40 protein-coding genes, 1 tRNA gene and 1 pseudogene (1 of these 42 cut by a window edge) are annotated in these 48974 nt (G+C 57.9%); 19 read left to right on the top strand and 23 right to left on the bottom strand.

Annotated features, from left to right (window positions below):
* Nucleotides 1-48 precede the first annotated feature (48 nt).
* Nucleotides 49-384, top strand: coding sequence for a hypothetical protein (locus BN77_RS04905; protein ID WP_040676746.1), 336 nt, complete (start codon nucleotides 49-51; stop codon nucleotides 382-384).
* Between the two features lie 359 nt (nucleotides 385-743).
* Here BN77_RS04905 and BN77_RS04900 read toward each other — a convergent pair whose 3' ends face one another.
* The 4 genes from BN77_RS04900 to BN77_RS04885 form a co-directional block, all read right to left on the bottom strand.
* Nucleotides 744-3935 (bottom strand): type I restriction endonuclease subunit R, encoded by a 3192-nt coding sequence (locus BN77_RS04900; RefSeq protein WP_007529079.1) that lies wholly within the window; start codon nucleotides 3933-3935, stop codon nucleotides 744-746.
* The gene (locus BN77_RS31345) at nucleotides 3932-5233 is read right to left on the bottom strand and encodes a restriction endonuclease subunit S (protein ID WP_051177093.1); all 1302 of its coding nucleotides are present in this window, start codon (nucleotides 5231-5233) and stop codon (nucleotides 3932-3934) included. Before BN77_RS31345 ends, BN77_RS04900 begins: the two co-directional genes overlap by 4 nt.
* A 1-nt stretch (nucleotide 5234) precedes the next feature.
* Entirely contained in the window at nucleotides 5235-6797 is a 1563-nt protein-coding gene (locus tag BN77_RS04890; RefSeq protein WP_007529075.1) for a type I restriction-modification system subunit M, read from the bottom strand.
* A 431-nt stretch (nucleotides 6798-7228) separates the two neighbouring features.
* A complete protein-coding gene (locus BN77_RS04885) occupies nucleotides 7229-8107 on the bottom strand; it encodes a DUF3800 domain-containing protein (protein WP_040677576.1) in 879 nt (292 codons plus the stop codon).
* A 237-nt stretch (nucleotides 8108-8344) separates the two neighbouring features.
* Between BN77_RS04885 and BN77_RS04880 the strand changes: the two genes are divergently transcribed.
* Complete coding sequence (locus tag BN77_RS04880; protein WP_157224429.1) at nucleotides 8345-9547, top strand: DUF4365 domain-containing protein; 1203 nt, start codon at nucleotides 8345-8347, stop codon at nucleotides 9545-9547.
* Between the two features lie 107 nt (nucleotides 9548-9654).
* Here the strand turns inward: BN77_RS04880 and BN77_RS31340 are convergent, their stop codons facing one another.
* Nucleotides 9655-10482, bottom strand: a complete 828-nt coding sequence (locus tag BN77_RS31340) for an HNH endonuclease (protein WP_167540361.1) — start codon at nucleotides 10480-10482, stop codon at nucleotides 9655-9657.
* Between the two features lie 1090 nt (nucleotides 10483-11572).
* Complete coding sequence (locus tag BN77_RS04870) at nucleotides 11573-11860, bottom strand: helix-turn-helix domain-containing protein (RefSeq protein ID WP_007529067.1); 288 nt, start codon at nucleotides 11858-11860, stop codon at nucleotides 11573-11575.
* A 341-nt stretch (nucleotides 11861-12201) separates the two neighbouring features.
* Here BN77_RS04870 and BN77_RS04865 point away from each other — a divergent pair, with 341 nt between their 5' ends.
* The 3 genes from BN77_RS04865 (at nucleotide 12202) to BN77_RS34370 (ending at nucleotide 14542) form a co-directional block, all read left to right on the top strand.
* On the top strand, nucleotides 12202-12879 hold the full coding sequence (locus BN77_RS04865; protein ID WP_007529065.1) for a recombinase family protein: 678 nt from the start codon (nucleotides 12202-12204) through the stop codon (nucleotides 12877-12879).
* A gap of 255 nt (nucleotides 12880-13134) precedes the next feature.
* Nucleotides 13135-13536 (top strand): hypothetical protein, encoded by a 402-nt coding sequence (locus BN77_RS04860; protein ID WP_007529063.1) that lies wholly within the window; start codon nucleotides 13135-13137, stop codon nucleotides 13534-13536.
* 337 nt (nucleotides 13537-13873) lie between these two features.
* Nucleotides 13874-14542 (top strand): hypothetical protein, encoded by a 669-nt coding sequence (locus tag BN77_RS34370; RefSeq protein WP_208856425.1) that lies wholly within the window; start codon nucleotides 13874-13876, stop codon nucleotides 14540-14542.
* Between the two features lie 91 nt (nucleotides 14543-14633).
* Here BN77_RS34370 and BN77_RS31335 read toward each other — a convergent pair whose 3' ends face one another.
* From BN77_RS31335 to BN77_RS04825, 6 genes and pseudogenes are all read right to left on the bottom strand, one after another.
* A complete protein-coding gene (locus BN77_RS31335; RefSeq protein WP_007529058.1) occupies nucleotides 14634-15053 on the bottom strand; it encodes a hypothetical protein in 420 nt (139 codons plus the stop codon).
* Nucleotides 15054-15487: 434 nt separating this feature from the next.
* Nucleotides 15488-17755: pseudogene (locus BN77_RS31325) on the bottom strand (VapE domain-containing protein).
* A gap of 455 nt (nucleotides 17756-18210) precedes the next feature.
* The gene (locus BN77_RS04840; RefSeq protein ID WP_007529051.1) at nucleotides 18211-18846 is read right to left on the bottom strand and encodes a hypothetical protein; all 636 of its coding nucleotides are present in this window, start codon (nucleotides 18844-18846) and stop codon (nucleotides 18211-18213) included.
* Nucleotides 18846-19046: a helix-turn-helix domain-containing protein gene (locus BN77_RS04835; protein WP_007529048.1), complete on the bottom strand. Its 201-nt coding sequence runs from the start codon at nucleotides 19044-19046 to the stop codon at nucleotides 18846-18848. Before BN77_RS04835 ends, BN77_RS04840 begins: the two co-directional genes overlap by 1 nt.
* 101 nt (nucleotides 19047-19147) lie before the next feature.
* Nucleotides 19148-20344: a tyrosine-type recombinase/integrase gene (locus BN77_RS04830; protein ID WP_007529045.1), complete on the bottom strand. Its 1197-nt coding sequence runs from the start codon at nucleotides 20342-20344 to the stop codon at nucleotides 19148-19150.
* 185 nt (nucleotides 20345-20529) lie between these two features.
* A tRNA-Leu gene (locus BN77_RS04825) sits at nucleotides 20530-20614 on the bottom strand.
* Between the two features lie 178 nt (nucleotides 20615-20792).
* On the opposite strand from BN77_RS04825, the gene BN77_RS04820 reads away from it, so the two are divergent.
* Nucleotides 20793-21221, top strand: a complete 429-nt coding sequence (locus tag BN77_RS04820; protein ID WP_007529043.1) for a BA14K family protein — start codon at nucleotides 20793-20795, stop codon at nucleotides 21219-21221.
* Nucleotides 21222-21223: 2 nt separating this feature from the next.
* Here the strand turns inward: BN77_RS04820 and BN77_RS04815 are convergent, their stop codons facing one another.
* A complete protein-coding gene (locus BN77_RS04815) occupies nucleotides 21224-21520 on the bottom strand; it encodes an Rdx family protein (protein ID WP_007529041.1) in 297 nt (98 codons plus the stop codon).
* A gap of 118 nt (nucleotides 21521-21638) precedes the next feature.
* Here BN77_RS04815 and BN77_RS04810 point away from each other — a divergent pair, with 118 nt between their 5' ends.
* Entirely contained in the window at nucleotides 21639-22382 is a 744-nt protein-coding gene (locus BN77_RS04810) for a type 1 glutamine amidotransferase (RefSeq protein WP_040677570.1), read from the top strand.
* A gap of 35 nt (nucleotides 22383-22417) precedes the next feature.
* Here BN77_RS04810 and BN77_RS04805 read toward each other — a convergent pair whose 3' ends face one another.
* The 6 genes from BN77_RS04805 to BN77_RS04780 all read right to left on the bottom strand — a co-directional run bounded on the left by BN77_RS04805 (nucleotide 22418) and on the right by BN77_RS04780 (nucleotide 29984).
* Nucleotides 22418-24331 (bottom strand): glycoside hydrolase family 127 protein, encoded by a 1914-nt coding sequence (locus BN77_RS04805; RefSeq protein ID WP_007529037.1) that lies wholly within the window; start codon nucleotides 24329-24331, stop codon nucleotides 22418-22420.
* 25 nt (nucleotides 24332-24356) lie between these two features.
* Nucleotides 24357-25220: a carbohydrate ABC transporter permease gene (locus BN77_RS04800; RefSeq protein WP_007529035.1), complete on the bottom strand. Its 864-nt coding sequence runs from the start codon at nucleotides 25218-25220 to the stop codon at nucleotides 24357-24359.
* Nucleotides 25220-26134, bottom strand: a complete 915-nt coding sequence (locus tag BN77_RS04795; RefSeq protein WP_007529033.1) for a carbohydrate ABC transporter permease — start codon at nucleotides 26132-26134, stop codon at nucleotides 25220-25222. The genes BN77_RS04800 and BN77_RS04795 overlap by 1 nt, the downstream gene beginning before the upstream one ends.
* A gap of 74 nt (nucleotides 26135-26208) precedes the next feature.
* The gene (locus BN77_RS04790; RefSeq protein WP_007529031.1) at nucleotides 26209-27447 is read right to left on the bottom strand and encodes an ABC transporter substrate-binding protein; all 1239 of its coding nucleotides are present in this window, start codon (nucleotides 27445-27447) and stop codon (nucleotides 26209-26211) included.
* Nucleotides 27448-27489: 42 nt separating this feature from the next.
* Entirely contained in the window at nucleotides 27490-28512 is a 1023-nt protein-coding gene (locus BN77_RS04785) for a LacI family DNA-binding transcriptional regulator (RefSeq protein WP_007529029.1), read from the bottom strand.
* Nucleotides 28513-28694: 182 nt separating this feature from the next.
* Entirely contained in the window at nucleotides 28695-29984 is a 1290-nt protein-coding gene (locus tag BN77_RS04780) for an ABC transporter substrate-binding protein (RefSeq protein ID WP_007529028.1), read from the bottom strand.
* Nucleotides 29985-30124: 140 nt separating this feature from the next.
* Here BN77_RS04780 and BN77_RS04775 point away from each other — a divergent pair, with 140 nt between their 5' ends.
* From BN77_RS04775 to BN77_RS04765, 3 genes are read left to right on the top strand one after another with little or no spacing between them, the layout of a single operon-like run.
* Nucleotides 30125-31144 carry a LacI family DNA-binding transcriptional regulator gene (locus tag BN77_RS04775; RefSeq protein ID WP_007529026.1) on the top strand — a complete coding sequence of 340 codons (1020 nt, stop codon included), beginning with the start codon at nucleotides 30125-30127 and terminating at the stop codon, nucleotides 31142-31144.
* A gap of 14 nt (nucleotides 31145-31158) precedes the next feature.
* Nucleotides 31159-33015, top strand: a complete 1857-nt coding sequence (locus tag BN77_RS04770) for a DUF2264 domain-containing protein (RefSeq protein WP_040677567.1) — start codon at nucleotides 31159-31161, stop codon at nucleotides 33013-33015.
* Nucleotides 33012-34022 carry a hydroxyacid dehydrogenase gene (locus BN77_RS04765; RefSeq protein ID WP_007529022.1) on the top strand — a complete coding sequence of 337 codons (1011 nt, stop codon included), beginning with the start codon at nucleotides 33012-33014 and terminating at the stop codon, nucleotides 34020-34022. The genes BN77_RS04770 and BN77_RS04765 overlap by 4 nt, the downstream gene beginning before the upstream one ends.
* Here the strand turns inward: BN77_RS04765 and BN77_RS04760 are convergent.
* Nucleotides 34019-35293, bottom strand: a complete 1275-nt coding sequence (locus tag BN77_RS04760) for a Gfo/Idh/MocA family protein (RefSeq protein ID WP_007529020.1) — start codon at nucleotides 35291-35293, stop codon at nucleotides 34019-34021. The two genes, BN77_RS04765 and BN77_RS04760, sit on opposite strands and share 4 nt — an antisense overlap.
* Before the next feature lie 155 nt (nucleotides 35294-35448).
* Nucleotides 35449-36126 carry a TetR/AcrR family transcriptional regulator gene (locus BN77_RS04755; protein WP_007529018.1) on the bottom strand — a complete coding sequence of 226 codons (678 nt, stop codon included), beginning with the start codon at nucleotides 36124-36126 and terminating at the stop codon, nucleotides 35449-35451.
* Between the two features lie 200 nt (nucleotides 36127-36326).
* On the opposite strand from BN77_RS04755, the gene BN77_RS04750 reads away from it, so the two are divergent.
* The 7 genes from BN77_RS04750 to BN77_RS04720 all read left to right on the top strand — a co-directional run bounded on the left by BN77_RS04750 (nucleotide 36327) and on the right by BN77_RS04720 (nucleotide 45045).
* A complete protein-coding gene (locus tag BN77_RS04750; protein ID WP_007529016.1) occupies nucleotides 36327-37613 on the top strand; it encodes an ABC transporter substrate-binding protein in 1287 nt (428 codons plus the stop codon).
* A 5-nt stretch (nucleotides 37614-37618) separates the two neighbouring features.
* Nucleotides 37619-38575 carry a carbohydrate ABC transporter permease gene (locus tag BN77_RS04745; protein WP_007529014.1) on the top strand — a complete coding sequence of 319 codons (957 nt, stop codon included), beginning with the start codon at nucleotides 37619-37621 and terminating at the stop codon, nucleotides 38573-38575.
* On the top strand, nucleotides 38568-39452 hold the full coding sequence (locus tag BN77_RS04740; protein ID WP_007529012.1) for a carbohydrate ABC transporter permease: 885 nt from the start codon (nucleotides 38568-38570) through the stop codon (nucleotides 39450-39452). Before BN77_RS04745 ends, BN77_RS04740 begins: the two co-directional genes overlap by 8 nt.
* 21 nt (nucleotides 39453-39473) lie before the next feature.
* On the top strand, nucleotides 39474-40547 hold the full coding sequence (locus tag BN77_RS04735) for a Gfo/Idh/MocA family protein (protein ID WP_007529010.1): 1074 nt from the start codon (nucleotides 39474-39476) through the stop codon (nucleotides 40545-40547).
* Between the two features lie 25 nt (nucleotides 40548-40572).
* The gene (locus tag BN77_RS04730; RefSeq protein WP_007529008.1) at nucleotides 40573-41652 is read left to right on the top strand and encodes an ABC transporter ATP-binding protein; all 1080 of its coding nucleotides are present in this window, start codon (nucleotides 40573-40575) and stop codon (nucleotides 41650-41652) included.
* A 65-nt stretch (nucleotides 41653-41717) separates the two neighbouring features.
* A complete protein-coding gene (locus BN77_RS04725) occupies nucleotides 41718-42593 on the top strand; it encodes a phosphotransferase (protein WP_007529005.1) in 876 nt (291 codons plus the stop codon).
* Between the two features lies 1 nt (nucleotide 42594).
* Nucleotides 42595-45045 (top strand): GcvT family protein, encoded by a 2451-nt coding sequence (locus BN77_RS04720; RefSeq protein ID WP_007529003.1) that lies wholly within the window; start codon nucleotides 42595-42597, stop codon nucleotides 45043-45045.
* A 247-nt stretch (nucleotides 45046-45292) separates the two neighbouring features.
* Here BN77_RS04720 and BN77_RS04715 read toward each other — a convergent pair whose 3' ends face one another.
* The gene (locus tag BN77_RS04715; protein ID WP_040676739.1) at nucleotides 45293-46747 is read right to left on the bottom strand and encodes a mannitol dehydrogenase family protein; all 1455 of its coding nucleotides are present in this window, start codon (nucleotides 46745-46747) and stop codon (nucleotides 45293-45295) included.
* Nucleotides 46744-48159: a glucuronate isomerase gene (gene uxaC, locus BN77_RS04710; protein WP_007528998.1), complete on the bottom strand. Its 1416-nt coding sequence runs from the start codon at nucleotides 48157-48159 to the stop codon at nucleotides 46744-46746. The genes BN77_RS04715 and uxaC overlap by 4 nt, the downstream gene beginning before the upstream one ends.
* Before the next feature lie 180 nt (nucleotides 48160-48339).
* Between uxaC and BN77_RS04705 the strand changes: the two genes are divergently transcribed.
* Nucleotides 48340-48549, top strand: coding sequence for a SlyX family protein (locus BN77_RS04705; RefSeq protein ID WP_007528996.1), 210 nt, complete (start codon nucleotides 48340-48342; stop codon nucleotides 48547-48549).
* A gap of 117 nt (nucleotides 48550-48666) precedes the next feature.
* Nucleotides 48667-48974, top strand: the 5' portion of a protein-coding gene (locus tag BN77_RS04700) for a PACE efflux transporter (protein ID WP_007528993.1). It continues 115 nt past the right edge of the window; only the first 308 of its 423 coding nucleotides appear in the window; the start codon lies at nucleotides 48667-48669; its stop codon lies off the right edge, out of view.

Here is a 48974-nt window from a genome sequence, read left to right as displayed (position 1 = left end):
GCCGTGACGCCTACATCAAAAAAGAAGGTGAAATCCGGATCCAGCGGTATGTGGTTCGCAAGAGTGTTGTTGATGGCCTTGGCAGCAGCCGGCGTAAGCCTTTCGGCGGCAGCGAGCTTTGCCACCGAGTGGCACCGTGCCGGCGAACCGCGGTCCGAGGCCATTTACCCGTACGCCAACCTGCCGGGCGTCAAAGCGCAGCCGGACCCGAAGGACGAAGAACAGTATAGCTGCCGAACTGAGACGCGGCCCCTTCGCCGCGGATACAACAAGATCTTCCGTACTGGCGGGCTGCCGACCCTCGTCTACGTCTGTGACCGTGACGGAGTTGAAAGCGTCGGGACGCAGGCACCGCTGCGCGGACACTATCAGCCCGTCCGCTGAGCCCCACCTGATTTAAGCCGGGCATTGTCCGGACGGCGCCCCTGCTGCGACAACGCGCAAACGTCCTGATCGCAACCACATTCGGCTAGACCAATTGGACAATTGGACGCCATTGCCTGCACTGGTAATGTCTGGGGAAGAAACGGGAAGACCTTCCTATCAGCCTTCACTCTGCAAAGGAAATGGTGCCCAGAAGAGGACTGTCGTAGTTCACGCATGTTATTGAATTTCGTAATTAAATTTCCTTCGTTTTTTCTGGAAACCAACAAGAAAACCAACAAACCGCAATCTGACCTCAGGTTTTTGAGCTGCCCAAAATTGGAGAAAGCGCGAAAAACTTTCCACAGGCATTTTGTGGTTTACGCATAGCAGGGCGTGAAGCCGCTGCCATTGTAGGTGGCATATATGTGCTGATAGACGATATCGGTCTTTTCTTCCAATTCGTCGTCGGCGTAAACATCCTGCGGCAGATATTGCAGATTTTCTAGAATAGCCAGACGCACCTGCGCGGTCACCTGCGTGCTTTCGCGCCACTTAGATATGCGCAGCTTTTCGGCCTTCAGCGTTTCCAGGGTCTTGATCGCGACGGACTTCACCGAGGCTTCGTCCTTCTTGCTCAGGTTCGGCTTTTTCAGCAGATCGAAGATTGCCAGCGTTTCCTGATCAAGCCCTTCCCGAACCGCACGTTGGTCCTCTTCGCTAAGGCTTGCGACGAAATCAGTCAGGTCATCAAAAGCCTTCTGAACCGCCTGTTGATCCTTGCCGCTATTATAGGTCGCTATGATTCCACGATAACGATCGTAAAATTCCAGCCGGATTGGGTTTTCGCGAACCATCTGTTCAAGGCGTTGCTCGATCGCCTCTTGCAGGTCAAACACGACCGTATTCTGATTTTCTGACCGGCGGAATGCGTCACGGAGACGGGCAAAGTCGAGTTTGCTGAGGTCAACCTGCGCACTGTCATCCTTGCCGGTGGCGATAATCTCGATACTGTCATCAACTTCACGCTGAAGCTTCATGATGATCGAAGTGATATCTGCGGCCTTTTGCTTTTGATTGAGCTGGCTGTAGATCGCTTCGATGGCGTTATGGACCTTGATATGCGGTTTTATCTGCGTTTCGGGATAGAGCGCCCTATATTTCCGGAATACGTCGCGCGCGGAAAACTCAAAGGTCGTGCGGGTCGTCTCGTTCAGGCATACACAGTTCATTGCCTTCTTGATCAGCCCGAGCTTGACCATCGGGCTTTCGCAGGCGATCAGCGCGTCTAGCTCAAACTCGACCCCCAGCAGAAATTCGCGCACTGCCGCGATGGACGCCGCCAATTCAAGCGCCAAAGCCTCCATACGGCCCATCGCTTCGCCGTCCGGATTGTTGTCTTCACCGTCGCCCTCCTCGGCTTTCTTGCCTTCACCTTCGCCATAGATAGCGTAGGCCTCGCGCAGCTTTTGATAGACATTACCGTAATCAACGATCAGGCCGTTTTCTTTCTCATCGTCATAGACGCGGTTGGCCCGCGCTATGGTCTGCATGAGCGTGTGGCCTTTGATCGGCTTGTCTAGGTAAACCGTGGAAACACAAGGTGCGTCAAAGCCGGTGATCCACATGGCGCAGACGATGGCCAGCCGAAAGGGGTTTTCCTCATCTTTGAATTCTGTCTCAAGGTCACGTTCGACCATTTTTTTTCGATGCGGCGCGATCTCAAGTTCCATCTTGCGGAACTTATCGACCTCGTTCTGTTCGGACGAAACGACCACGCATACCTCGGTCGCTTCAACCTGTTTCAGCTTTTGCGTCAGTTCGGCAGCCTCTTGTTCATCGCCTGCCTTGGCAATGCGGCTTTTGAGTTCGGCCACATAATCCGGCCAATACGCCATGACCAGATCGTACATCTTCACGGCGGTTGGCTTATCCAGCGCAACGAACATGGCCTTGCCCTGATAGCCGCGCTCGTTGAAATGCCAAACCAGATCGCGGGCGATGGCATCAAGCCGTTTGTGTGAGGTCAGAACCGGATAGTCGCGTGCGAATTCGCGTTGCAGTTTCGCACGTTGATCGTCATCAAGGTCTTCGCCCTCGATAATCGCTGCCATGCGTTCATCAAGCTCAGGCCGCTCGATATCCAGCTTTTCCCCCTGGTTGAGGTAGTAGAGCGGCAAGGTCGCGCGGTCTTCGATGGCGCGTTTGAAATCGTAGACCGATACATATTCCCCGAATATGTTTTTGGTCAGTTCCAGTTCTTCCTTGATCAGGGGCGTACCGGTAAATCCCAGAAACGACGCATTGGGCAGGGCATTGAAGCGCATGTTCTGCGCAAACTTACCGCCCTGTGTGCGGTGCGCTTCGTCGGAAATGACGATGATATTCGAGCGCTCGGACAAAAGCGGATAAACGCTCTCGGTCTTAGGATCGATCGAAAACTTGTGGATCAAGGTGAAGACGTAGCGGTGGTTTTCGCTCAACAGTTCGCGCAGGTGCTCGCGGCTCTTTGCCTTCATATTTTCTTCTGTCACCGCGCCGACAGCAGTGAAGGTATCATAGATTTGACGCTCAAGTTCTGACCGGTCCAATACGATCAGGAAGGTATAGCCGCCGCCGAACCGGCGCAAAATTTTCTGGCATAAGAACACCATCGAATAGGATTTTCCCGACCCCTGAGTGTGCCAGAAAACGCCCAACTTGCCTTTTAACTCATCAATATTGCGCGCCGAGTCTATGACCTTGTTGACACCGATGTATTGGTGATTCTTGGCCATGATCTTGATCGGCTTCGCACCGTCGCCATCGAACAGCAGGAAGTTTTCAAACATGTCAAGAATTCGCTCGCGAGCGCACGTCCCACGCAGCAAGGTGTCAAGACTTACGACGCCCTCTGACTCTTCCTCGATGCGCTTCCATTCGAGAAAATACTGATAGGGGCTTGTGACCGTGCCGACTTTGGCGTCTGTTCCATTGCTGAGGATGACAAAAGCGTTGCAATGCAGAACATGCGGGATTGTGTCCTTATAGTCCTTGAGATTGTCCTCAAAGGCGTGCTGTAGGTCTTGGTGGTGTGCTTTCAGCTCAAAAAACACCAAGGGCACGCCGTTGACGAAACCAACCACATCGGGCCGGCGATTATAAATATCGCCCACCACTTCAAATTGCCGCACCGCCAAAAAGTGGTTTTTGAGCGGCTCATCGAAATTGAAGACTCTTAGGCGTTTGGATTGGGTGTGGCCCTTGGCGTCTTTGAAACTGACCTGCACCCCCTTCGTCAGCAACTCATGCTTTTCCTTGTTGATCTGCGCCAAGGTTTTGTCCGCGCCCTTTTCACTGATCCTATAGGCTGCCTCATCATAAGCCCTATCGGGCAGGCCAGGATTTAGGGCTTTCAGTGCGGCCAAAAGAGGCCGTTTGAGGATCACCTCGGACTTACTGTCACGCCCTAATAACCCCTTCGGTCCGAGCGTTTCTTGCTTCCATGCGGTGACAACCTGCCAGCCGAGGTCGGTGAGGACCTCTTCAGTGGCGCGCTCGACCAATCCGTCTTCAGAGTATTCGTAACTCATTCGGCAGCGATCCTGGCGCCAGCGCCTTCAATGTACTCGTCAATATCTACATTGCCGGTCATCAGACGAGGCATTAGTAAGCTCTGAGCCTCTTCGATCAGCCTGTTTTGCTTAGCTAGGTTGAATATCAATTTCACCATTGGCTCAACAAAATCGTTGAATCTAGCGATCAAGTCGTCGGGAGGTTTGATTACGTCTAAAGCCCCCAGCTTGTCTCTATTCAAGCCAGGTTGTGCGGAATTAGAATTGAGTGCTTGCATCTTTTCATAATACTCCTCGCGGGACAACGTATAGTATAAATAGTTCTGCATGAATCGATTTTTACTATTAATAAGAAAAACGTGTTCATTAACCGCACAGATTTTATGAGGAAAGTCATCTTGGAACATAGACGTTTTTCCAATATACGCACCATCCTTATATATCAATATATCCTTTTGCTCGACCTTTCCCTTTTTCATGCAGTTGAAGAAATCTGTTGAAATTAATCTTTCGTTTCCATACTTATAACTTCCAGCACCAATTACGTTCTCTGCACCTATGCTTGCAATCCCGGTTTTTAAAGACTTGTCTATGCCTCCCTTTGGGCGACTACCTGATTCCAGTTTAGTTATCAGGCTAGAAAGTTTTACTTCCTGCCACGGCCCCGACTCAATTGCCGCTTTTTCTCCGGCATCATTCGGCATTTGTTTTCGCACAAAACACAACTCGTATAGTGCGGCGGCCATTTCGTTAAGGAGATTTATCCGGCTTCGGTTGTTATCAATCAGCTCGTCATAAGCGGAAAGCACGGACACGATTTTTGATTGGACATCGAGAGAGGGTAAGTGAGGCACGTATTCTTTAATCTCGCCAACGGCTATTCGCATTTGGTTAGCCGCACCCCTGCCTCTTGTCTGAATGAAATGCTTGAAATGCTCACTTTTTCCGATATATCCGACGTATTTTTGATGTAGTATATCAGGACGGGCGGTCCGAATGCAGACGGCATTTTGGTTCAAGAGATAGCCAGCGATTTTACGATTCACGGTTAGGCCGCGGCCGGCTGCGGAGTTGGCCAAACCCTGATGGGACCCAACGGTAGCGATGATAAGATCATTCTCTTTCAGAAAGTGGCGCTGATACTTTTCTGCGGACGAGATCGGCAAATAGTCGACGTTTGATAAGTCTATTTCCGCGCCTTTTATATTCGATACTTTGAATACAGGGATACCTTGAACAGCATACTCACTCTCATTCCAGGCACCTCCGTTTACGAAGATACATAGGTCTTTCAAAGAAAGATTTGACCGAGACATCTCAAGTCCGCCTATCGATTATTTTATAAGTGAGTTCCTTGGCCTCGGCATGCAATACAGCAAGATCAGAATGTAATTCTAGTAAGCGGGATTCGTAATCGAATTCATCGTCAATCTCTGAGCTATAACCGACATACCGACCGGGTGTTAAACTGTAACCATGTTCAGCAATTTCAGCTACATCGACTATCCTGCACAGCCTCTCCGTGTCTTGATAAGCACCATCCGGAAAAATTTGTCGTAGCCACGGATTTGATTCAAACTCCACTGAAACGTCAGCGCCTCGATAGGAACTTAATATGGCTGTTAAACCCGCCGACTGATCGGGTGTAAAATCGCGCAATTTTGAGTTCACCTGCCGGAAGGTGTTGCGCGCGTCGATCATCAGGATCTTCGACTTATTTTCAGGACGCTTGCCCTTGTCCAAAAACCAGAGATGGCAGGGCAGCGAGCGCGTGTAAAAGAAATTGTTTCCGACCGCCACGATGCAATCGACCGCGCCTGTCTCAATTAGCTTTTGCCGAATCAGCTTTTCCGACCCGCCCGCATCAGTGGCGGATGAGGCCATGACAAAGCCCGCTCGACCGGTGGCGTTGAGGTAATGATAGAAATATTGGATCCAAAGGTAGTTGCCGTTGTCGGCCTTCGGAATGCCGATATCGTCAAATAAGCGTGCATCGGTTTTTACGACATCGCGGGCCTTATCGACCTTGTTGACGTTGAACGGCGGGTTGGCCATGACGAAATCGCACTTGCCAACGAGATCATGTGGGTCGGAATAAAAGCTATTGCCCTCGATGATTTTTCCTTCGATACCGTGAATTGCCAGGTTCATCTTGGCCAAACGGGCGTTGTTGGCTTTCAGTTCGGTACCGTAGACCTTGATGGCCTCGTTCACTGCCTTGTGGTGATCGGTGACAAAATGACCAGTCTGCACGAACATACCGCCGGATCCGCATGCCGGATCGTGGACGATGCCGTGGTCGGGCTCAATGAAGTTGACTATGAGCTGCACCAACGACGGCGGGGTGAAGAATTCGCCGCCTTCCTGCGCCCCAGCACCACTCATTGAAAATTTCATCAGAAAGTATTCATAGATGCGACCGAAGACGTCGCCTTTCAGCTTCTTGACAGCAGGCTTATTAAACACACGGATCAACTCGCGCAGCAAATCGGCATCCATGTCCTGATAGTTCTTAGGCAATATGCCCTCAAGGTCGGCATAGTTTGCTTCGATGGCACGCATCGCCTCGTTGACAGCCTCAGAGATATCTTCAGCCTCGGGCAGGTTGGCCAGATAATCGTATTGAGACTTCTCCGGCAGCAGCATCGCACCGGCAGCTAGGTAGTCGGCCTGGGTCGCCCGTCGCGCGCCGCGAGGACCGACAAGTTTAGGCGCTATCGTTTTCGTAGCCTCTTCAAAGCGGTTTTGTGCATAGCGCAATAGGATCAACCCCAAAACCGGGTCTTTATATTCAGCTGCCGTCAGTTTGGAGTTCGCCCGCAGATTATCCGCTGCATCCCAAAGTTCTTTTTCAAGTTGCTTGATTTCTTCGCTGTTCATTGTGCGTCCGGAGTTTGGGTCTATGCAGGATTTCAAAGTCATTCATACAACCACCAATAGAGTCGTCTTTGACCCTAGGTCGTCAAGTGTTTTTGCTTCACATCCTTTCGACAGGCGCGGCAATTTCGTCAAGCGCATTTAAATTCTGCATCTGGAAACCGCCGGTCGGCGCCTCTCGCCCTCCGCAAAAACAGTGGGCGCGTCAACAGGCTATTAGCGCTTGGACTCACGTTAGGATAACAGTCGATAGTGTTCCGCGATGCCATTAGAGACAAATCGTGAAAATACCTCATTAGCGGGATTCAATTCTGTCCAACGATGCCGTAGAATTTGATTCGGTAGGAACGCCGGTACTCTAGGCGCTGCCTTATTCAGGATATGGTCGTGGGAGGATGCGGCCTAGCCGTTCTGAACGAAAATGGAGCCGGGGCCTACCACCACCTCATGAAATCGTAACCGTAAAACCTGAATATTTCTTTCTGATCTTCCGTTATATCAGCCGACCAATCGGGTGTCGGCTGCAGTACTACGCCATAGTCACGCCACTCGCCTGCGCTCGTGAATGCTACCCGAGGATGGAGCGCCCGAGCGTAGGATATGTTGCACGGCCCGGTGTCGAGATTGTCGACCGCGTGATAAAAGGCACTCGCGACAACATCAGCCAACTGCAACCCCGCCCGCTTAAAGTGGGGATAGTGCTCAACAAGACTCCAATGCATCACCTCCCATTTGGGGGCCCATCTATCGAGCATGATCTTTTTGCCGCGCGACTGATATCGCAACAGCTCATGATAAGCAGCCGTCTGGCTGTATGAATGGCCACCAGTTTGAGAAAACACAAATTTAACGTGTCGCCGGCCAAGATTTTTGCGGTGAGAGTATCTTAGGCAGAAATCCGTGATCCGTTCGACCAAGATCCTCGCCATCCAGTTATAAAACCATTGCTTTGAGTTGGCCTTCTCTGCCCTCTCGTTGCGGTGCCGCCGCATGTTTTTTTTGTTGGATGCCACAACAAACAGTCGAAGAGGCAGCTCTGCCATCAGTTCCGCGGCTCTCAACCGGTGTTGCGGCGAAAGATGAGTGAAATGTATAATTTGGCTATTTGTCGAGCCAATTGCTTGGTTGATTGCAGCAACCCACTTTGGGAGCTCCGCGTCGAATTCGCGCCGGACAAGCACCGCCGCGATGGTAAACCACTCTGTCCCACCAGTGTCGTCAATGGGTCTGACGCGCTTAAGGCTGGGGTCCCCGGATTCGTCTATGTACGCTATGAACTCGTAATCTGGAGCGGGTACCGCGTTCCGATTCACAGGTGCACCCTCCCACAACCTGCCTAAATTGTTCGCGTTTCAATTGAACGATTCTTCTTTAAGGCGAACATCAATGACGCTACAGCCGGGAGTCAAGGGTAATCTGAACGCAGCGATAAGATTGCGCTTCAGTGACGCGACATCGCGTTTTTGTCGGAGAATTGAACTTGAAACATCGACGTGTTCCCGCCAATCCTGGGACAAATGTCCAGAGCTCTTACCGAATGCGAGTCGAATGTGGCCGAAGATAAGGAACGATCAGTTTTGTTGCCTTTAGTGTGTGATAACGCGCTAGAAGGCCACAAGGGCGAGACTGCTGTCGATTTAGCTGTATCGAAGATGGGTTTCATCTTTCGAGATCAGACCAGCGCTGACTATGGCGTCGATGCTACAATCGAAGTCACTCGTACAACCGATACCGGCAAGCGCGTTGCAACCGGCAGGCTCATAGCAGTCCAGGTTAAGTCGGGCGATTGCGCAGTACGCCGAACCCGCTATGGCTATACGTTGTACTGCTCTCGGTCTCATGCAAATTACTGGCTTAGGCACTCGCTTCCGGTGATCGTTGTGTACTCTCATCCGAAAACCGAGCGATTATTCTGGACGCACATCACCGAGACTAGCTTGCGGCAGACGCCAAAAGGTTTTGCTATAGATTTCGATGATGCTAGCGAGCTAACGGTTGCCTCGGAAGATCTTACAAAGATAGCGGAGACGGGCGAATTTGCTCCGGTTGTCGAGAGGTCTGCTTTACTTATTCCATTTGATGAAGGGCTGGGAATAACCATCTCCGATGAGGAACTCGGAATCGCTTGCCTTGAAATTGCCAAATCCACAAACGGAAGCGAGATACCTTCGATCGAGGTTGAGCTCGTCGGCCAGGCGGAATTAATCGCGAGCATAGACGCAATCCGCGATATGTTTGCTCCTACCGTGGATCAGCGGCGTGAAGCGCTGATACGTGAAACTATACTTGATAGATACGAACGCAAAGCCGCTCAGCTAAAACGCGCCATTGAGTGGTTTTTGAAAGACCCCAAGCTTTCTCGATTTATTGGATTCGAGGATAGGAAGCTTGCAGTTGCCGTGCGAAATCTAGCCGGCTACTTCACTTATTCACACTCGAATGAGGCTGGCACGACCGCCTTAGTGGCTTGGCCGGCTGTCGGGCGGTATGAGCCATCGGTTGTCTTCGATGTCAGCAAAGCTCAGATGGACGACCTGTATGCTCGCTCGAACATGATGAAAGAAATAATCAAAATGGGCGATGCCGGAGGGGTCGTGGCATTCGAGGTGGGGGAAGACGCGTTCGTTACCCGATTTCTCCCCGCGCTAGTAAGATATCTCATGAACTACGCTGATAGAATGCAAATTCCAGATGAGGATGTGCTGCAATGCATAGGCGTTGAGCCGGACCTATGGCTACTGGGGCTACACTAACCATTTTGAACAATGACACGTCGCAACGGCGAGATCACATAACGATGCGCCACTATCTATTGCCTCAGATCAACGCGTGGGCGATCCTCGCCGGCTATGTTCCGCGGTTATGCCCGACCGTAACGTTCAGCAGACGCCGAATAAATTGCGTCCCGAAGCTCATCTAGCGACAATGCCGGTCGCCGCCGGTGCACCATACGGTGGCAGTTTGCACAGAGCGGCGCTACGTCCTCGACCTTGGTGTTCGTTGGCTCCGCATTTAAGAAGTCCCGGCGCTCGGCGAGTGGATTAAGATGATGAATTTCGATGTACCCCTCCCCAAGAGGTCCATATGTTTCCTGGAAACTCACGCTGCACGCAACGCATCGTAGCCCGTGCGCTTCGATGGCGGCAGCCCTTAACGTTGGATTACGCTTAAAGAACGCGCCCTCACGTCGCGCGCGTTCACCCTCGGCAAACTCCCTTATGGCCCCTCGTGCGCCATCTTCATCTACATGCTTTACGCTTGATGTGGAAAATCCGATCACCGCGCGAAACGCTTCGGTGAGTGCAGGGCTCAGTTTTGCAAGGTAGATGCCTTGAGCGCCGCGGAAACCATCGCGATAAGGGGCATAAGGATAGTGCTTCGGACGCTCGCTTAGATCAGCAAGAATAATATCCGAGAGACTCGCCTCCACCTCATCCGTCGGCAGCTTCACGGCCAATTCTGAGAAGTCCGCGAGCGCAATCCGGAAATAAGCCTCCGCGTCGCCCCAGTGTCCTGGTGATGGTGGCTTCGAGCGCGTTACCTCTGCCCCGATAGCGACACGCGAAACACCGTAAATAACGCGTTGCCGTGGATCGGTCGCCGAAACGCCCGCAACCAGGTGAAAGACCTGTTCTCCCGGTGCAGGCTGCTGCATTACCGCGTATCGATCCGCACTGTCTTTGGACACTGTCGGACTCCAAAGCCAGCGGCCGAGCTCCCAGCCCAAGCCTCCGTGCCCATGTTGGAGCGACGTGATCTCTGCCCAGGCAGCACCAGGAGGAGGAATCCTAAAGCCACTTCTTGGCTGGCTTCCTTTGGCAAAAACGAACGTAGTTGTGGTACTAGTTCTTGGACCCTCCGTTCGAACAAGCTGCAGCCCGAATTGCTCACGGAATTGCCGTGCCCTCAACGACGCGCAGACTAATGGAACGCGCTGTACGAAGCCCATTCGGCTGTGCACGTCGCCTGCTCTAACATACACAAGTTCGTCCGAAACGAGTCCCGGCTGTACGTATGTTTTATACGCGAATGCTCGAATTTGATCGGCGAGAATCTTTTCGGTCATAGGAAGACGAATTGACCTACTCCAGCCGGCTAAATCAAGCCAAAACTGCGGAGATCGTCGGTCGCGCTCGGTTGAGCTGTTGAACTGCCGACTATCGACCCAACCCTCAGCATAACCAGGAATGCTTAGGGGCCATCTTCTTGTATCGCGGATTCGCGTCAGCAGGATGTCCTTTGCACCTACGGAGCTGCCGCGTAGCGCGTAAAATCAGCGATCCAAGACGTGGTTCCTCCGGCCACGTATGTTAAGGCTCTGCGGTTTCTTGGGGAAGTCGCGCGAATCTTCAGCCCGAATGAGCCGCCCCTTCGCTTTCATCCCTCAGAATGCCCTACACGGTGACGACGGTAAGGTGTCAGCCCGAGGCTCGACCCGTCAATCCACAACGCAAGCAAGTGGTCGCTTTAGAAAAACAATCATGTATTTAAGAATGTAGCCACAACAATATAGAGCCCGCCCTGGTTGGGGTAGGCGGGGGGAGCGCCAACGCGGTGGGTAGGTTCGGTGTCAGACGCGACGCGCAAAACCTGGCAGCGCCCGCTTTCACCAATTCCGGCCACGCTGGGCCGAGTGTGTCACGCGCCGCGACTTCAGGCTGTTATTCTGGTAACGGATGCGCAGTGCGGCACGATGCGAATGCGAATGCAAATGCAAATGGATGACCCGAACGTCCGCTTGTGATGTTCGCCGGCCGCAATGTCCGATATGTGCTCCGCTATTTCTTTAATAGAGATTCTTTCAGAGACTCCGCTAGGATAAGTCTACGCTTGCCGACTTTCATCGATTTGATAGCGCCGCTGTAAATCAGTTGCTTGGCGTAGGCAGTCGAAAGACCTGCAAGATGGGCGGCCTCAGGTATGCTAAGGGCAAGCTTGTCAACCTCTTTCACCTCTATGGATTGAGCCTGTTGAAAGGCATTTATTGCCGCCGTTAGCTCGCGGATTTCGCGACGCATTGCCCTCATTTCACAAACAAGGTCCCAGTATCGCAATATGATCTCCATCGCTGACTCTACTTGTCGTGCAGTGAGACGGCGATGTCAATTACAGATACACACAAGCCATTGTTTTTAAACAATAATTTACGATAAAGCTAAGTAGCTACAACTACATACAATAATAGACGTGCACCCCGCCACACCCCACCCGGGGGGTAAAGCAGACGACCGTGAACGCCATAGCTCCAACTAATTCCGTACTGGTCGGTAGAAGTAGCGGACTTCAGCCTCGCCACTTCCTAACGACCTCGTAAAAGGAACTTGTGTCTTACTCAACGGTCGTTGACATTTAGACACAGCGCCCATATCCAGGCTGTGTCTAGCACAACCCCGCAGGAGGAAACCCCGTGCGCAAATATGTCTCCTACCGCCGTGTATCGACAGAGGAACAAGGAAAGTCCGGCCTTGGCCTTGAAGCTCAACAGCGCGACATCGACCTGTTCCTCGCGAACTACTCGGAAGTGCCCTACGAAGTGGTCGGGGAATTTGTTGAGGAAGCGTCCGGCGCGGACGGGGATAGGCCAGAACTGGCGAAGGCGCTCGACCTCGTGCGCAAGACAGGTGCCGAGCTTCTGGTTGCGAAGCTCGATCGCTTGAGCCGCAAGATGTCATTTATCTCGGGGCTCATGGATGACAGGAAAGTCAAGCTACGGGTCGCCTCTATGCCGCACGCTGATAAATTTCAGCTTCATATATATGCGGCGCTGGCAGAGCAGGAACGTGAGTTCATCTCAAAGCGCACCAAAGACGCCCTCGCAGCCGCCAAAGCTCGCGGCGTGAAGCTGGGCGGGCGGCGAAGGAAGGCTGACGGCACTTGGGCACTCGACAAGCGCATTGAGGGCTTGAAGACACGGGCTGACGCCGACGCGGCCCGTGTAATTGGCTTTATCAAGCCGCTGCGCGATGCGGGGAAGAGCCTGCGCGAGATCGTGACAGCGCTTGACAGCGCGGGCCTTGCGACAGCGCGGGGCGGCCGCTGGACCGCAAAACAGGTGTCGCGCGTGCTGGAAAGGGCAACGGACTGAGGGCCGCACGGGCGGTGATCCCGCCAAGCGGCAATCCAGAAGGAATCCCGGGGCCAAGGAGGCATGGTTGGCGACGCGCTGATGCCCCTAGTAGGTGAATAGTCGCACTCGCTTTTCGCGTTGCTTTCGATAAGGATCCACCTGTCTAGTTGGGATTCGTTTGATGGTTCCCGGGTTCCCGACCCGGAAAGTTACCGCCACCACGCCGTAGCAGACTGGGAATAGAGCATAACGGCAAGGGTGCGAGGTGGGGAAATGACTGCCAAAAAATTTGTCGTCGGGAAAGCACCGGAAGACGATATCGGCAAGGACCGAATTCGAATTCACGTGGGCCGACGGAAGGGGCTTGCTCGCTTCACGATTGCGCGCATCACCTGCGAGAGCAAGACAGAAATCCTATGTGTCCTTGGGTCAGACGGGCCGCAGAACGAGGTTCAGATGAATATCGATGTGCGGGACGCTTTTGGCGTCCGACTGGGCCAGAGCGTTGAGCTCGAATGGGAGCCTGTTCGCTGGTGGGGTCAACTTTGCTGGTACCTTGCCGCACGTGATCCCGCCGTTCGCATTCCAGCCCTCGTGGGCGCTTGGTCTTTCGTGTTGGGTGTTGTCGGGATTGTTTTAGGCCTTCTAGGGCTTGTTGTTTCCGCCGCTCCCTAGCATTCGGGCAAATAGCGATATTGCATGCGGTATCGAAGGCGCAAAGGTATTGACTATCATGCATCGGCGGCGTGAGGGGGACGGCTAGTTTTCCAGTATGGGCGAAGCAAAACGGAAGAGAGAAGCTGCTTTGAATGGCCCCTGCCCTTGCGGCTCGACAAAGGCGGCTCGCCTTTGCTGTTGGGTGGGGGACCGGTGGCACAAGCCCCCCGCTGCCCTCGGACTGAAGGCCTTAGCGCCGGCGTCCAGTGTCAATAGATGTTATATGAGGGGTTTGGGCTCGTGTGTCGCCCCTATCTAGGGAGAACATATTATCTCGGAGTCTGTCATCCGCGTTTTGAAGGGTAGCGGCGATTTTGCGATTTCCGGTCTGCCTTGGCTGGAAGATGGCGCACAAAGAATCCTCGCGCCGCAAAGTCTTCGGGCGAACTGTCTCTGCACCAAACACAACAGCGCGCTGCACCCTCTTGATGATGCGGCTAAGAATTTCTTTGCTTCCCTTAAATCATGTCTAGAACGCGACAGCGTTTCAAGACATTCGATTGTCTCTGGCCATGATATCGAACGTTGGTTGTTGAAGACGGCAAAGGCAGTCGCCGTCTCTGGGAATTTTGCGCGGGGAAGAGAACGGCTTTCTGGGGCGTTTGCGAAGGACGAAGCAATACTGGACATGCTCGACAGCCGCACTGAGTGGCCTGCTGGCGCCGGGCTCTACTGTGTCATGAAGACTGACGACCTGACTGTGAATCACTCGCGTTTCCAATTTCAGCCTCTGACAAACGATAAAGATGAAATCGAAGCGCTGGCACTGAGCATTTTCGGGCTGACATTCATCCTGTTGTTGGAAACTGCGGACGCTGCCTACCCATTTATACGTGAAGCAAAGTATCGGCCGGCGCGAATAGTGATCGCGTACCCCAGTTCAACCAATTGGATCACGATGAGCTGGGAAGACGGCAGAGCGCACGAGGAATTAACACTCCGTTTTGTGCGGCCGCTGACATAGCGGGGTGTTTGGTCGGCATACCGTCGGGCGTGGGATCCACAATCCTGAGGCGGTTGATGATGAGAGTAGGCATTCTGTTTCTCCGAAAGGGTTAGTCTTCGTGTTCGTCGCCCGCTGGTATCGAAGCGAGCGGGATGGGAGGGAGTGTCGGCAGCGGCGGCGCCGGTGCGCGTTCGGCGGTCGCATCAATGACGAGTGCCGGGGACGCGGAGCTGCGCGCGGCGGCAGCCGTCAATGCGGCGAGCATCGCGGCGCCGCTGTCATGAGCGTTTACGTCAACCGTCGCTGAGACGTGCGGTTTGCCCAAATTCCTGTTGAGGACTTCTTGTGCAGCGGCTAGCCGAAGTTTCTGGTCGTCGCCGTCAAGAGCGTCCTCAATCGCCTGCACGGCTTTCATATTGAGGCCTTTGAGGCGGGCTTTAACATCAGGCGGGATCTTTGGGTAGCCGAGCGGGTTCCCGCTTTGGCCCGGCTGGAATTGCCCGCTGTGACGCTGCTTAACTGCTGCCATGGTCTCTCTCGTTCCTGTTCGTATCTGGCGGGCTTGTCATATTTGAACTGACCCCAGTAGTATTTTAGTTGCGGTGATAATTAGCCAATTGGCTAAGTGCTTGAGCGAGCCGCCTTCGCATGAGTTCGACCTCCAAGGTTTAGGCATGGGGTGGGGCAGATCGGGGCAGATCGCGCGGCAGATGATCTGCCCCGGTTTTTGATTTTTAAAATCAACGCATTACCCAAACCGGGGCAGATGGGGCAGATGATTTCCTATATTTACCCTTACTCTCCCCCGACAGGGCACTGGCTTCTATCTATTACCTTTCCCGTTTTTAGCTATTTTATCTGCCCCATCTGCCCCGCCACTGTTATGTTATTGTTTTAATGTAGAAAAATCGGGGCGGATGACGGGGCGGATGCGGGGCAGATGGACAAATCATTGCCCCGTTTCTACGCTGCCTTGCGCCAATAGCGCTTTCCTTCCGTTTTCCGATGTTCCCAACCTAGTACGCGCATAACGGCGCTAATGCGCCGCCCGTGCGCAGGGTTCACGTTACCGCCGAATAACCCCAAAGCCTCCGCCGCTATGTCCGCAGTGGTGGCACGATCCTTCCCGTCCAAATAATCCGCGACTAGCGGCTCCCACATGTCCGCCTCAAAGCGCGTTTCCTGCTCGGGCTTCACGACCCGTGCTTCAAATTCCGCATCCGGCCACCAGTGCTCCCCGCGCTGATAACGCGCGTACGCCTCAGCGAAGAGCTGATCGCGGTCGCGCTTCAACGCTTCAATGTCGATGGCGCCCGTACGCACCGGCCAAAAGCGCCTAGCCCCGGTTTCGTCCCTCAGATAGTTCGCCTCATTGGTCGTTCCAATGAAGATACTCTAGCGAGGCTCGATAACCTCCCCAATACCGTACGGCTTGCGGTACTGTTCTACCCGCCGTGTCAGGAAGCTTTTCAAGGCGTTCGCTTCGGCGCGGTTCAACGCGTTCATTTCGGCGATTTCGATAATCCACTTCCCATTGAGGTGGATTGAGGCGTCCTTACTCGCGATGTCTGGCAGATGATCGGACGCCCATTCTCCGCCTAATACGCGCACGGCTGACGACTTCCCGGCGCCTTGTGAGCCTTCTAGCACAACCATGTAATCGGCCTGACATCCTGGCTCCATGACACGGGCAACCATTGACAGCATCATCATCCGGCCAATTGCGCGGGTGTACTCAGTGCTCTCGGCTCCAAAGTAGCACGAGAAGAGTTCGGGAAGGCGTTCCCGCCCATCCCAACGGAGGCCGGAGAGCCAATCGCGGACGGGGTGGAAAGCGTTGTCGCGGGCGGCGTGCTCGATACCGTCGTTTACGACTTCTTTGCCGACGCGACGGAGCCCGCCACGCTGCAAGAGAACCTGTATGTCAACGATGTCATGGCCCGTAATGGTGCGGGGCTTGAAGGAGCTGCGCTCACTGTCAGGGCGCGGCGAATGGTTGAGAATGACAGCGTTCCGCATCTGATCGAATGACAACGCACCCGGTGCGTGCTGCCTCAGAATGGCGGCTACTGTGGCGGTATCGGCAACGGCCCTTTCAGGGGCCATCAGTGCGAGTTCTCCTGTGCGGTAGCGGGCGACGGTCTCCTCAATCTCCGCTCCGTCTACTGCTGCGAAATCAAGCTCCGCGTCGCCGCGCCAGCCAAACTTGCGGGCTTTCGAGATCAGGTAATCGACAGGGGTGCGGGAAGATGTCAGCGACACCCAAATCTTATCAAACTCTTCGTCTGAATAGCCAAAGCCCGGTTCCGCGTCAGCGGCCCATGCCTCGAACTCGGGACGGAGGCTTTCGGCGTCGCGGCCACATGCCGCCTTGAAGCTCGACACCACTTTGATGAAGTCGTCGCGAGATGGCACTGTCTTGTGGTCATTCGGGATGGTGCGCAGCGCGCCCAGCGCGATCTCAGGATCAATCAGCGGGTCCGCGTCGGAATAGTCGTGTTCGCCGCCCGCAGCCCTGACGCCCGGCTTTTGGAAGGTGGTAACCTTCCAGCCTTTCGCCTCGACCGCTTCTTTCAGCGCGTCGAGGAGGCGCTCCACCTCGCTCAGAGTGATCGTAGGCAGGTTTTTGCCGCCTATGGCGGGCAGGTCTTTCTCGTCACGCCACCGGTAGCTGCCGCCCTTCGGATGCGGGCCTGCGACGACGTATTGTTGGCCGAGGCCGAGGATTTCGACCGCGTGCTTCGTTCCTTCCGTGTCGGTGAACCCGATACGGTGCTTGCGTACGGGGTCTGACTGTGGATCGAACCGGAACGCGTAGAGCCCCCGCTCAGGCTGTTGGTCGCGGTAGCGTAGCGGCGCAGTGCGGTATTGGGGGACAATTTTTTCCAGCACGGTCTCTGCGAGCTCGCGGGCTTCCAGCGTCTCAACGTCCAAGTCTACGCCGGGAAACTGCTCGGCCCTGAGACCTACGCCAGAGGTAGGCCAGACCCGTGCTTGGGCGATGGTGCCGTCGTCCAGACCGGCTATCGGCCACTCGCCGCGCAGGCCGGACCAAACTTCGCCGCCGCGCCAACGGCCGGGAATCTTCCCGATATGGCACGGCTCAATACGGGAACCGGAGACGAGTTTCGCACCGGGGGGGATCAAGGGGAGGAGGTCAGAGGACGGAAAACCAGCGTCGATAAAGGTGGCGGCAATGCCACCAAAAGATGTCGCAATGTCAGTGCGCACGGAAACGGGCCTTTCGTAAAAAAGGGAGAGATGGATGATCGCGGTGAAAGGGGTCGGCGCGATAGGGGAGGCCGATAAGCTTCAGTCTCGGCGGGGCCCACGTGCAGCACGAGCCCAGCCCCCTATGACTGGATATGCTCGTGCTGCGAAAGGCTTGTCCGTGCGTGACAGGCGCTACAAGCTGTAGCGTCTTACATTGGGAAAACTCAAGATTACCAATATGTTGCTACCCTATTTCCCTAGTTTATCCCCGAGCACGCAGGCTCGGTTGATATTTGCGTCAAGAGGTTCGGCCTATTGAGCTTCGTCTGGCGCGGCTTGACAGCGTTTGTCAGCTTGACAGGTTGTCAGGGAGAGCACGGCACGGGGCGGTATTGGGGAGGTGTTCCTAGCGGGCTAACCAAGGCCGCAGGGCCTTGGTTAGCTGGGGAGGTGCGGCCCTCCTCCATGCTAGTCTAATTGCGGGTAGACGCGCGCCTCTCAGCAAGAGCGTCTTCGAGCATCTTGACAAGACGCCCGCGTTTCCGGTCGCTGATCGTTTCCTCCCACGTAAACGTCTTCGGCAGGACCCCTTCCTTGACCAGCTGGATCAGAAATTCGATGCCTTCGCCGTTGATATCGAGCAGTGGTTCAAAAAACGGTGCACTCGCGGTGAAGCTGGAAACCGGCCCGCCCCTTGTGCGAACACCCCGCCCGGAATTATAGCGGAGCGTAATTCCGAACTCCCCCTGCCCCACAATTTCGAGGGACGCCTTGCCGGGCGCGCTATCCGCCCGCAGGAAATCGTGGAAGCCCCGCAACGTTTCTGCCCCCACGCGAGTATAGTTCTTGGCCGCATTTGCCCAAAATTTCGGCAGCTCTATCAACTCTTTGATGTAGGCCTTCAGGAGGTCCATAGCCCAGCGCGCATGTGTCTCCTTGGCATGATCAAGAACCCACCAGATGTTGAAGGCGAGTTCCCTGCCATTGTGCAAGAGGACGTCGAAATTTCCGGTGTCCAGCGCGTCGTCACTCAGCCGGACGACGTAAAGACCATCCGCACGGGTGGCGGCATCGGTGCCGGTCTGGATATTGGTTTCGAGATCAGCCATTACGCGGCCTCCCTGCTTGTATCGAGGTCGGGCAAGGCGGCATACCATGCTTCGGCATCGGTACGGCGAATCAGCGTCCTGTTGCCGAGCTTTTTGGCCGTGAGGCGTTTCGCCTTGATTTCGGCGTAGATGGTCGTGCGCGAAACGCCGTACTCGTGCGCAATTTCGCTGATTGATACGATTGTCTTGTAGTTGTCCATGCGTGTGAGCCCTCGTTCGTTAGACGACGGCTTATCGCTATATACACGGAGCAATTGGATCGCCAACACTAAATATAGTATTAACTCGCGCTTGTAAGGGACTATCTCGTTTCCGCTCTCATAGCGTCGATTTCGTCTGCCCACCATTGCGCCATCTGCACGCGCTCGCCCCAATAGGCCGCGCGGTGATAGGCACGGCGGACCTGATCGGCACCGATATGCGCCAATTCGGCTTCGATTGCATCCGGGGACCACTTGCCGCTCTCATTCAAGAGCGAGGAGGCGGATGCGCGGAAACCGTGGCTAGTCATTTCGTTGGTGGTGAAACCAAGCCGCCGCAGTGCACCGTTCAGGGTGTTCTCGGATATGGGCTTGCGGGTGAGCCGCGATGGGAAGACGTAGGGCAAATCTCCAGTCAGGTCTTTTTGATCGCGCAGAATCTTAACCGCTTGCGGAGGAAGCGGCTTTCTGTGCTCCCGGCGCATCTTCGTTCGAGGAGCGGGAATAGTCCAAATGGCGGCCTCCAGGTCGAATTCTTCCCATTCCGCTAGCCTCAATTCACCGGGGCGGGGGTAGAGGTAAGCCATCAATGACAGCGCCGCCTTGGTCTCGGGAGCGCCTTCGTAGCCCCATACTGCCCGGAGCAAACCCGCGAAGCCTTCGCGCTCTGTAAGCGCGGCACGGTGGGTAACAGTAGGCGCTGTCAGAGCACCGCGTAAGTTGGTGGTGGGATCGTATTCCGCACGTGCGGTGGCAACGGCGTGCCGAAAGACTTGGCTGATAGTGGACCGTAACCGCCTCGCTGTCTCGTAATTGCCTTGGCTTTCCACCTTCCGAAGCGGGACCAGAATTTCAGCGGCCTTGATTTCGGATATCGGACGCTTCCCGAGATCGGGGCGAGCGAGATCAAGCAGCCACCGCTTCTTTGTCATGGTGGCATCCGCCTTGCCTTCCTTTCCTACCTTCGCGAGGAAATCGTCTGCAACCGCATTGAAGGTCGTGGCGTGTGCATGGCGTTGGGCGATCTTGTCGAGCTTCTTTTGTTGGGAAGGGTCGATGCCTTGGGCTAAGAGCCTTTTCGCCTCCGTGCGCTTTTCTCGTGCATCAGCCAGCGAGACGTAGGGATACTCGCCTAGAGACAGGGTTTTCTGCTTCCCGCCAAAACGGTAGGCCAACTTCCAAAACCGCCCATCGCGCGGTGCAGCGGGCACGAGCAAGTGCAGCCCCTCCCCGTCACCGTATTTCTTCGCGGTCGTAGCTGGCTTGATTGCTCGGAGTTTGGTGTCTGTCAGGCCCATTGTGTTGGTCTCTCCCTCTCCGCGAGGACGCTACCGTCTGAATAGACCACACATGAACCAACACTTTCGGTGGATGTCAACGGACGCGCCTGGACGAGCGCGATACACCAGACAGCAAAAAAGCCCCGAAACCGGGGCTTTTAAGCATTGTTCTGCACACCGGCGAACAACAAAGTACGGAAACTTGGTGCCCAGAAGAGGACTCGAACCTCCACGCCTCGCGGCACAGGTACCTGAAACCTGCGCGTCTACCAATTCCGCCATCTGGGCGACGGAGAGCCATGTACGGGCGCGACCTCGTGCTGTCAACAGGGTTTTTGAAGTTTTCCGGGCAGGCAGCAAAAAAGTCGTTGATGCCGCTCGGTCCCGGCGCGGTTGTAATCTGAGCCCGCCATGATAGCGATCCCTGCAAAGGCATCCTATATACACAGCAAGAAAGGATCGTCTAATGCCCGGCCTTCGTAATTTTTGCCTGTTCGCGCTCTTCTCGCTGCTTCCCTACGCGGCGTTTGCGATGCAGCATGGTGAGTTTAGCCCCGCCCCCGGCGCATCGGACATGGTCCGTGTTGGGTCGACGATGTGCGACGCGCGCGGCTGTTTTACTTTCGGGCCGGTACAGTCGTTCCGCCCATCCTATGTGCAGCCAAACTACCGACCGCCGACAGCAACCGGTCCGACATACTATCGGCCAGCAGCGCGAGGACGTGGGCCGCTCTATTATGATCCGCCGCCCGTGAACACAGTGCAGCCGAAGACACAAGAACGGCAGTTCCATGTGGATTGGTGCCGCAATCAGTATCGGACCTATAATCCGAAGACCGACCGATTCTTGACGTATGAAGGCATCTACAAGACCTGTAATTCGCCTTATGACTAGGCTCAGCTTTCCAGCGAGGCTCGATCGACGTGACCGAGATCCCGGCCGGGTTCGATGATGTCCCGGACGCGCTGCTTCAGTTCCTTCGGACCGGGAAAGCCGCCGTCACGCTTGCGCTCCCAGATCAGGTCACCATCGACCCGAATTTCAAAATTGCCGCCGGTACCGGGAATGAGCGCAACTTCGCCGAGGCTGTCGGCGAAGGTCTGTAGAAGTTCCTGCGCCATCCAGCCGGCGCGCAGTAACCAGTTGCATTGGGTGCAATAGAGGATCGTCACGCGGGCTTTCTTGTCGCTCATGTCAGGGTTTCCTTTCGTCACTTCGATTTAAGAACTGCCGTGGCGTGGCGCAATCCGTATTGCAATCGCCAGGCGCTTGGTGTTCCTCTCCGAGGCCGAGGTCATACTGGAGATGCTGATGCGGGTCGCCGTCATCGAGAACATGAAGAGCACGCCGCTCGGCTCGCTGGGCGTGGCCCTGGCTGAGGCCAATGCCGAGATCGAGCGCTTCCACCCGTGGATTGACGGCAGACTGCCAACAGGCGTTGCAGATTACGATGCGCTGGTGGTGCTCGGCGGCGAACAGAATGCAATCGATGACGCGAACTTTTCCTACCTGCCGGCGCTTGCGCAATTGATGCGCGACTATGCCGAGGCCGACAAGGCGGTGCTTGGCATCTGCCTTGGCGCGCAGATCCTGGCGCGCGCTTACAATGCGGAAAACCACCTGAATGCCGGACTGGAGTTTGGCTGGCACTCGGTTGGCAAGTCAAAGGATGGTCACGCGGACCCGTTGCTCTCGGATCTCGAGGCCGATTTCATGACATTCCAGTGGCATAGCGACACCTTCAGCCTGCCACAGGGTGCGACGTGTCTTGCAGTCAGCGAGCTCATGCAGAACCAAGCGTTTCGTATCGGGCGTGCGGCCTACGGCACCCAGTTCCATTTTGAGGCCAGCGCGTCGGTGATCGATAGCTGGAAGGGCGAGTTTGCGGAATCGATCGAGCAAATGGAGCCGGGTTGGCATGAACGCTACAGGACGCTTGCCGCCGCCCATGCCGCAGCATCGGATGCGAGCGGCCTTACCATTAGCCGCAATTGGGTGCGGATGATCCGAGCCGAAGCGCAATCACAACCCACGGCAGTCGTCGCCGGGGTGTAAGCCGTCGACGCTAAACTGACATGCCGTAGCTAAGGCTAGGTGGCGGAGCGGATCCAGACGAGCATTTCGCCGGGCGCGCGATTGTCCCAAAGATGGTAAGGCACGAAACGGGCCGTCGTCTTTTCGGTGGACGGCGGCTTGGTCCGATAGAGCGTCGCGCCCCACTCCGACTCATCCTTGGTGACCGGGATATCCAGGACGACCGCACCGCCAAGCTCGGCAATCTCGGCCGTCTTCGCCGATAGATCCTCGCCAAGCCGGATACCGTTCAGGCCTGCGCCGTTATCCGTCGCCTCGGCGCAATAGACGAGGGGTCCGCGCATCAGCGTCGCGCGTCCGGCGTCCTGGCGCACAAGTGGGTTGGCCCAGAGAGCACGCGTTTCAAGCGGGATGTTGAGGTCGATCTTGTCGCCATCGCGCCATTCCCGTTCGATGCGGGCGTAGCCATCGACGTCGGCCGAGCCAAGATCGATCGCCTCGCCGTTGACGGCAAGTGTGGCGCCGTTTGCCCATTCCGGAATACGCAGCGAAATTGCAAACAATACCGGCGCGTTCAGCTTGATATCCAAACGCACGGCACCGTGCCACGGATAGCGTGTCTTTTGGGTCAGCTCGACATCCGTGCCGCCAATTTTGAACCTAGCCCTGCCTTCTCCGTAGAGGTGGACGGCAATCTCGTCTTCGGCAACGCCATACATATAGGAACCAATCGAGGCGAGCAGGCGGGCGATATTCGGCGGGCAGCAGGGGCAGTGGTGCCAGATCCAGCGGTGGTGCTTGCCGGCGCTTTCCAGCGGGTTCTCGTAGAAGAACTTCTTGCCGTCGAGCGAGAGGCCGGCCATCGCGCCGTTGTAGAGCGCCTGCTCCATGATATCCGCGTAGCGGCGGTTCGGGCCGCGGCCGAGCATTCGGTTTGCCCAGAATACCAAGCCCACGGATGCGCAGGTTTCGGCATAGGCACTTTCGTTCGGTAGATCATAGTAGTCGGTGAAGCCTTCATTGGCGGCCGCCGGGCCGATGCCCCCGGTGACGTACATCTGCTTCGTCGTCAGATCGTCCCACAAGGTTTCGAGGGCACCGGTGAGGCTGTCATCGTCATACTCCGTCGCGATGTCGGCCATCCCTGAATAAAGATACATGGCGCGAACCGCGTGGCCGACGACCTTCTTCTGCTCGCGAACCGGCTGGTGCGCCTGGCCGTATTCGTAGGTCTTCTGATGGAAGTCGGCTGCGCTGCGACCGTCGCGGATTGCTTCTTCGGTAAAGAAATGCGGTTCGGTTCCACGCTCATCTATAAAGAACTTGGCAAGGTCCAGATACTTCTTCTCACCTGTCACCCGGGCAAGCTTGACGAGCGCCAGCTCAATTTCCTCGTGGCCGCAATAGCCCGGCATCTTACCTGGGCCATGGCCGAAGACGGTAAGCATGTAATTGGCAAAACGGCACATGACGTCGAGCAGTTTGCGCTTGCCGGTAGCCTGATAGTAGGCGACCGCGCCCTCCATCAGGTGGCCGGCGCAATAAAGTTCGTGGTGGTCGCGCAGGTTGGTCCAGCGGCGGTCGGGCTGAACCCGCTGGAACCAGGCATTCACATAGCCGTCCCTGTCCTGCAGCTTCTCGTACATATCAACGATGGCATCGACACGGGCTTCGAGCGCAGGATTGGCGCGGCGATAGAGCGAATAGGCCACAGTCTCGATCGACTTTCCGAGATCGCTGTCCCAAAACATCTGCGTCGAGCCGCCCCAGGGACCGATCGGGATGACAATACCAACGCTCGGCTTGGTGACGTCGATCGCCTGCAACATGCCGGCTTCAACGCAGCGGTCAAGCAGCGTTTCAGCGGTGCTGTCGCAGATCGCATCCTGGCGCTCTCCGAACAGGCCGTTCACATCGACATCAGGCACGGGAAGCGGACGAAACTGGCGGTCTCTCTTCAACTTGTTCATGGCTTGATCCATCTTTCTTTGGAAGTCATTTCACGGCGCCGGCCATGAGACCGCGCATGTAGTAGCGTTGCAGAAGCAGGAAGACGATAAGGCAGGGGATCGTCATGACGGCGACACCTGCCTGCACAGCGCCCCAGTTGATCGCGCCCAGACGACCGGCGCGCACGGCCATCATCAGGACGGGCAGCGTGTATTTTTCGTTGCTGGACAACAGCACGAGCGCAGCCAGGAATTCGTTCCAGGCATTGAGGAAGGCAAAGATCGCCACCGTCGCCACACCCGGCAGCACGAGCGGCAACAAGACGAGCACGAGCATCTTCAGGTCGTGGGCTCCGTCTATACGCGCCGCTTCCTCGATCTCCTTCGGCACCGCGTCGAAGGCGTTGCGCATCATGAACACCGAAAACGGCAGCTGCAGCGTCACGTAGACGAGCGTCAGGCCGAAGAGCGAGTTATTGAGCCCGAGCTTGGCCAGGATGATGAAGAGCGGCGTCAGGATCGACTGGAACGGGATCATCAGCGTCGCGATGACCAGGATGAAGAAGACGTTCTTCATGGGGAACCGATAGCGCGAGAAACCGTAACCGGCGAGCAGGCTGATCACCACGGTCAGTGCAACGGTCGCAAGCGACACGATCAGCGAATTGAGTGTGTGCTGCATAATGCCGGCGCCGAAGCTGTCGAGCGATCGATAGGAATCGAAACTGATTCCGTTCGTCGGCCATGGCGGCAACGGCGGCAACCGCGCCTCCGTGCCGTGTCGGAACGAGGCGAGAAGCGTAATGACAAACGGAGCGAGGAAGAAAATGGCAACGGCTATGCCGGTGCCGTGATAGGCGGCCTGACCACGGATTTCCCGACTTCTCTTGCGGCCTGTGACGAGGCTCATCAGCGCTCCTCCCCGACGCGCAGCAGCCAGAGCTGCACGATGCTGACGATCATCAGAATGGCGAGAAGCGCAATCGACAATGCCGCGCCATATCCGAGATTGAAGGACACGAAAGACTGATTGAAGATGTAGTAGACGACGGAGATCATTCGGTTTTGCGGTCCGCCCGAGGTCATGATGTAAAACTGATCGAAGGCGAGGATCGACCCAGTCACGGAAATGATCAAAGCGAGCGCGATCGTCCTGCGCATCAACGGCAGTGTCAGAAAGCGGAAACGCTGCAACCAGTTTGCGCCGTCGACGACGGCGGCCTCCGTCAGATCCGCCGGGATCGCCTGCAGCCCCGTCAGCAAAATGATCATTGTAAAGCCGGCTATCTTCCATACGACCATGACGCAGATCGTCAGGAACGCGCTGTCGAAGCTGGCAAGTAGATTGGGGCTCTTCTCGACCAGTCCAAGCGTCTTCAGGGCAGGTCCAATGAAACCGCTGTCGACGTTGGCAAGCCATACCCAAAGCAGCGACGCCGACGCCAGCCCGACGACCACGGGCAGGAAGATGACTGTGCGATATGTGCTGCCAAATGCCCGCTGCCGCTCGACAAACAGAGCAAGCGGAAAGGCTACCGCGAAGATGAGGATCGTCACGATGACCGTATAATAGGCCGTAAAGTTCAGCGCCGCGACGAAGCGGCCGTCGTTGAACATGCGGAAGTAGTTGTTAAGGCCGATCCAGCGCTGGGCGCCCATGAGTGGCCAGTTGTGAAGGCTCATCCAGGCGGTGAACCCGACCGGCAGCACGAAGAACACGATCACCAAAAGCATCGCCGGAGCGATATAGAGGAGGCCCGTCCATTCCGGTCGTGGGGCACGTCGGCGCAAGCATGCTATCTGCTTTCGACCCGTCACGGTCATCGAAACACTCCGCATCATTCCTGATAAAATCGGCCGGAGGACTGCCACCCCCTCCGGTCGCGGCCTTTGGGAGATTATTGGCCGCTGTCGATAATCGACTGCATCTCCGACTGTGCGTTCTTGAAGGCGCCGTCGACATCGTCACCGAAGATGGCGGCGTTGGTGAAGGTGGCCCACGGACCGTTGGCGCTGTTGATCAGATCGTTGAACTGCAGCGTATAGGGAGTCTTGGCGACAGAAATGGCCTTCAGACCGACCTGCATCCGCGAATCAAGCCCCTCGAGCACCTTGTCGGCGATATCACCGCGGGTCGGCAGGCTGCCGTACTTCGCCATGACTTTCTGGCCGTCCATCGAATAGATGTATTCGAGGAATTCCTTAACGGCGTCGATCTTCTTCGTACCCTTGGTGATAACGAAGTTGTCGCCGCCCGCAAACGAGGATGGATTGCCGTCAACGCCCGGGATGAGGGTCACGCCGAAGTTGATGTCAGGATGCTCGGTCACAAGCGTGCCGATCGCGAAGGCGCCAAGGCTCTGCTGGCCGATCTTGCCGTTGGTGAAGGTCAGGAAGTTAGCACCATTGTCGCTGGCGGCACTTGCCGGGACAAGATCCTTTTTCACCATGTTGCGATAATAATCGACCGCCTTGCGCATCTGCGGGGTATCGAGCGTCGCCGTCTTGCCATCGCCCGACAGGATGTCAGCCCCTGCACCCCAGGTGAGCGGGGTGAACGTGAAGATCATGCAACCGCCGCAGCCGCCGCCGGAAAAATAGAAGCCGTAGGTGTCATCACCGAGCTTGCGGATTTTCTCGGCGTTGTCGGTGATTTCCTCCCAGGTCGCGGGCGCCTTTTCAGGATCGAGACCTGCCTTCTTGTAGAGGTCCTTGTTCCAGGCGAAAACCGACGTCTCGACGGAAAGCGGCAGGCCGTAGATGTGATCCTGGTAGGTGCCGAGACGGACATGCGACGGCGAAAGCGAATTGAAATAGGGCAATTTCTTTGCCCAATCCGTCAGATCTTCCAATTGCCCAGCCGCGGCGAAGGCCGGGTTGTAGATCAGATCCATCGACAACGCATCTGGCGCCTGGCCACCAGCGATAGCCGTTGCGTATTTCTGGACAAGTTCCGAGAACGGCACCTCTGTCGCGATGACCTGGTTCTCGTGGCTGGAGTTATAGGCTTCAACAACCTTCTTGAAGGACTCGCCGATACCGGTGCGGACCCACATGTCGACCTTCTCGGCCCCCGACGCTCCGGTCACCAGACATAAGGTGGCAACGCTCGTCGCACCCAGCAGACGCTTAATCATGACACTCCTCCCAAATTGGCGCATCTCCTCCGCGCCGGTTCTTCATCTCTTGGGGCTTTGGGCCCCGCATGACTCCCGCACCACGAGGCGGCACGGCAATTTCCTGATGCCCGGCTCCACGGGGCGCCCCTCGGCCAGCGCCAAAACCGTCAACCCGGCTTGGCGTCCCAGCTCCTTCAATTCCATATCGACAGAGGTGAGCGGCGGTCGCGTCTGGCCGGCGACAATCTCCCAATTGTCGAACCCGACAACGGAAACATCCTCCGGCACACAAATCCCCCGCTCGCGCAGCGCATCCACTACGCCCCGGGCGATCTGATCGTTACCGCAGAAGATCGCATCTGGTTTTTCAGCCGCGCCGTCCCAGATCTCCGCGACGGCTTCATGGCCCCAGGATTCCGCCCAACGGCCAAACCTGACGAGCCCCTCCCCACCGATCACCTCGCGATAGGCGTCGGCGCGCTCGCGAACGGAGAAGAAGGTTTCGGGCCCGGTCACATGCGCAATCCGCCGACGGCCCATTTTGACCAGCCATTCCACCGCCAATCGTGCACCCTGCGCATCGTCGGAGCGGAAGGTGACGCTTGCAGGCGTCCCCTCCGTGAACGCGTAGACAACGGGGACATGCAGGTTCGACAGATCGACAGGGAGCTGCCGGTCCAATCGCTTTCCGGTGGCGATGATCCCATCCACCTGCTTTTCCAACATGGCATCGACGTGGATCTGGCCAAGCGTCGGATCGTCTTCGATCGCACAGAGAAAAACCGACACACCATGATCGACGAGCGCTTCGGAAATGCCGGCCATCACAGGCAGCGTGAAGCGCCCATAGGTATCGTTGGTCAGCAGTCCGATGGTGAAGCTGCGCTTACTCAAGAGACCTCGGGCAAGCGCGTTCGGACGGAAGCCGACTTCGCCGGCAATGCGCTTTACCCGTTCCCGGGTTTCGGCGCTCATGCGCCCGGTTTCGTTTAGCGCCTTCGAGGCAGTGGAAATGCTGACGCCCGCCGCCGCGGCGACGTCGTGGATGGTGATCCGGCCTCTCTTTCCTCCCGAAATGTTCACCCCGCTCCCCCTCATTTGCAGATGAGAAAAGCTTTTCTCACGTCCATCGTCAAGTGAGAAAAGGTTTTCTCATGTAAAAATCATACGATTGTCATGAAGGCATCGAGGAACGGCCGGCAACAAAGAAAATCGCGGCAGACCGACGCCCGCCGCGACGCAAAACGCGAGCGATGTAGCTGCAATTAGCCCTTGATGGTTGCCTTGCCTTCTTCCAGCAGACGTGCTGCAGCCTCCGCAGGCGTCGTTCGCTCGAATGCTAGCTCATCGGCGATCGGACGGAAGACGCGCTGGTCGAACTGCGTCGAACCGAGCGGCGCGGGGGCCGGATACTCGCCGACCTGATCTTTCAGGAGGTTGATATACTTCACAGTGTCCTGCTCGGTCGGATTGAGGTGGGGGATGATCGCCTCGCGCACGACAGGCGACATCGGCACGCCGCGCTCGACGCCAAGGATCTTGCCAGCTTCCACATCATTGACGAAGAAGTCGATGAATTTGGCGGCAGCCTCGCCGTTCTTTGTCGTCGCGCCGATGCTCCAGATCAGAGCCGGTCGATAATAGTGGCCGGACGGGCCACCCTTCTTCTCGCGCGGCAGGAGTGTGATTGCCAGCTTGTTCTTGGAGATCAGCTGATAGCCGACGAGCTGGTTGGAATACGCCATGCCCATGGCTGACTTGCCAAGCGCGAGGCAGTTCGTGTCGATCGTGTTCTGGTCCAGCGTCTGAACATCGGCTGCAACCGTGCCGCCTTTCTTGCGCAGATCTTCCCAGTAGGTGAACCAAGCTGTTGCGTCGTCGGCATTGAAGCCGAGCTTGCCGTCTGCATAGAGGCTCTTGCCGCGCTGGCGCAGCCATGCATCGAAGACGTAAGCGTAGCGTGCACCGTAAGGACCGCCCCAGTAGTTATCCTTGCCTCCGGCTTTCGTCAGTTCGACCGCGAGCTTGGCGTACTCATCCCAAGTCAGATCCGCCGTCGGTACGGGGATCCCCGCTTTGTCAAAAGCAGTTTGGTCGAAGAACAGTGCGAAAGAGTTGAGGCCAAGACCGACACCGTAGAGCTTGCCATCCACCGTCGTCAGCTTCAGCATGTCCTTGCCGAAGGAATCAATCTTCAATATCGAGGGCACGAATTCGTCCAGTGCCAGGCAGGCGCCGCGCTTGGAGTAGTCCGAGATCGTTCCCGGCTCGAGCTGGAACACGTCCGCAATAGCGCGACCGGCCATCTGCGTCGACAGCTTCGTCCAGTAGCCATCCCCGCTCAGCGACTCGCCGACGATCGATACGCCTGGGTTCTTGCTTTCGTAGAGCTTCGCGACATCGAGCGTGCGCTTGGCGCGGTCGTTTGAGCCCCACCACATGGCGCGCAGCTTGGCGTCTTCCGCATAGGCGGGAATTTCGCTTCCGGCACCGAAGGCTAGCCCGGCAGCGACGCTGGCCGAGCCCATCAGAAATGAACGGCGATTGACCTGCATTTTTCATCCTCCTCTTTCATCGCCCGCCATCCTCCAATGGCACCGTGGGCTTATGTCGGGGTAGATTACGCAAAAAAATCCTCAACGCAACAAATTATCTTTTTCTTGCAAATTTGCATTATTTGCATAATGCTCCGCGTATGAATGAGATCAAAACCAAAAAACTGAGACAGGCCGACATTGCGACAATGGCTGGCGTATCAATATCTACAGTATCCCGGGTACTCGCAAACGAGCCCGGCATAAGCGAAAGTGTGCGCCAGCATATTCTTAAGGTGGCGGCGGAGAACGGTTACTTTGCCCGCACCACAAGCGCCTCACTGCGCGGCACCCTTGCCTTGATTGCGAGCGATGGGGTCACAGGTGGCCTTAGCGTCTTCTACGAAGGAATTGTCGAAGGATTGCGCGCCGGCGCGCTCGACGCCGGCCTCCCCTTCGAGGTGCGGCTGATCCGCGAGCACAGGGCGACGCCCGACGTGGTTCACGAGTATATGCAGGCCGCCCGCGCTGGTGGGCTCTTCCTTGTCGGAATTGATCCAAGCGCCGAGTTGCGCAATTGGTTCGAGGACGCGGAAATCCCGACTGTGCTGGTCAACGGCACCGATCCGAGGCTGAAGATCGACGGCGCTTCGCCCTCGAACTTCTTCGGTGCCTATGAAGCGACAACCCGCCTGCTGAATGCCGGCCACCGCAAAATCCTGCATCTAACGGGCTCGCATCGAAACACCATCCGCGAGCGCGTGCGAGGCTTCAAGGCAGCAATTGCCGAGGTCGACGGCGCCGAAGGGCATCTTGTGTCGATGACTTTCAAGGGCAGCGCAACTCACGAGGCGCATGAGCTGACGGCTGGCGTGCTTGCAGAGAAAGCCGGCTTCACTGCCGCCTTCTGCATGAACGACTTCATTGCCGTCGGCGTTCTGGAAGCAGTGACGGAGGCCGGTCTGCGGGTGCCTGAGGATTTCGCCATCGTCGGCTTCGACGACCTCCCCTGCGCGCTGATGACCAACCCGCCGCTGTCGACCATGCGCGTGGACCGCGTGGCGCTGGGCAGGGAGGCGGTCGGCCTCATGGTTGCACGTTTCAAGGATAGCACCGCGCCTGCCCGCCAGATTTGCCATGCCGTTATCCCAATTGCCGGCGGCACCGTCCCGAACTCCTGACATGAGCAATGCCGATGACCTATGATCCCGCCAGTGCAAATCCGCTTGCCAACAATCCGCTGAAGACGCGCGAGGACATGTCGCGCGCGCTCCGCGACCTCTTCGATCCGCTCCTCCCCTACTTCTCCGCAGGCAATGCCCGCGTCCGGCTCGACGGCGCCGCTGCGCATTTCGACCGCGCGGCAGCGGATCTCGAGGGCTTTGCGCGACCGCTCTGGGGGTTGGCACCCTTTGGTGCTGGCGGCGGCGACTTTGCCGAATGGCATCGTTTTGCCGAGGGCATTGCTAATGGCACGGATCCAAAGCATCCGGAATATTGGGGAACCGTCAACGGCCGTGACCAGCGCATGGTGGAACTTGCGGCGCTCGGTTTTGCTCTGGCGCTCGTGCCGGAAAAGGTTTGGGAGCCGCTTTGTGGAAGGGCGCGCGACAACGTCGTCGCCTATCTCAAGCATGCGCGGCAGTTCGACTATGCCGACAACAACTGGAAATTCTTCCGCATCTTCGTCGACATCGCGCTCGACCGCGTCGGCGCAAATTTCGACCGGAGCCTGACCAAGCAATATATCGAAGAACTTGAGGGCTTCTATATCGGCGACGGCTGGTACCGTGACGGCAACGTCCGCCGGATCGACCACTACATTCCGTTCGCCATGCACTTCTACGGCCTGATCTATTCCAAGCTCGTCGATGACGACTATGCAAGGCGTTACCGCGAACGCGCCATCCTATTTGCAAACGACTTCAGGCACTGGTTCGGCGCCGATGGGGCGACCATCCCGTTTGGCCGCAGCCTGACCTATCGCTTCGCTTGCGCCGGCTTCTGGTCTGCGCTCGCCTTTGCCGATCTTGAGGCACTGCCTTGGGGCGAGATCAAGAGCCTGTGCCTTCAGCACTTGCGCTGGTGGAAGGACAAGCCGATGACCAATCGTGACGGTATTCTGTCGATCGGATTCGGCTATCCCAACCTCCTGATGTCAGAGAACTACAATTCGGCCGGTTCGCCCTACTGGGCCTTCAAAGCATTCCTGCCACTTGCCCTGGCCGAGGATCATCCCTTCTGGACAGCCGCGGAAGCGCCACCGGTGGAAACGGAGAGCGTCCTGCCGCAGCGCCACCCAGGCATGGTGCTAATGCGTCATCGTGGCGATGTTGTCGCGCTTTCCTCCGGCCAGGAGAACCTGCAAATGCGGTTCGGCACCGAGAAATACGCGAAATTCGCCTATTCCAGCCGCTATGGGTTCAGCGTCGAATCCGACGAGCGCAACTTCGCTGGCGCAGCCTTTGATTCTGCCCTCGCCTTTAGCGATGACGGCGTGCACTACCGCGTTCGCGAGACCAACCGTGAAGCCAAGCTTGCGGGTGAGGTCCTTTACTCCAAGTGGTCGCCATTCCCGGATGTGGATGTCGAAACCTGGCTGGTGCCGGCAGCACCCTGGCACATCCGCGTCCACCGCATCAACACGCCCCGACCGCTACAGACGGCGGAGGGTGGATTTGCAATCGCGCGCCGGGATTTCGAACTCGACGCACTCGTTGCGGAGGGCTCGAGTGCCTATTCGATCGGTGAAGGCGATTTCAGCGGCATCCTCGACATCTCCTCCACGGTGCCGCGCACGGGCCTGATGCAGAAGGCGCCGCCGAATACGAACATGATCGTCGCCAAGACGCTTGTGCCTCAATTGCGTGGCAAGATACCGTCAGGCCAGACGATCCTGATGACCGCAGTCCTTGCCGCCAACGACACCAGCACCCTGCTTGGCGCCTGGACCAATCCACCGAGGGCCCCCGATATTGCCGAGCTTGAAGCGCTTGTCGCGAATCAGGGGATCCGCGTCAGTGCCATCGAAGCGCCGGGGCAGATGCCATGAAGTATCCCTCCATCGCGCTTGCGATGCAGCCTTCGCGCACAGAACATATTCTCTCTCCTGACGCCTTTCGCCGGCTGGGCGAAGTCGGACGCGTGCTCGACCCCGAACCGCTCGAATGCTTCGACAGCGACTTGGCTAAACGCATTCTCGCCGAGACGGAAGTGCTGATTACCGGTTGGGGTTCGCCCTATGTCGGCAGGCAGGTCCTTGCGGATGCTCCACGCCTTCGGCTGATCGCGCACGCGGCCGGAACCGTGAAAGGGATTGTCGACGAGCAGATATTCGATGCCGGTATCGCCGTAACCCATGCTGCCGAGGCGAACTCCGTTCCGGTTGCGGAGTTCACGCTTGCGGCGATCATCTTTGCCGGCAAACAGGTGTTCCGCTTCCGCGACCTTTACGTCACGGATCGCGGCCGCGAACAGACGCACGCGATGCAGCGGCTGGCAATCGGCAATTATCGCCGCACGCTAGGCATCGTCGGCGCATCGCGCATCGGCCGACGGGTCATCGAGCTGTTGCGGCCATTCGAATACAACGTGCTTCTCTTTGACCCGACCGTCGATGCCGCCGAGGCGAAAAGGCTCGGAACCGAGAAGGTCGACTTGGCGACATTAATGACACGATCCGACATCATCTCCCTGCATGCACCCTCTCTTCCCTCGACGCGTCACATGATCGGAGACAAAGAGCTGTCGCTGATGAAAGGCGGCGCCACGCTGATCAATACGGCGCGCGGTGCTTTGATCGATGAAGCAGCCCTGCTCAAGACGCTTGCGACAGGGAAGATCGACGCCATCATCGACGTCACGGATCCTGAAGTACCCGGGAAGGCTTCGGCTTTCTACAAGCTACCCAATGTCTTTCTAACGCCGCATATCGCCGGCGCTGTGGGGCTGGAGCGCGGGCGGCTTGGTGATATGGTAGTCGATGAAATAGAGCGGTTCGTCAATGGCGAACCGCTCCACTATCAGATCCTGCGCCGCGATCTGGAATTTATCGCTTAGCCGGCTTTCAAGCCGGCCGGCGCCTGGCCTGCGACGATCTCCGGCATGAGGTCGGAGATCTTCACGACCTTGCCCGTGCGCGAACTCGTCAGCGCCGCAATACCGCACAGCACAGACATGGCGCCGGCACGCGTGCCGGCACGTTGACCGAGCTTGTCTTCCAGACCCCCGTTGAAGATCATGTTGCGCATTCGGTCGTCGCCGCCGTAGTGGCCGCCCGCCGAATGCGGCACGACGATGCGCTCGACGGCAGGCTTGTCCTTCGGGAAATTGCGAATGAGCAGGATGGTGTCTTCCTCAGGCGTTTCCCAAGGCTGCTTCTCGTATTGCCTCAGCTCGATGCGGCCATGCGTGCCATTGAAAGCGATATGATGACCTTCGATCGGCTGAAAGGTGTTCAGCGAATAGGAGACGTGGACATTGTTCTTGTAACGGATGCTGGCGACCATCGTGTCGGGGATATCGATATCTTCGCGATAGACGCAACCGTCGCGGAAGTAGCCGTCGATCTTCGATGGATCTTCGTAAAGCGAGTCGAGAAAGGCATCGGCTTCTAGGTCCAGATAGTAGTCACACTCGCCGATGTGCGGACAGAGCTTGCAGCGCGGGCCGCGGAATGGCCCCTTGCGGCCGTAGTTCTGCAGATCTGCAAAGGAGGTGACCGCATCCGGATCGCTGTCGAGGTACCAGTTCAAGAGATCGAAATGGTGCGTCGCCTTGTGTACAAAAAGGCTGCCGGAGTTTTCCGCATAAGCGTGCCAGCGGCGGAAATAATCGGCGCCGTGCTTAGTGTCGAGGTACCAGTGGAAGTCGACCGAAATGACGCGGCCGATCTCGCCGGCGTTGAGCAGTTCCTTGATCTTGGCAGCCGTCGGCGCATAGCGGTAGTTGAAAGAGACATCCACGCGCTTGCCTGTACGCTTTTCGGCATCGAGGATACGGCGGATCTTGTCGACTGCCGTGGTCATCGGCTTTTCGGTAATGACGTCGATGCCGGCTTCCAGCGCACGAACGACGATATCGTCATGGGTATAGTCAGGCGTGCAGACGATGACGAGATCGACCTGCTGTTCGGCAAGCATCGCGTCGATATTCTCATAGATCGGCGCATTGCTGCCGATCATCGTGCGGGCTCGCTCGGCGCGCAGCGAATTGGTGTCGACGATCGCGACGAGATCCACATGCTCGCGCCAGCCGGCAAGCAGTTCCTTGCCCCACATGGTCGTGCCGCGGTTTCCCGTTCCAATCAAGGCAAAGCGACGTTTCTCCATCGAATGATCCTCCTTCATGCGTCTTGAAACGAAAAGTGGCTCGGTGCCCTACAGGTCGCGGCTCCCCTGTCTGCGGACCATATTAGGCTGTAACCAAACAGTTACCTGATGGCAGGCGACGTTCACTGTCAATAGCCGATCGTGAATATCCCGGATCAGACAGAAATCGACGCGAGCGTCACATGGACGATGTGCCGTTCCCAGGCATCGAGATTGCGCGGTTCAACCAAGTCGCGGCCAAATATCGTCGACAACGTATACTGGTTATAAAGATAAAAATATCCAAGAGAGGCAATCGTCAAATAGACGTGCAACGGATCCGCACTGGCGACGAATACTCCCGCTTTTTTGCCGCGTTCCAGAACTTCGGAGAGCTCGCCAATCAGATGCGAATGCAATTCCTTGAGCCGGACGGATTGGCGCAGCCAACGGGCCTTGTGAAGGTTTTCCGTGCCGAGCAGGCTCAAGAATTCGGGGTGTTTGAGGAAGTAGCGCCAGGTAAACAGCGCCAGTTCGCCAATCCCTTCCTGTGGCGTGCGGTCGCCGATGTTAAGCTCGCGCTCGGCCGTCCGGATGCCGACATAGGCTTCCTCAAGCACTCGCAGATAAAGTTGCTCCTTGTCGCCGAAATAGTGGTAGAGCATGCGCTTATTGGTGCCGGCTCGCTCGGCGATCGCGTCTACGCGCGCCCCACCCATTCCGTTTTCGGCGAATTCCTTTGTCGCTGCTTCGAGAATTGCCGCGCGTGTCCGCTCCGGATCCCGTTGCAAGACCCGCTCGGACGACTGACGCCTTGCTGTCTTCTTTTCCCTATTTTCGCTGGCGCTGTCCATCGACCCACCTTTCTTAATTCCCCAATGCGCTCATAGTACGTCGCGAGCAAATTGTAAAAAACGAGCACGCGAGGAGCACTATCACATCAGCGCTTGACAGGCTCAAAGCTTGTCCATAGCTTGTAACCAATTGGTTATTTGTTGCAAGCGAAACCAGCAAGGAACGTGTGGAGGCGTTCCCCAAGGGAGGAGGAGAACAGATGACACTGCGCGTAAGCAGACGTAATTTCATGGCGGGGGGAGCAACGCTTGTTTCAATGTCCGCACTGGGTTCGAAGGCCTTTGCCGCCGATGCCCGCCTGCGGCTTCTTTGGTGGGGCTCGCAGCCACGCGCTGACCGCACCAACAAGGTTTCACAGCTCTATCAGACGAAGAATGCCGGAACCTCGATCACCGGCGAATTCCTCGGATGGGGGGACTATTGGCCACGCCTGGCGACTCAGGTCGCCGGCCGCAATGCCCCCGACGTCATCCAGATGGACTACCGCTATATCGTTGAGTATGCGCGGCGCGGGGCCCTCGCACCGCTCGAATCCTACATGCCGGCCAAGCTCAACCTCAGTGATTTCGATCCCGCGCAAATCGAGGGCGGCAGCGTTGACGGCCATTTCTACGGCGTCAGCCTCGGCGCAAACTCCGCGGCGACGGTTCTGAACACGACAGCGTTCCAAGAGGCCGGGGTCGATCTGCCGACGAAGGCCACGACCTGGGAGGAATTCGGCAAGATCGGCGCCGAGATCACCAAGGCCGGCAAGCGCAAAGGCTTCTTTGGCTTTGCCGACGGCAGCGGCAACGAACCGCTTCTGGAAAACTATCTTCGCCAGCGCGGCAAGGCACTCTACACGGCCGATAGCAAGATCGCTTTCGGCGCCGAAGAGGCTTCCGAGTGGTTCGACATGTGGGGCAAGTTCCGCGAAGCCAAGGCCTGCGTGCCACCCGACGTTCAGGCGCTCTATAAGGACACGATCGACACCAGCCCTGTCACTCTCGGCAAGGCAGCTGTCGACTATGCGCACAGCAACCAATTCGTCGGCTTCCAGGCCGTCAGCAAAGACAAGCTGGCGCTGAACAACTATCCGCGCATCAAGGCGGATTCAAAGGGCGGGCACTACCGCAAGCCGTCGATGTTCTTCTCGGTGTCCTCGCAGTCGAAGGTCGTCGACCAAGCCGTCGATTACGTCAACTTCTTCGTCACCAACTCCGATGCCGCCCTGGCGCTGGACGTCGAACGTGGTATTCCGGAATCGAAGGCGATGCGCGACGTCGTGGCCGCCAAGCTCGATGCAACAGGCAAGATCCCGCTCGAATATGTCAGCGGTCTCGGTGACCTTGCCGGCAAGCTGCCGCCGCCGCCGCCCTCTGGCGCGGGTGAAGGGCAGGTGGTGCTGCGCACCATCTCCGAGCAGGTCGCGTTCGGTCAGCTCTCGCCGAGCGATGGTGGCAAACAACTGGTCGATGAGATCAGCCGCATTCTCGCCAAAGGCTGACGCGGATGAGTGATGTGATGCGCACGACCGCCCCGGACGCAATCAAGAGTAAATACGGGGCGGCGGCCGAGCGGCGTTTCAAACGCCTCTGGGCCGCCAATGCACCCGGCTATCTCTTCCTTCTGCCGTGGCTGATCGGCTTCTTCGGGTTGACACTCGGACCGGCCGTCATCTCGCTCTACCTCTCGTTCACGGATTTCGATATGATCCGGTCGGCCGAGTGGGTGGGAGCAGCAAACTACGTACGCATCGCAACCGCTGACCCCAAATTTGCTGCTGCAATGAGGGTAACGCTGACCTATGTGGTTCTGTCGGCGCCCTTTAAGCTGACCTTCGCGCTCCTTGTCGCGATGGCACTCAACAAGGGCGTTCGCGGCCTGCCGCTCTACCGCGCGATTTTCTACCTGCCGTCACTGCTCGGCGGCAGCGTGGCGATCGCCGTCCTCTGGCGACAGCTCTTTGCCGGCGATGGCCTGGTCAATGCCGCGCTTGCTCATTTGGGCATTCAAGGTCCAAGCTGGATCTCGCATCCGAGCTATTCGATCTACACGCTGGTGGCGCTGAGCGTCTGGCAGTTCGGTTCGCCGATGATCATCTTCCTCGCCGGCCTGCGCCAGATTCCGACCGATATGTATGAGGCCGCCAGCCTCGACGGCGCATCCAAGTTCCGGCAATTCTACAAGATCACGCTGCCGCTCCTGACGCCGGTCATCTTCTTTAACGCCGTTGTCCAGACGATCGATGCCTTCAAGGCCTTTACGCCGGCCTTCATCATCTCTGGCGGTACCGGCGGGCCGATCAACTCGACGCTGTTCTACACGCTCTATCTCTATCAGGAGGCTTTCGGAAACTTCCGCATGGGCTACGCGTCGGCGCTCGCGTGGATCCTGGTGCTGATCATCGCGATCTTCACGGCGTTTTCCTTCCTGACCTCGCGTTACTGGGTGCACTACGATGACTAACGGGATCACCACGGCCGTTGCGGCACCATCATCCGATATCACCAAGCGCAGCTCTGCGACCTCGATCGCGATCCACACGCTGCTGATCCTCGGCTCATTACTGATGCTCTATCCGCTGCTGTGGATGGTCTCGGCCTCGGTCCGCCCGGAAAACGAAATCTTCTCCTCGACCTCGCTCATTCCGTCGTCGATCGACTTCTCGTCCTATCTGCGCGGCTGGACGGGACTAGACATCACCTTTGGCCGGTTCTTCTGGAACTCGCTGGTCATTTCAATCTTGACCGTCATCGGCAATGTCGTCGCCTGCTCGCTGGCAGCCTATGCCTTTGCTCGCCTCCGTTTTGCGGGCCGAAATTTCTGGTTCGCAATCATGCTCGGCACGCTGATGATCCCGTATCATGTGACGCTCATTCCGCAGTACGTGCTTTTCCTCAATCTCGGCTGGGTGAACACGATCCTGCCGCTCGTTGTGCCGAAATTCCTGGCAAGCGATGCCTTTTTCATCTTCCTGATGGTTCAGTTCTTCCGCGGCATTCCGCGCGAGCTCGATGAAGCGGCGATGATGGACGGCTGCAGTGCCTGGCGCATTTATTGGAAGATCATGCTGCCGCTGTCGCTGCCGGTGCTCGCGACCGCCGCGATCTTCTCCTTCATCTGGACCTGGGATGATTTCTTCGGGCCGCTGATCTACCTCAACGACATGAACACCTACACCATCCAGCTCGGCCTGCGCACCTTCGTCGACTCGACCAGCGCATCGGACTGGGGTGGGCTGTTTGCCATGTCGACGCTGACACTGGTGCCCGTGTTCCTCTTCTTCCTGTTCTTCCAGCGGTTGCTGATCGAAGGCATCGCCACGACAGGCATGAAGCGTTGATGCAGTTACGGATACAGATCAATGAGCATCAAGAGAGTTGGGATCGTTGGCTGCGGCATCGGCCGCTCCCACATCGTCGAAGGCTACCTGCCGCATCCGGAAAAGTTCAAGGTCGTGGCGATTTGCGATCTTAACGAAGAGCGGCTTCGCGAGATCGGCGACGAGTTCGACATTGCCAAGCGCACGAACTCGTTTGCCGATGTGCTTGATGACGAGAGCGTCGACATCGTCGACATCTGCACGCCGCCCGGCATTCACCTGGAGCAGGTGCTGGCGGCACTGGCAGCGGGCAAGCATGTCATCTGCGAAAAGCCGCTGACTGGTTCGCTTTCCGGCGTCGACACAATCATGCAGGCGGAGAAGTCGGCCAAGGGCACGCTGATGCCGATCTTCCAGTATCGCTACGGCGACGGCATCGAGAAGGCGAAGAAGATCATCGAGGCCGGAATCGCGGGCAAGCCCTACATGGGCTCGGTGGAGACCTTCTGGCTGCGGACGCCCGAGTATTACGCCGTACCTTGGCGGGGCAAATGGGCGACCGAGCTTGGTGGTGTGCTAGTGACCCACGCGCTGCATCTGCATGACATGCTGCTATATCTGATGGGGCCGGTTTCCAAGGTCTTCGGTCGCGTCGCGACCCGGGTCAACGACATCGAGGTCGAGGACTGCGCCTCGGCAAGCCTGCTGATGCAGAACGGTGCCTTCGTTTCGCTCTCCTGCACGCTGGGCTCACAAGAGCAGATCAGTCGCCTGCGGCTGCACTTCGAGAACGTCACCTTCGAGAGCAACCACGAACCGTATTCGCCGGGCCGGGAACCGTGGAAGATCATCGCCGCCAATGACGGGGTTAAGGCGTGCATCGATGCCGTCATCGGCGACTGGCAGCCGGTGGCTCCGCGCTTCACGACCCAGATGGAGCATTTCCATGCCTATCTCAGCGGCAACGGTCCGTTGCCAGTAACGACAAAGGATGCGCGCCGCGCGTTGGAGCTCGTCACAGCTATCTATCAATCATCCGACACCGGCAGCGAAGTCATTCTGCCGATCGGATCGGACAGCCCGAAGTACGCCGATTGGCGTGCTCGCACGAACTAACGGACCAGGGAGGAATCCTGAGATCATGGCAACAAGCGTCGTTCTCCAGAAGGTCGAAAAGCGCTACGGCGCCCTGGACGTCATCCACGGCATAGACCTGAAGATTGATCCCGGCGAGTTCGCGGTCTTTGTCGGCCCGTCGGGCTGCGGCAAATCCACACTGCTGCGCATGATTGCGGGTCTCGAAGAGATCACCGGTGGCGCGCTTCTGCTCGACAACGAACGAATGAACGAGGTAGCGCCGGCCAAGCGCGGTATCGCGATGGTCTTCCAATCCTACGCGCTATATCCGCATATGTCCGTATACAAGAACCTTGCCTTCGGGCTTGAGACCGCCGGTTATAAGAAGGCCGAGATCCAGCCGAAGGTGAAGCGCGCCGCCGAAATCCTGCAGATCGAAAAGTTGCTGGAGCGCAAGCCGAAGGCGCTCTCCGGTGGCCAGCGCCAGCGCGTCGCGATCGGTCGCGCGATCGTGCGCGAGCCGCGCATCTTCCTGTTCGACGAGCCGCTCTCCAACCTCGACGCGGAACTACGCGTGCAGATGCGCGTCGAGATTTCCCGGCTGCACCGCAGCCTCGGCAACACGATGATCTACGTCACCCATGACCAGGTGGAGGCCATGACCATGGCCGACAAGATCGTGGTGCTGAACTCCGGCCGCATCGAACAGGTCGGCGCGCCGCTCGACCTCTACAATAATCCGGCCAACCGCTTCGTGGCAGGCTTTATTGGCAGCCCGAAGATGAACTTCCTGCAGGCGCGCATCGAGCAGGTCGGCGAAGCCGAGACCACCATCAACGTTTGCGGCAACCGCGTTCGCCTGCCGCGGGGGCTGAAGGCCGAAGCCGGCCAGACCGTGACCTTCGGCATCCGTCCGGAACATCTTGCTGTACTTGAAAATAGCGGGATCACGCTTGCCACCGTCAATGTCGACTTGGTCGAAAACCTCGGCGGCGCCACGATGCTCTACGCAACGACCCCAGACCGACAGCAGCTGACGATCGCCCTCGACGGACAGCAGAAGGTGCAGCCCGGGACCAATGTGAAGGCCTCCTTCGACCCGGCATGGTGCCACGTCTTCGATGCATCGGGCGCCACCATCTAGCGCGCTTGACAGCTGATCCCGCTCTAGCGATGGTTTCAATAGGATGGGCTGCGAAGGGGAAGAGCGTGACGCCTGAAGATCGGATTCATGCGCTTGGTATATGGCAGGGTCCGATCGAAATTGTTCCGATTAGTGGCGGCATCACCAACCGAAACTACCTGGTGCGGGATCGCGCAGTGCGCCGCGTTGTCCGGCTTGGAGAGGATATCCCGGTCCACCACATCAGCCGGCAGAACGAGCTTGCCGCCAGCCAGGCTGCGCACGCCTCGGGGCTTTCGCCTGAAGTCATTCATCATGCGCCGGGTGTGCTGGTCCTCGACTACATCGAGTCCACCGCACTCACGCCCGAGGACATTCGACGCCCTGAAATGTTGGAGCGGCTGATTCCGCTGGTGCGTACCTGCCACCATGACGTCGCGCGCGAATTTCGTGGTGCGGCGGCGATCTTCTGGGTGTTCCACGTCATTCGCGATTACATCGCCAATCTGGAGACCGCCAACAGTCGCTATCGCCAGCTTTTCCCGGATCTGCTCGCCAAGGCCGAACAGCTGGAAGCGGCGGGCGGCCCCTTCGAGATCGCGTTCGGCCACAACGACATGCTGGCCGCCAACTTTCTCGACGACGGCAAGCGCCTGTGGCTGATCGACTGGGACTATGCAGGGTTCAACACGCCGCTTTTTGATCTGGGCGGCCTTGCCTCTAACAGTGAGTTTTCCGAGCCGACCGAGCGATTCATGCTCGAAACATACTACCGGATGCCACTGAGTTCGGATCTCTGGCACCGCTATCGGGCCATGAAGTGCGCGTCGCTGCTTCGCGAAACGCTGTGGAGCATGGTATCCGAAATACACTCCACCATCGACTTCGATTACGTCGGCTATACGGCCGAGAATTTTGCGCGCTTCGAGCGCGCCTATGACGCTTTTGAACAGGATCGATAATATGACGAAGGAATTGCCAAAGACCGCAAAGGCGGTCGTCATCGGCGGCGGAATCATCGGCTGCTCGACCGCCTACCATCTCGGCAAGCTTGGCTGGACCGATACGGTGCTCCTCGAGCGCAAGAAGCTGACCTCGGGCACGACCTTCCATGCGGCCGGTCTCGTAGGCCAATTGCGCACTAGCGCCAACATTACCCAGCTGCTCGGCTACTCCGTGGATCTCTACAAGAAGCTAGAAGCCGAAACGGGGCTTGGGACAGGCTGGAAGATGAATGGCGGCCTGCGCCTTGCCTGTAACGAGGAACGCTGGACCGAGGTCAAACGGCAGGCGACCACCGCGCAATCATTCGGGCTCGATATGCAGCTTCTGACACCGCGGGAGGCCTTCGATCTCTGGCCGCTGATGACCATCGACGATCTCGTAGGCGCCGCCTACCTGCCGACCGATGGCCAGGCCAACCCGTCCGACATTACGCAAGCGCTTGCCAAAGGCGCCCGCATGTCAGGCGTTTCAATCTTCGAGGATACTGAAGTTCTCGATCTAGAGATCGACAAGGGTCGGATCCGCGCTGTCCTCACCGAGCATGGGCGGATCGAGTGCGACCGTGTCGTCGTCTGCGCCGGCCAGTGGACGCGACGCTTTGCCGCCCGCTTCGGCGTCAACGTGCCGCTGATCTCCGTCGAGCACCAGTACATCATCACCGAATCCTTCGGCGTGCCCTCGAACCTGCCGACGCTGCGAGATCCCGACCGGTTGACCTACTACAAGGAAGAGGTCGGCGGCATCGTCATGGGCGGCTATGAGCCGAACCCGATCCCATGGGCTAAGGGCGGTATTCCCGAGGGCTTCCATTACACGCTGCTCGACAGCAATTTCGAGCATTTCGAACAGATCATGGAGCAGGCGCTCGGCCGCGTTCCAGCGCTCGAAACCGTCGGCGTCAAACAGCTGCTGAACGGACCGGAAAGCTTTACGCCTGATGGCAACTTCATTCTCGGCGAAGCACCTGAGCTGAGGAACTTCTTCGTCGGCGCCGGCTTCAACGCCTTCGGCATCGCGTCCGGCGGCGGCGCCGGCATGGCGTTGGCTGAATGGGTTGCCAAGGGCGAACCACCCTATGATCTCTGGCCCGTCGATATTCGTCGGTTCGGTCGGCCGCACTTCGATACGGACTGGGTGCGCACCCGTACGCTTGAAGCTTACGGCAAGCACTACACACTGGCCTTTCCTTTCGAAGAGTATTCGAGCGGGCGGCCATGCCGCAAATCGCCGCTCTACGAACGGCTGAAGGCGCAGGGCGCCTGCTTTGGCGAAAAGCTCGGATGGGAACGACCGAACTGGTTTGCCGATCTCTTCGCCAATGAGGAGCCGAAGGATATCTACACGTACCGCCGTCAGAACTGGTTTGATGCCGTCGGTCGCGAGCACAAAGCAGTGCGTGAGGCCGCCGTGATCTTCGATCAGACGTCCTTCGCCAAATTCGTGTTGAAGGGACGCGATGCCGAGGCTGCGCTGTCATGGATTGCCTCCAACGATGTGACAAAGCCGATCGGCTCGCTCGTCTACACGCAGATGCTGAACGACAAGGGTGGTATCGAGTGCGATCTCACTTGCGCTCGCGTCGCCAGCGACGAGTATTACATCGTGACCGGCACCGGCTTCGCGACGCATGACTTCGATTGGATCGCACGCAATATTCCAGATGGGATGCACGCGGAGCTCGTCGACGTCACCTCTGCCTATTCCGTCCTTTCGCTGATGGGACCGAACGCGCGCGCAGTGCTGGAGAAGGTGACAAACAGCGATGTTTCCAACGCCGCATTCCCGTTTAGCCGCATCAACACCGTCGGTATCGCCGGCTGCCCGGTACGGGCGTTGCGAATAACCTATGTCGGGGAACTTGGCTACGAACTGCATGTTCCGGTCGAATACGCAACGACGGTCTATGACGCACTGATGGCGGCGGGCGGTCCGCTGCAGCTGACCAATGCCGGCTATCGCGCCATTGAAAGCTGCCGCCTTGAGAAGGGCTATCGCGCCTGGGGTTCGGATATCGGGCCGGATCACACGCCCATCGAAGCCGGGCTTGGCTGGGCCGTTAAGACGAGGAAAAGCACGCCGTTTCGGGGCCGCGAGGCTATCGAACGGCAGCTCGCCTCCGGCGTCACGAAGATGCTTGCCTGCTTCGTGCCCGACGATCCCGATGTGGTGCTGCTTGGCCGCGAGACGATCTATCGCAACGGCAAGCGCGTTGGCTGGCTCTCCAGCGGCGGCTTCGGCTACACGGTCGGAAAGCCGATCGGTTATGGCTATGTGCGCCACCCGGAAGGCGTGAGCCAAGACTTCGTTCTGTCAGGCAGCTATGAACTCGACGTGGCGCGCGAGCGCGTGCCCTGCCGAGTCTCGCTGACGCCCTTGTACGATCCAGAAATGACGCGGGTGAAGGCCTAATAGGTGCGTATCGCCCGTTAGGTTGTCATTCCTGTGCTTGTCGCAGGGATCCAGCCACCGCGCCCGCGCGGTGAACGACAATCGGGCGGGACCCCCGCGCGCCCAAGGACCTGGGCCGCTGGGTCCCTGTGTCGAGCAGGGATGGCAGCGTAGGCCGGCGCCAGAGGTCCTCATCTCAGATGTGAGGGCGCCGAACAACCGGCACGGAAATTCCGTGCCGGGGCGAGCGCGCCCATCTCATTGCCCTTCAAAAGAGCGGCAGCTTATTATCCTGAATCAGGATTTCCAGCTTGTTCGCCACATCCTCCGTCCAGGCGACGTTGCCGGTCAGCGCCGCCGGGAAGAGGCCCGGTAGTCCTAACAGCGCTTTCGACACGGCGCCGCCGTTGCGCGGCACGTTGGCCAATAATGCGGCAATTTCCGCCGCGCGGGGATCGCGCAATTCGTAGCGTTCGCCGTTCCTGTCAACGCCAAGGGCGTAGCGCATCCACGCGGCCACCGCGACCGCGTAGGTCTCAGCCCTCGCGCCATGCTCCAGCGCCTCCGTCGCCGGCTCCAGAAGGCGCTGCGGTAGTTTCTGCGTGCCATCCATGGCAATCTGATAGGTGCGGTGGGCGATCGCCTTGTTTGCAAAACGTGCGATCAACTCGTCGGCATAGGCTTCGAGGTCGATGCCGGAAACGGGATCGAGCGTGGCGGCGGCTGCATTCATATGGCGGCGTGCCAGAGCCGCCAGGCCGGGATCATCCATGACGTCGCGAACGAACTCGTAGCCGGCGATATACCCGAGATAGGCGAGCAGCGAATGTGCGCCGTTGAGCATACGCAACTTCATCTTTTCGTAAGCCGATACTTCCTGGACCATCAAGGCACCTGCCTTTTCCCATTCCGGGCGGCCGTTGGCGAAGTGATCCTCGATCACCCACTGCGTGAAGGGCTCGGTCTCGATCGCCGCCAGATCCTGTCTGCCCGTCAGCCGTTCGGCATCGCGATAGGTGGCCTGCGTGCTTGCCGGCGTAATGCGATCGACCATGGTCGATGGGAACGGCACCTTCTCCTCGATCCAGTGTCTCAGTTGCGGATCGATGCGACCGGCAAACTCGAGCACGAGTCGCTTCAACACGGCGCCGTTGCTGGGCAGATTGTCGCAACTGAGCGGCGTGAATGGCGCGATACTCTTGGCGCGGCGGCGCGCAAGACCTTCGACGAGATAGCCGATGACGCCGCGGGGTGCATGTCGGTTGACAAGGTCGGCGGCAATGTCGGGGTGCTTCAGGTCGAGCCCTCCGGTGGCGGAATCGAAGCCATAGGCCTTCTCCGTCACTGTCAGACTGACGATGCGAATGGCAGGATCCTCCAGCCTTGTAAGCAGATCGCCGGGATTGCGGGTCGCAACATGGGCGCGAAGGATCGGACCGATGACATGCGCGGTCGTGCCCGACGTATCGCGAATGAGCATCGTGTAGAGGCCGTTCTGCTCGTTCAAGTGATCGGCGACCTCGGCCGTTCGCAGGCTCGCGACCTCGATGCCCCAATCGCCACCGGCTGCTGCAATTGCCGCATCGGTGAAGGGGGCGAAGTGGGCGCGAAAGAACGCGCCAGGACCGAGATGCAGGATGCCCGACTTCAATTCCTTGCGATCGTAGCCGGGAAGCTTGGCGGTCGGCGCGAGGCCGGATAGGTTCATCAGACGTGCGGTCACAGCTTGTATGCCTTCTTCGCGTTTCCGTAGGAGAGTTCGCCGGCGACGATCTCGGCTTCCTGGCGTGTCATGCGGTGTTCCGTCACAAACTGCGCCAGGAAACGGCAAACCTCGCGGCGCCAGACATCATGGCGCGCCGGAATCGACAGAAGCGCCCGTGTATCGTCGTTGAAGCCCGCCAGATTGGCGAAGCCGGCCGTCTCCACCACTTGGTCGAGATAGCGGCGAATGCCGTTCGGGCTGTCATGGAACCACCAGGGCGGGCCAATCATCAGGCATGGCCAATGGCCGGCCATCGGCGCCAGCTCGCGAGCATAGGTCGTCTCGTCGAGCGTGAACAGGAGCACGCGCAATCCCGGTGCATGGCCGTATTTTGCGAGCATGGCAGAAAGGCCGCCTACCCAATCGGTCGGCGTAGGAATATCCGCACCCATGTTCGGACCGCGGGTTCGGAACAGTTCGCGATCGGTGTTGCGGCGCGAGCCGGCATGGATCTGCATCGTCATGCCGTCTTCGGCCGAAAGCCCAGCCATTTCGGTCAGCATTTGGCCGCGGAAGAGTTCCGCCTCCTCAGCGCTCATCGTGATCTTGTGCGCCTTGTCGAGCAGGCGTTGCTTGTCGGCAAGCGGCAGGTCCGCCGTGAACGCCGTTGGCACCCCATGGTCGGTGGCGGTCGCGCCGTACTGGCGGAAATAGGCGCGGCGCTTGCGGTGGGCATCGATGAGCCCATCCCACTTCGTAACGTCGCAATCGGTCAGTTCGCCAAGCCGGACGAGATTTTCGCGGAAGCCGACGGCATCGGGGTCGGTGACGCTATCCGGACGATAGGTGGTGCGGACGCGACCGATCCAGCCGTCTTGCGCCATCTTCTGGTGGTGCACCAGCGGGTCGAGCGCGCCTTCGGTCGTGGCGATTGTTTCGATACCAAAACGCTTGTGCAGGGCGCGCGGTCGGAACTCGGGCAGCGCCAGCTGAGCATTGATATGGTCGTACAGCGCATCGGCGTTTTCAGGCTTTAACGGCTCTTCGCAACCGAGTACGGCCGACATGGCGTGATCGACCCATAGGCTGGAGGGTGTGCCGCGGAAGAGATGGTACTGCGCGGCGAAAGCGCGCCAGATGTCGCGGCCCTTGGCGACCGGCTTGCCGTCGAGGCGAGGAACGCCGAGATCATCGAGCTTGACGCTGACGCTATGCAACATGCGGAAGAGATAGTGATCCGGAATGACGAGCAGCGAGGACGCATCCTCGAACGGCTCGTCGTCGGCAAACCATGACGGCTCGGTGTGCCCGTGCGGGCTTACGATCGGCAGCGCGCGAACCGTCTCGTAAAGCTCCCGCGCGATCGCCCGTGTTGCCGGATCGGCCGGAAAGAGCCGGTCCGGATGAAGAAAGCCGTTTCCAACATCCATGAGAATTCCTCCTGAGAGCTACCGGCCTACCCCACAAGACGGAACGCGGCAAGGGCTTTGGGTAACCAAACGGTTCGCTTTTGCGCATCGCTCCGTTCAACCCTAGAAACGATTGACGGCGCGGACTATTTCCGCTTTTGAGATGCGGATGAAAATGGCCGCTTGCGGCAAGGAGGTTGCATGTCCGAAGAGACAAGCCGCGTCACGAAACTCGAGGAGATCGTCGCTCACCAGGCGCAGACGATCGAGGAGTTGTCCGATCAACTTGCCGAACAATGGAAGGTCGTGGAGCAAACGCGCGCCAAGCTCGACAGGTTGACAGAGCGGTTTCTGTCGCTCGAGGAGCAATCGCTGGAGGCGCCGCCTGTTACGCGGCCGCCGCACTACTAAGCAAAGCTCCACCCTTGTTATTGGCCGCCAGAATACCTATTACAGGGGCGTGAGGACGACCTCCCCCACCATGGGCATCAACTCGGGACGACCCGAACATTCCCAATGGGGGCAACTATGCGGAAAGCCGCAGACCGTATCCGCCACGCCATTAGCTTCGAACTCATCGGATTAGCGCTGGTCACGCCGCTCGGGGCGGTCGGCTTCGGTATGCCAGTGGCCGACATCGGCGTGATCGGCCTTGTCGGCGCGACCGTGGCGACGGTTTGGAACTACATCTACAATCTCGGCTTCGACCACCTGATGCGACGCCTGACTGGCGGCACGCAGAAGAGTGCTGCAATCCGAGTGTTGCATGCGGTAATATTCGAGATCGGATTATTGTTGGCGCTATTGCCAGTGATTGCATGGTACCTTGGGATCAG

Origin of the sequence: Rhizobium mesoamericanum STM3625 (genome assembly GCF_000312665.1) — a bacterium.
GTDB classification, from domain to species: domain Bacteria; phylum Pseudomonadota; class Alphaproteobacteria; order Rhizobiales; family Rhizobiaceae; genus Rhizobium; species Rhizobium mesoamericanum.
Note: the sequence above shows the minus strand (reverse complement) of the source record. Positions and strands in the feature narration are given on the sequence as shown.

What these genes read in the sequence shown, in the direction of transcription:
- BN77_RS04730 (WP_007529008.1), top strand. Translation starts at nt 40,573, where the DNA reads ATGGCAACAAGCGTCGTTCTCCAGAAGGTCGAAAAGCGCTACGGCGCC.
- BN77_RS04870 (WP_007529067.1), bottom strand. Translation starts at nt 11,860, where the DNA reads ATGGAGATCATATTGCGATACTGGGACCTTGTTTGTGAAATGAGGGCA.
- BN77_RS04770 (WP_040677567.1), top strand. Translation starts at nt 31,159, where the DNA reads ATGACCTATGATCCCGCCAGTGCAAATCCGCTTGCCAACAATCCGCTG.
- uxaC (WP_007528998.1), bottom strand. Translation starts at nt 48,159, where the DNA reads ATGGATGTTGGAAACGGCTTTCTTCATCCGGACCGGCTCTTTCCGGCC.
- BN77_RS04750 (WP_007529016.1), top strand. Translation starts at nt 36,327, where the DNA reads ATGACACTGCGCGTAAGCAGACGTAATTTCATGGCGGGGGGAGCAACG.
- BN77_RS04815 (WP_007529041.1), bottom strand. Translation starts at nt 21,520, where the DNA reads ATGAGCGACAAGAAAGCCCGCGTGACGATCCTCTATTGCACCCAATGC.
- BN77_RS04835 (WP_007529048.1), bottom strand. Translation starts at nt 19,046, where the DNA reads ATGGACAACTACAAGACAATCGTATCAATCAGCGAAATTGCGCACGAG.
- BN77_RS04780 (WP_007529028.1), bottom strand. Translation starts at nt 29,984, where the DNA reads ATGCAGGTCAATCGCCGTTCATTTCTGATGGGCTCGGCCAGCGTCGCT.
- BN77_RS04805 (WP_007529037.1), bottom strand. Translation starts at nt 24,331, where the DNA reads ATGAACAAGTTGAAGAGAGACCGCCAGTTTCGTCCGCTTCCCGTGCCT.
- BN77_RS04745 (WP_007529014.1), top strand. Translation starts at nt 37,619, where the DNA reads ATGAGTGATGTGATGCGCACGACCGCCCCGGACGCAATCAAGAGTAAA.
- BN77_RS04820 (WP_007529043.1), top strand. Translation starts at nt 20,793, where the DNA reads ATGCCCGGCCTTCGTAATTTTTGCCTGTTCGCGCTCTTCTCGCTGCTT.
- BN77_RS04740 (WP_007529012.1), top strand. Translation starts at nt 38,568, where the DNA reads ATGACTAACGGGATCACCACGGCCGTTGCGGCACCATCATCCGATATC.
- BN77_RS04765 (WP_007529022.1), top strand. Translation starts at nt 33,012, where the DNA reads ATGAAGTATCCCTCCATCGCGCTTGCGATGCAGCCTTCGCGCACAGAA.
- BN77_RS04735 (WP_007529010.1), top strand. Translation starts at nt 39,474, where the DNA reads ATGAGCATCAAGAGAGTTGGGATCGTTGGCTGCGGCATCGGCCGCTCC.
- BN77_RS04705 (WP_007528996.1), top strand. Translation starts at nt 48,340, where the DNA reads ATGTCCGAAGAGACAAGCCGCGTCACGAAACTCGAGGAGATCGTCGCT.
- BN77_RS31335 (WP_007529058.1), bottom strand. Translation starts at nt 15,053, where the DNA reads ATGGCAGCAGTTAAGCAGCGTCACAGCGGGCAATTCCAGCCGGGCCAA.
- BN77_RS04790 (WP_007529031.1), bottom strand. Translation starts at nt 27,447, where the DNA reads ATGATTAAGCGTCTGCTGGGTGCGACGAGCGTTGCCACCTTATGTCTG.
- BN77_RS04755 (WP_007529018.1), bottom strand. Translation starts at nt 36,126, where the DNA reads ATGGACAGCGCCAGCGAAAATAGGGAAAAGAAGACAGCAAGGCGTCAG.
- BN77_RS04760 (WP_007529020.1), bottom strand. Translation starts at nt 35,293, where the DNA reads ATGGAGAAACGTCGCTTTGCCTTGATTGGAACGGGAAACCGCGGCACG.
- BN77_RS04810 (WP_040677570.1), top strand. Translation starts at nt 21,639, where the DNA reads ATGCGGGTCGCCGTCATCGAGAACATGAAGAGCACGCCGCTCGGCTCG.
- BN77_RS04900 (WP_007529079.1), bottom strand. Translation starts at nt 3,935, where the DNA reads ATGAGTTACGAATACTCTGAAGACGGATTGGTCGAGCGCGCCACTGAA.
- BN77_RS31345 (WP_051177093.1), bottom strand. Translation starts at nt 5,233, where the DNA reads ATGTCTCGGTCAAATCTTTCTTTGAAAGACCTATGTATCTTCGTAAAC.
- BN77_RS04890 (WP_007529075.1), bottom strand. Translation starts at nt 6,797, where the DNA reads ATGAACAGCGAAGAAATCAAGCAACTTGAAAAAGAACTTTGGGATGCA.
- BN77_RS04840 (WP_007529051.1), bottom strand. Translation starts at nt 18,846, where the DNA reads ATGGCTGATCTCGAAACCAATATCCAGACCGGCACCGATGCCGCCACC.
- BN77_RS04800 (WP_007529035.1), bottom strand. Translation starts at nt 25,220, where the DNA reads ATGAGCCTCGTCACAGGCCGCAAGAGAAGTCGGGAAATCCGTGGTCAG.
- BN77_RS04775 (WP_007529026.1), top strand. Translation starts at nt 30,125, where the DNA reads ATGAATGAGATCAAAACCAAAAAACTGAGACAGGCCGACATTGCGACA.
- BN77_RS04720 (WP_007529003.1), top strand. Translation starts at nt 42,595, where the DNA reads ATGACGAAGGAATTGCCAAAGACCGCAAAGGCGGTCGTCATCGGCGGC.
- BN77_RS04860 (WP_007529063.1), top strand. Translation starts at nt 13,135, where the DNA reads ATGACTGCCAAAAAATTTGTCGTCGGGAAAGCACCGGAAGACGATATC.
- BN77_RS04905 (WP_040676746.1), top strand. Translation starts at nt 49, where the DNA reads ATGTGGTTCGCAAGAGTGTTGTTGATGGCCTTGGCAGCAGCCGGCGTA.
- BN77_RS04795 (WP_007529033.1), bottom strand. Translation starts at nt 26,134, where the DNA reads ATGACCGTGACGGGTCGAAAGCAGATAGCATGCTTGCGCCGACGTGCC.
- BN77_RS04830 (WP_007529045.1), bottom strand. Translation starts at nt 20,344, where the DNA reads ATGGGCCTGACAGACACCAAACTCCGAGCAATCAAGCCAGCTACGACC.